Source organism: Pseudoalteromonas sp. Scap06 (assembly GCF_013394165.1).
GTDB lineage: Bacteria > Pseudomonadota > Gammaproteobacteria > Enterobacterales > Alteromonadaceae > Pseudoalteromonas.
In genome coordinates, this window is sequence record NZ_CP041330.1 from 288357 (window position 1) to 346027 (window position 57671).

Sequence of the window (57671 nt, forward strand, 5' to 3'; positions counted from 1 at the left end):
GCGATTGGCAACATCTTCTGCCTGGTTTGGCTCAGTCAGGTGGGTCAGTAATACTACAAACTCATCTCCGCCTAAACGCGCTAATAAGTCATGTTCACGAATACATTGTGAGAATAATTTACTAACACTAATTAAAAACTCATCGCCGGCATGATGCCCGAGCTGATCATTGATATCTTTAAACTTATCAAGGTCAATAAACAATACAGCAAAGTGCTCATTTGGATTGCGTTGATAATATTGCAGGGTTTTTTCTAGTTGAGTTAAAAATAAATTCCGATTTGGTAAGCCTGTTAGTGAGTCATGGTGAGCATCGTGATAAAGTTGTTGTTCTATTTTTTTACGTTCATCAATTTGCATTTGCAAATGTAAATTTGCTTGGCTCAATTCTTTAGTTTTTTCATTAACTCGTGAGGCAAGTTCTTGGTGGCTCTTTTTTAGTGCCTGTGAAGCTAATTTTGTTTGTAATACCGTGGCAATTTGATGCGATACAAAGGTGATTAGCTCTGCATCATCATGTGTAAAAAGGTGTTCATTATTATAAGCTTGGCAAACAATTAACCCTATAACGCCTTGCGAAGTTTTTAGCGGAGCGCCTAGCCAGCTGGTGGCTCTCTTGGATTCATCAATTGGTTTTTCACGCTCTACAATGCCACTATTTAATAACTCTTGTGCTCTTTGCGGATGAATTATTTGTGTTTCTTCGGTGCTTATAACCAGTTCACTGTAGCCTTTTGCAAAGCGCCGTGGTTGAGTGCTGCCTTGGAATTCATCGACACTGTAGGGAAAACTGATCCAACCTGATTCTTTATCATACAAGGCAATATAAAGGTTTTTTGCGTAAGTAATGGTTTTTATTATTTCGTGTATTTGAAAATAAGCATCATCTAAATTTTTGGCTTGGGTTGTCAGCTCTGAAATTTTGAATAATATTTGCTGGCGTTGCAGGGCACCTTTTCGCTGTTGTATTTCAACATTTAAAGCGTCATTACTTTGCGTTAATGCTCGGGTTCTTAATTTTACTTCTGATTCGAGTAACTCTCGTTTTTTAACCCGTTCAATTGCGGTGGCTAAATAGAGTGACATGGCCTCAAGCAGGTTTATTTGTTGAGAACTGTAACCTTGTTCTGTGTCGTAACTTTGCGCGGCTAACACACCAATAATGTTTCTTTCTTGATAAACGGGAACGCCTACCCAGTGTTCTGCAGGTGTACCCAATGCTTTAAATAAGCCTTGCTGGGCAGCATCATGCATTTGCTGTTTGGTAAAGTAAGTGGTTTTCCCTTGCTTGAAGACATAACCCGTTGCGCCTTCTTCAAAATTATTATCTCGATTAAGTGGTACTGCAATGCCATCTTTTTCATCAGAAAAATAAGATAATTCTAACTGTTGTGACTGGGGATCAACCAGCACCACATAAAAGCTTTTACTCGGAACATACTTTTGTAAAATGTCATGAATAGCAGGGTAAAGTAAGGTTAGCTCGGCAACAGTACTTGCTTGCTCTGATAATTGTATCAGGGCATTGTGGAGGTGGTAGGCATGTTTGTACTTTTTTAATAGTGCTTTTAGTCGTTTATTTTGACGCACTACGCTATTAGGTACAATAAGTTTATCTTCCAATGATGTTTAACCAGTTATAATTTTTTGTATAGTTATTAATCATTATAGTTCCACTTTTAACATTTTGCGTCAAGTAGATATTTTTCTTAATTATGTAGCTAAAACTCATGAATTAGAAACAAAAAAGGCTTACTAAAACGTAAACCTTTTATTTAAAGCATTTTGACTTGGCTAATTTTAGTTAGCGGTCATGAAATCGATTGCTGCGCTTATTTCATCATCAGAACAATCCATACACGTTCCACGCGGTGGCATGGCATTAAAGCCATTGATCGCATGATCTAATAAGGTGTCTTTTCCTTTAGCGATACGAGGAGCCCAATCGTCAGCTGATTTAGGAGCGCCTAAAGCACCTGTGCCGTGACAAGCAAAACAGGCTGCTTGATATACTTGCTCGCCTGAACGAGGACCTGTTGGTGCAGCAACCGCTACTTTCTCACCTTCAAGGTAAACAGCACCAATAGGCGCTAAACGTTTTTTAATTGCATCTTCAGTCATAGAGTTATCATATGGCTGTGCGTATGCGGTGGTTGCTAGCACAAGTAATGCTGCAGCTGATAGTTTTTTCATTTTGCCTTGCCCACTTCAATTTGAACGTGATCAATCACGATTTTAAATGACGGAATTTAGACCAATTATAACTCCACTCAGTGATTTATAAAATGCTCAGAGTCGATTTTATTTATAAATACGACTAATGATTGTCTTAACTCAATAAATTACCTAAATAAAACGGGATCATTAGACATCTAAATGCGATCAGAACCCTAATAATTAGCTAATGGCCAATACGTTACGTACTAGTTTTTCGATTCCTGCATCGGCATCCATAATTGATTGTGCCAACATATAAGCAGGTGTTGTAACCAGCTTATTATTTTTATCAATAACAATATCATCCACTTTACACTCAATATGCTCAGCGCCTAATGTGGTTAAAGCATCGGCCGTGTCGCTATCATTACCAATAGTGAGCTGTGGTTTATTATAAATGAATGGCAATAAAGCGGGTGCAATACACATATAACCGGTGGCTTTATTTGCTTTTGCAAATGCTTTACAAGCGCTCAGTACTTCGTCATTTACTTTCGCGTTAGTGCCATTAATAGCAAAGTCAGATAAGTTTTTAGCTACACCAAAGCCGCCAGGAATAATTAAAGCGTCAAATTGTGTAATGTCTAATTCAGCGAGTGACTTTATATTGCCACGGGTGATTCGAGCCGATTCCACTAATACATTACGCGACTCTGCCATTTCTTCACCAGTAATGTGATTAAGAGTATGGTACTGCGTAATATCGGGTGCAAAACACTGATATTTCGCGTTGTTTTTTTCAATGTGTAATAAAGTAAGCACTACTTCATTAATTTCACTGCCATCAAATACGCCACAACCTGCTAAAATTACCGCTATATTTTTCATATTATTTTGCTCCATTGAAGTCATTTTAATAAAGTTTAACACGACGAATCAGCCTATCTAAAAATTTATTTGCTGGTTTTTTAGCCGCAAAGTAAGTTGTTATGCGCTATATGCCATTTGATAACTAGTAAGGGTAAAAAAAATTATAAAGGATCGCTATGATCTTTGATCCATTATGCTAGAATGCTCATCCAGTTATTTAAATGGACGTAAATAATCAAAGTGGGTTACAACACCAGTAACGGTTTAAATGCCTTTTCCACATTGATAGAAGAATAATAAAAAAGAACCTCGAATTATCTTTTTTTAAACAAAACAATAAATTACAAACTAATCTAAGCATTTTGCTATGTTTCGGATGGATGGTTTGTGGGTGTTATCTACATAGTTATCCACAAGTTGCTAAAAATGTAGCGCTCTTAATCACATTAATTCACAGTCGTTTTATTTACTGCCTTATGGCATGCTTATACTTATATTACTTTTTTGTATTTAGGATCCAATTTTACCATGGCTCAGATCCCCGAAAACCCGCTTATTCTTGTTGATGGCTCTTCATATTTGTTTCGTGCTTATCATTCTCCACCTCATTTAACTAATTCTAAAGGTGAAGCCACTGGCGCCATTTATGGCGTGGTAAACATGTTGAAAAGTTTGATCAAACAATACGATCCTTCACATATGGTAGTGGTGTTTGATGCCAAAGGTAAAACTTTTAGAAATGACATGTACAGCGAGTATAAAGCGAATCGTCCGCCAATGCCTGATGATCTGCGTACCCAAATAGCGCCGCTACATAGCATTATTAAAGCGATGGGCTTTCCATTAATTAGTATTGAAGGTGTAGAAGCCGATGACGTGATTGGTACATTTGCGCGCATTGCTTCTGAGCAACAACGCCATGTACTGGTATCAACTGGTGATAAAGATATGGCACAGTTGGTTAATGAGCATGTCACCTTGATCAATACCATGACCGACAGTATTTCAGATCCCGACACTGTGGTTGAAAAGTTTGGTGTTGGACCTGAACTTATTATCGATTATTTAGCCTTAATGGGCGATAAAGTAGATAATATTCCAGGCGTTGAAGGGTGCGGGCCTAAAACAGCGGTTAAATGGTTACAAAAGTACGGATCGCTTCAGGGCGTAATTGATAATGCTGCTGATATCAAAGGTAAAATAGGTGAAAAGCTTGCAAAAGCGATTGATCATTTACCATTGAGCTATGAACTTGCCACTATTAAGTGTGATGTGGAGGTTGAATCCGATCTTGATACTTTTAAATTGCAAACACCGAATAAAGACGAATTAATTGCATTATATGGTGAGTGCGAGTTCCGTCGCTGGTTAGCTGAATTACTAGACAATCCAAAAGATGCTGACACACATTTAGCGGTCCCAACCCAAGAGAATGAGTTGCCAAAAGTTGAAGATGCGCACTATGAAACGATTTTAACTGAGGCCCAATTTAATACATTGATAGAGCAGCTCAATGAAGCTGAGCTATTTGCTTTTGATACTGAAACAACCAGTTTAGAGTATATGAAAGCGCAGTTGGTAGGGATGAGCTTCGCAGTAAAAGCAGGGGAAGCCGCCTACTTACCGGTTGCACATGATTACCCAGGTGCGCCTGAACAGCTAAGCCTTGAATTTGTGATGCAAAAGCTTGGGCCAATATTAGCTGACGAAAATAAAGCTAAAGTTGGTCAAAATTTAAAATATGATAAAAGTGTGCTTGCCAATGCTGGCTATGAATTAAATGGTATTAAGTTTGATACTATGTTGGAGTCTTATGTTTTTAACAGCGTAGGTACTCGTCATGATATGGACTCATTAGCACTTAAATATTTAGGCCACAAAAATATTAGCTTTGAAGACATTGCTGGTAAAGGTAAAAAGCAGCTCACGTTCAATCAAATTGAACTTGAAAAAGCGGCGCCTTATGCCGCAGAAGATGCCGATATTACTTTGCGTTTACACCAAGTACTATGGCCGAAACTTGAAGCGGATGAAAAGCTTAAATCGGTATTTGAAAATATAGAAATGCCACTAGTAAGCGTTATTTCTGACATTGAGCGCACCGGTGTTGCTATCGACAGCAATATGTTGGCCACGCATAGCCAACGCTTAGGTGAACGGTTACTTGAGCTTGAAAAAGAAGCGTTTGAAATCGCAGGCGAACCGTTTAACTTAAGCTCGCCAAAGCAATTACAAGTACTGTTATTTGAAAAGCTAGAATTGCCCGTTATCAAAAAAACACCCAAAGGCGCGCCTTCTACAGCAGAAGAAGTACTGCAAGAATTAGCACACGATTACCCATTGCCTAAAGTGATTATTGAGCATCGCGGTTTATCTAAGCTTAAATCAACTTACACAGATAAATTGCCACTGATCGTGAATGAGCAAACCAAGCGTGTGCATACTTCTTATCATCAAGCGGTAACAGCAACGGGTCGATTAAGTTCAAGCGATCCTAACCTACAAAATATTCCTATTCGCTCAGAAGAAGGGCGCCGTATTCGTGAAGCCTTTATTGCTGCCGATGGATATAAAATTGTGGCGGCCGATTACAGCCAAATAGAGCTGCGTATTATGGCGCATCTTTCACAAGATAAAGGCTTGCTCAATGCCTTTGCAAATGGCTTAGATGTGCATAGCGCTACAGCTGCTGAGGTATTTGGAGTTGAGCTTGAAGAGGTTACATCTGATATGCGCCGTAAAGCTAAAGCCGTTAACTTTGGCTTAATTTATGGCATGTCGGCATTTGGTTTGGCACGTCAACTTGATGTACCACGCCATGAAGCGCAGCATTATATTGATAAATATTTTGAGCGCTTCCCAGGTGTTTTAGAATACATGGAAACAACCCGTGAAAAAGCAGCAGAAAATGGTTACGTAGAAACTATTTTTGGCCGCCGTTTACATTTACCAGAAATAAATGCCCGCAATGGAGCACGCCGCAAAGGCGCTGAGCGCGCAGCAATTAATGGCCCTATGCAAGGCACTGCTGCTGATATTATTAAAAAAGCCATGTTAACAGTACATGCATGGGTTAATCAGCAAGCGCCTAATACGGTTAAGCTACTTATGCAGGTACACGATGAATTGGTATTTGAGATTAAAACAGAGTGCACAGAGCAATACACTCAGCAAATTTGTGAGCTGATGTCACAAGCGGCACAGCTAGATGTACCACTTATAGTTGAAGCTGACGAAGGTGATAACTGGGAACAAGCGCACTAATTTGGTATGCCAAGGATGCCTTGTCTTAGGTAAACACAACAGTTAAAAAGAATTATTTAAAAGCGCCAATAGGCGCTTTTCTTTTAGCTTGCAGGTTAAAAAAAAGTTAAATTAAACAGCAGTTTGTATTAAATCGTTAGAGGTTCGTCAATTCGCTTCGAATATCGATAATATGCTTGTATTTTTACGCTTGCTTTTGGTAAAGTGCCGCCCGTCCTCATCCTGTAGGACATCCTGTTGATGATGCATCGTAAGATGCAACGTATTGATAGCTTCTCCCCAGTTTGCTATATCGGCCTATCATATATTTGATGGGCCGTTTTTTTATAGCTTTACTCCTAAGCGTTAAATTTATTCTCTAATTGCACTTAGCGTTTCAAGTGATACCATCAGTTTACTGTGCGTTTTCTTTTTAACTCAGCGTATTAGTGATTTTCAATTTGACTGATCAAAGTATTATTTTTTCGGGTATAAATCTTTTATTTTAGGAGTACATTATGTTTAAAACGTTAGCTGTAGCAGGTTTATCTTTATCATGTTTACTAGTTTCAGGTGTTGCATCGGCAAACTGGCAGTTACTCAACGATAAAAGCCAATTAAGTTTTGTCTCAATTAAAAAAAATAGCATTGCTGAGGCAAGCCATTTTACTCAGTTATCAGGGCAATTGAGTGAGCAAGGTCAGTTTAGCGTAAATGTTGATTTAACCTCAGCTGAAACGTTTATTCCTATTCGTAACGAGCGCCTAAGCAAAATTTTGTTTGAATCTGACACATTTGCAAATGCAGTATTAACCGCTGACTTATCTGATAAATTGTCACTTATTAAGCAGCCTGGTCAGTACGTATTAAAAGGTGTTAGCGCCGAGCTAGACTTTCACGGTCATAAAAAGCCACTTGCAGTTGATGTACTTGTTAGTAGTGCGGAAAACGGGGATTTAAGCGTAGCATCATTTACACCTATCATTATTAATAGCGATGACTTTAAAGTCACCGAAGGGATAATGCAGTTACAAAAACTAGCCGGCTTACCTTCGATTGCTACTGCGGTACCGGTTACTTTTGCACTGACCTTTAAAAAACAGTGATTTCTCTTAACGAACTTAGTAAGCAACTAAGCGAGCCAAGTAAACCTTTTGAACAATGGCAGCCTGCTCATTGCGGGCAATTGCCACTGCTGATTGACGAACAAGGTAAATGGTTTTATGCGGGTAGTGAAATTACCCGCCAAGCCATGATAAAGCTGTTTGCTAGTGTGTTGTGTCGCGAAGATGGACAGTTTTATTTAAAAACGCCAGTAGAGAAAATTGCGATTGAGGTTAAGGATGCGCCATTTATTATTGTAAGTTGGCATCGTGAGTCGACCTCTGATGGTGATGTTATTTGTTGTATTGATAACCTACAGCGTACCTGGCTACTAAGTCGTGCTGAGCTGCTACATATTAATAATTACAAAGCCGCTGCAGTGCCTTATATGCAATTACCCTATGGTTGTTTTGCGCGAGTTGCCAGAAATGTGTTTTATCAGTGGGCTGAAATAGCCGAAACTGATGAGCTCGGCTATTTTATTACCTCCGCGAATGAGCGGTTTTATTTAGGGTAATTACTCTGTGTCAGCAGGTGGAATTGCTACGATTGGACCTAAGTACCACTCATCTAACTTTTTAGCGACTTCTGGTAAGCCTGTGCCTTTAAGTGATGAAAAAGCATGAACTGTTATATCGCCATCTAATTCACTCAATTCACGACGAACACTAAGTACCTGTGATTTACGTGGACCTTGCTTGAGCTTATCTGCTTTAGTTAATAGTGCCAATACTGGAATTTCACTACCTACAGCCCAATTAATTAAATCACGGTCTAAATCTTTTAATGGGTGACGAATATCCATCAACACCACAATACCTTTTAAGCTTTGACGTTTTTGTAGGTATTCGCCTAGCGACTTTTGCCATTTCTTTTTCATTTCAATTGGCACTTTCGCAAAGCCATAACCTGGTAGGTCAATTAGGCGCATGTTATCTACATCGGCAAGTTCAAATGTGTTGATCAGCTGAGTACGGCCAGGTGTTTTACTAGTACGTGCTAACTTTTGATCGGTAAGGGCATTAAGCGCACTTGATTTACCTGCATTTGAGCGACCGGCAAACGCGACTTCAATTCCCGTATCAGCAGGTAATTTAGTGATGTCTGGCGCGCTTGTAACGAAAGACGCAGTGTTATACTTGATACGAGATTTGAGCACAGGCTCTCCTAAAACTAAAAAAAATAACATTGGGTAAACCAAATTCACCCGTGGCGCGTATTTTATACTATAAAGTAGCTATTAAAAAGTGTCTTCGAGCATGTAAAACCGTTGCTGATGGTACATTTTAACTGGCTTAGCGATTAATTTTACTCAAAACCCTATAATTTATAGGTTTAATGTGTGTAGAAAACGTGCCAGAGAATTTAATATCGTGTAGAATATAAAAATCACAACATCCATATTGTAGATGATACAGGGTCGGAAACAGAGAATTCACCATGAAAAAAATAGCACTATCTTTAACTATATTGCTTGGTGCGTTGTCAGCAAGCAACGCAACAGCATTTGATGGCGATGTAAACGCAGGTAAAGAAAAATCAGCAACGTGTGCGGCTTGTCACGGCCCAGACGGTAATGCGCCGGTTAACATCTACCCAAAAATTGCAGGCCAACACGCAGATTACATATACAAACAACTTACTGAATTTAAATTAGGTATGACTTCGGGCGGTAAAGAAGGTCGAATGAATCCAGTAATGAGCGGTATGGCAATGCCATTGAGCGATCAAGATATGAAAGACTTGTCTGCTTACTTTGCTTCTTTGAACATGTCTGAAGGTGCTACACCTAAAGATGTTCAAGAAACAGGCGCCATGTTGTACAAAGCGGGTGACGCTGAACGCGGAATTCCATCATGTGCGGCTTGTCATGGTCCACGTGGTAATGGCTCTTCACTAGCTAAATTCCCAAAAATTTCTTTCCAACATCCTGAATACATCAAGTCACAACTTGAGCAGTTCAGAGATGGCACTCGTAATAACGACCTAAATGGTGTTATGCAAGATATTGCTAAGAAACTTACAGATAAAGACATTGAAACATTATCTAAATACCTAGGTGGTCTACACTAAAGTCGTATTTATTTAGATATTGTTAACATAATACAATGTTAAATAGACAAAAAGCAGCTTTGGCTGCTTTTTTTGTTTCTGAAATGACCGATAAAGCCCCTTCACTTGTAAGACATTGACCATACTTTAATGTAAGAAAAGTCTCATTTTATTTTTATTTTTTAAGTTAACTTATTGTAACTTATATTTTTTAACCTTTTCTGTTATGTTTTACACAAGAAAAAAGATATAAATTAGTTGTAACAAAATTATTAACGAGTAAATTAACCCCTGTCGCAACAATAATAACAAATAGGAAAACGTTATAAGGATCGTAGCGCGGCACGACTGAATAGCACATTGAGAGTGCTACTAAAGGAAATAACAAAAAAGTGTCAGGAAAGACCGAAAATAATAAAAACTCATGGAAGTTTAATAATAAAAACAAAATGGAATGCTACACGGAAGATAAATAATAATAATACGGATAAAGAAATAATAATAAAAATAATAAAGACTAAAAAGTCGAAGGGAGAAGTGTCCATATAATGGCGCTCAGATTAGCAGGCGGTAGAGATGTTTTCTCTACCGCCTTTTTATTTGTCCTGTTACAATACCCCCCGTTTAAAAAAAGCATCTAAATATGCTTTGGCGTATATATAGAGAAACCCAACCTCTAAAACGCAAACCGAATTCTTCTGGCTAGGCCAGCATCGCGATGCCCATTGAGTTGCGCCTCGCTCAAAACCTCTTAAGTGAGACGATCAAGATATGAGTAGAAAGAAAAAGTCACGTAAAATTCCATCAAATGGACCCGTTCGTTTAAGCCAAGATAAGCTTAAAGAAATGCGTGCATTGAAAGAGCAACGTGTAAAGAAAACCAAAGGCGCTAAGTCTGGTTCACGTAATGCACCTGATGCATTGAGTAATGACACTCAAAAAACAGGTTCGGCTGCTAAAGACAAACGTGTTGGTAGTAAAAAAGCAGTACCATTAGTTGCCCCAGCCGCTGAACCAAAAGTCGAAATGAAACGTAACCTTAAGCCTGTAGCAGAGCTTAAAAAGGCGATTGAGCCTGAGTTAACGCCTGAGCAAGAATTAGAGGCGCTTGAAAATGATGAGCGCTTGCTTAAATTAGTTGAGCGTCATGAGCAAGGTGAAATGCTAACGGGTAAAGATGCTAAATACTTTAATAGCCGTATAGCGCGTCACCAAGTGCTGTGTAAGTTATTAGGCATTGAAGATGAAGAAGAATTTGAAGATGACTTCAGTGATGAAGAAAGTAATTCAGATTTTGATCAATACCTATCAAACGACCTAGCTAATGAATGGCTAGATGACGACGAAGATAAGTAATAAGGATACGCAATGAGTACAGCAGTGATCTTAGCCTTAGTTGTAGGTGCTGCTATTATAGCGGGCTTGGCATTTTATGCGGGTCAGTTGCTCTACAAGCTAAATGTGCAAAAAAAGCTAATTAGCAAACAACAGGCAGAGCAACAGCAAAAACTTAAGCAGTCGCGTTTAAAACGTAATGCAAAGCTAGCCGATAGTATTCATTTAATTGCACGTGCGATGAATGAAAAGCAATGTGATTACTCTGAGGGCTGTTTACGTATCTGGGTGCTGATGTCGCAATATAGTTTTGATACTGAGCGTGACTTAACAACTGCATACCCAGGCATTTATAAAATGTACGACGTGGTAAAAGAAATGCCAACTCACGATTCGCGCAAAAAGTACGCTAAAAAAGAAATTTTTAAGCAAGATACCGCACGCTGGCGCGCAGAAGAATCACTGAGTGATGAAATTGAAGCTGACTGTAAAAAAATTATTGTTGAGTTTAAAGCAGCCCAAGGCAGCGAAAACGTGGTTTTTAACTAGCACTTAAATTTTACAGCATAAAAAAGCAGACCTAGGTCTGCTTTTTTTATGCGCGCTATTTTTTAAATTATATAACCCGTGAGAAGCGAGTGGCATTTATTTGTTTTTGTAAGTGCGCATCAAAGCACATACAAATAATACGAATAAATAAATTCCCTTTTGGTGTTACGCTAATTAGGTTGTTTTCTATTGTTACCATTTCATCGGCAATTAATGGTGCGAGTGCCTCTAAGGCATCTTTAAAGTAGTCATTAAAGCTGATTTTATGTCTGTTCGCGAATACGCTCATATCAAGCTCAAACTGGCAAATAAGTTGTTTAATTGCATCCGCTCGAATAAGGTCATCTTGGGTTAAATGCATGCCTTTATTAATGGCACTGCCTGCTTGCTCATCGATTGTTTGGTAATAGTGTTTTAGCTCTTTCTTATTTTGTAGTATGGCTGTGCCTATTTGCGATATTGACGAGACCCCTAAGCCTAGTAAATCACATTCTCCATGGGTAGTGTAACCTTGAAAGTTACGATGAAGTTGGCCGCTATTTTGAGCAATAGCCAATTCATTATCAACTTTTGCAAAGTGATCCATACCTATAAATTGATAGCCCGCCTGTGTCATTTGCTCTAGGGTATTTTTGAACATAGTGAGCTTATTATGGGCACTGGGTAAATCAGCATCTTTTATTTTACGTTGAGCGGCAAAACGATCAGGTAAATGAGCGTAGTTAAATACTGAAACACGGTCGGGGTCTAAAGCAATCAGTTGCTCAATAGTTTGCTTAAAACTCTCAGGTGTTTGTAGAGGCAGGCCATAAATCATATCTGCATTAATTGATTTAAAGCCTAATTGTTTTGCTTGGGTAATTAACTGCTTTACCTCATCAACATGTTGAGGGCGGTTAACAGCTAGTTGAACTTGATCATTAAAATCTTGAATACCAAATGACACACGATTAAATCCCATCTCGCTTAAGTCAATCAGCATATTGTCAGCCAGTGAGCGAGGGTCTATTTCTATACCGCGCTCACAGGTATCGCTAAAGTTAAAGTGTTGCTCTAGTAGCTTTACTAAGCGAGTCATTTGGGCTGCGGTCAAAAAGGTTGGAGTACCGCCTCCTAAATGTAATTGCTCAACCTGATAGTCTTGAAATAGCGGCGCTTGTGCCACGATTTCTTTAGCTAAAAAATCTAGGTAGGTATCAGCTTTAGATTGATGGCGAGTAATAACTTTATTACAGCCACAGTAATAGCAAAGCTGGCTACAAAAAGGAATGTGAATATATAAAGACAAAGCACGGGTTTGCGATGATTCAATAGCGCTAATCAAATCTTGTTGCTGATAGCCGTCAGCTAACGAAAGTGCAGTCGGGTAAGACGTGTAACGCGGACCCGATACATTGTATTTGTTTATTAAAGTTTGATCCCATTGAGGAAGTTTAATCATCACGCGCACCTTATCTTTTAAGTTGCTGCGTATTGTAAAAAAGGAAAGGGGAAGGGGGTTTGATCTACAACAAAAAAAGGTGCCGTAGCACCTTTTTAGTATGTAACGTGGCTGCGTTACATTATGGCGTCTTTTAAATACTGAAATAGCTCTTTGTAGCCTCTCGCAGGCTTTTCTGCTTTTACTTCTTTGGCCGCATTACGCACCAGTTGGCGCATTTTTTGGCGCTCAAGAGCTGGGTATTGTTCAATTGTTTCGTTGATTAAGTCATCGCCTTGCTCAATTAAATCACTGCGCAGCTGCTCAATCTTTTTGATCATAACCTCTGCTTGGTTATTTTTATTAAGCATTACATCAATGATCGCTTTAATTTCTTCAATGTTTTCTACTGTACGAAGGGTTTTTGCTATGTAATTTAAGTGGCGGCGGTATGCATCACTTTTATTACTAATTTTATCGGCAACAACCATTGCTTCTTTTAAATCATCATTAAGCGGTAAGCGTTCGCGCTGCTTTTTACCCATTTTGGCAATTTCAGACCCTAACTGATGAAACTCTTGCGCTTCGCGCTTAAGTTCACTTTTTGATACATATATAATTTCTTCTTCAATTTCAGCAGGCTTGCCTTTTTTCTTCGCCATGGGGTGCTCTTAAGTAAAAATAACTTTATCTATTATACGCGATTCTTTTAGTGATTAATATTAGCTGATGTGGTGCAGTGAGTGTGTTAGCATTTAAATATAAAAAATGTGTGCAACATTGCCTTCTGGGCTCAGGACAGAATTTATGAAAAGCCAACACCAAGATCCAATATATTCGCAAATTTCTCAAGTAAAAGATGCCGTTTCTGAAGTACTCGAACATGCTAAAAAACTAGGCGCTACTGCTGCTGAAGCTGCTATGTCGAGCACATCAGGGCTGTCGGTAAGTACGCGTATGGGCGAGGTAGAAACCATTGAGTTTAATCAAGACGGTGGTTTAGGTATTAGCGTGTATGTTGGTAATAACAAAGGCTCCGCCTCTACGGCTGACTTAAATCCAAAAACATTGCGATCTGTGGTCGAAAAAGCCATAGATATTGCTAAATTCACCTCAGATGATCCGTGTAATGGTATTGCTGATAAAGAATTACTTGAGTTTTCGCCTAAAGATTTAGATTTATTTCATCCTTGGGATGTAAGTCCTGAGCAAGGGATTGATTTATGTCATGCTGCTGAGCAAGCCGCATTAAATGCGGATGAGCGAATTGTGAATTCTGATGGTGCTAGTTTTTCTTCGCACCAAGGGTTGCGAGTGTATGGCAATAGTCATGGTTTAATTGCAGGCTACCCAAGAACACGCCATAGCATAAGCACTATGGTAATAGGCAAAGAGGGCGAACATATGCAGCGCGACTCAGCCTACACAATTTCCCGCGATCAAGCAGGGCTAAAAGATGCTGCAAGTGTTGGGCTTGAAGCTGCTGCAGAAACCCTAGCTAAACTAAACAGCCAAAAACTAGGCACCATGAAAGTGCCGGTTATTTTTAGAGCCGATATTGCTAACTCATTGTTTGGCCATTTAGTGTCAGCGATCGGCGGTGGCGCACTGTATCGCAAATCCAGCTTTTTACTGGATAGCTTAGGTACACAAGTGTTCAGCAAAACTGTTAATATTTCAGAGCGCCCACACTTATTAAAAGGGTTAGCATCATCACCTTTTGATAGCGAAGGGGTTAAAACTCTAGACAGAGAAATAATACACGGTGGTGAATTGCAAACATATTTATTAGCGAGCTACGCAGCGCGTAAAATGAATATGACGCCAACAGGCCATGCCGGTGGTATTCATAACTGGTTGGTTGAGCAAACCCATCAGGACTTAGCTACACTATTGAAAACCATGGGCACGGGTTTGTTAGTCACTGAACTTATGGGGCAGGGTGTAAATACCGTGACTGGTGACTACTCTCGTGGTGCAGCTGGTTTTTGGGTTGAAAATGGTGAAATACAGTACCCAGTAAGTGAAATAACTATTGCTGGTAACTTAAGAGATATGTTTAAAGGTATTTCAGCTATTGGTGGCGATATAGAGCGACGTGGTGGTATTCAAACGGGCTCAGTGCTGATTGAGCAAATGCAAATTGCGGGTGCTTAATACCCTTCCACAATAATACTTAATTCAGCGAATTGGTATACACCCACTTTGTTTGCTTAAATTAAGCTTAATTTAAGCAAACTTTCCTTTGAGGTTTTTAAGGTGTGATATGGCTAAAGATAGATATGCGCCAAAACCATTAACTGACATTATGGCCGGGCTAAACAACCGTTTAGCAGCCTATGCGGGAAAAAGCCAAGCATTGGATACACAGCAACAACTGTTACGCGATTTTTTAGGGCCTAAGCTAGGCGATAAATGTCGAGTAAGTAATTATCGTGACGGCACACTGATGATAGAAGCTGTTTCAGCTCCTATTGCTCTTAGGCTTAATTATTTAAAAATGGATATGCAGTCTCATTTTAGAGCCGCAGGTATGGCAGAGCTTGGACAAATAAAAATTACCGCCAATCCACAAGCAACTCAACGATTAAGTAATCGTCCTAAAGCGACAGATAGCCAAGCGACTAACTCTCTTAAAATGAGTGTGCAAACGGCTGATTATTTGAATGCGATCGCCGATTCTGCCCCTCCTTCATTAAAAGAAAAGCTGCAGCGCTTAGCATTACATGGCAAAAGTAAGCCCTAGCTAGCCCTCATGCTAGGCTCTTTTTCACGCTTTGAACAAACGCAAAATACTTTGTTACATATTCGATTTTATTGTTATTTAAATCAGGTTTATTATGCTTAGCTAGTGCTTCCTAAATTAGGTTGTAGCTGATGCGTATTTCATTAAGCAGGTAATAGACTGCATCCTATTGTTGTTTTTTTTGAGTTATCAAATCTTAATGAAATGCGTATTTATTCTAATTAATATACGGAATTCTTATGAAAAAAATAACAATGACTGCCGCCAGTATTGCATTGGCGTTAGGTTTGGTTGGCTGCGGCGAAAAGCCACAACAAATGAAAGCAGAATCAACCACAGTAACTGCACCGGTGGCGGCCCCTGGTGCGCTAGGTGTTGATTTACAAAATATGGATAAAAGTGTTCGTGCACAGGATGATTTTTATTACCATGTTAATGGTCAATGGTTAGCAAAAACTGAGATTCCAGGTGACAAGTCTAACTATGGGTCGTTCTCACAGTTATATGATGAATCGCAAAAAGCAATGAAAACAGTGCTTGAAAACGCCAGTGCTAATAGTAGTGCAAAACCAGGTTCAGATGAATATAAGATTGGTGCATTTTATTCTAGCTATATGGCTGAAAATGCTCGTGAAGAGTTAGGTATTTTGCCACTTGAGCCAGCTATTAAAAGCATTGATACAGTGAAAGATAAAGCCGCGTTGGTCACACTGATGGCACAGCTACAAGTTAAAGGTGGCGATCTTCCTTTTGGCTGGTATGTTAATAATGACGCTAAAAACTCAAGTGAAAATGCGCTTTATGCCTATCAAGCGGGACTTGGTTTACCTGATCGTGACTACTATTTAAAAGATGATGAAAAATTCACAAAAATTCGCGCGGCTTATCAAACGTATATCACCGATATTTTAGCTAAAGCTGGCGTTAATAATGCTGCTGATGCAGCCAAAGCGATATTAGCACTTGAAACGACACTTGCTGATGCACAGTGGAGCCGAGTGCAAAGCCGTGATGCAACTAAGTCATACAATAAAATGACGGTAGCTGAAGCTAACTCGCTAATGGGTGAGTTTGATTTAAATGCCTATTTCGAAGCAGTTGGCGTTGATGCTCAAGAGTTAATTGTGCGCCAACCAAGTTACTTTGAAAAATTTGCAGAGATTTTCAACAATACTGACTTAGCTGTTTGGCAAAACTATTTAAAATTCCATTTTGTTAGTAATTACGCGCAGCTACTTAATAAAGATTTAGTGGATTTGAAGTTTAATTTTTACAGCACCACGTTGCGTGGTGTTGAAGAGCAAGCACCACTTTGGAAGCAAGCCGTTGATGCATCAAACAGTGTACTGGGTGAAATTTTAGGTAAAGTCTACGTTAAAGAAAACTTCCCGCCAGAAGCAAAAGCACGTATGGAAGAGTTAGTTGATAATGTGATTAAAGGCTATTCAGTGGCAATTGAAAACCTTGAGTGGATGAGCCCTGAAACAAAAGTGGCGGCGCAAGAAAAACTCAATAAGTTTACCCCTAAAATTGGTTACCCAGATAAATGGAAAGATTACTCAGATTTAGCGATTAACCCTGATGAACTGGTAGGTAACTATATTCGCTACAGTGAATGGGCTTATGCAGATATGATTGCTAAATTAGGTAAGCCAGTTGATCGCTCTGAGTGGCATATGACTCCACAAACAGTGAATGCTTACTACAATCCAGTGAATAACGAAATAGTATTCCCTGCGGCGATTCTGCAGCCTCCTTTCTTTAATTTAGAAGCGGATGATGCGGTTAACTATGGTGCTATTGGTGCGGTTATTGGCCATGAGTTAGGCCATGGCTTTGACGACCAAGGGGCAAAATACGACGGTGATGGCAATTTACGTAATTGGTGGAGCGAGTCAGACCTTAAGCAGTTTGAACAGCGAAGTGCTGCCTTAGTTGCACAGTATAATCAATATAAACCGTTTGAAGATGCCAGCGTTAATGGTGAGCTGACACTGGGTGAAAACATTGGTGATTTAGGCGGCTTAACCGTCGCTTATAAAGCGTATCAGCTATCGCTGGGTGATTCGAAAGCGCCCATTATTGAAGGCTATACGGGCGACCAACGCTTCTTTATGGGCTGGTCGCAAATTTGGCGTCGTAAATACCGTGATGAGGCGCTACGTAATCGTTTAATGACGGATTCACATTCACCGAGTCATTATCGCGTAATTGGTATTTTGTCGAACATGCCAGAATTTTACCAAGCGTTTGATGTTAAAGAGGGCGATAAAATGTATATCAAGCCTGAAGATCGCGTAAAAATTTGGTAATTTGAGCTGAAATTAGCTTAGAGCTATTAATCGCAAAATAAAAAGCCAGTGAGCATCATGCTCACTGGCTTTTTAGTTACTTATATGCCTGATGATGAAACTAGCTATATTTCGTTTTTATGGCGCTGATAATCTCGACATTGGCCGCAGGGAAATCATAGTTATCAAGTTCGTCTATGCTGACCCATTCGCTTGGTTGTCCTTCTGCGCCATGAGCTTGACCATTAAAGTTACTGACCACATGCACATTAAGTCGTACGCATTTATCGCCATAGTCATGCTCTATAGTGATAAGTTCGCTTGAACTATGAATAGTCAGTCCTACCTCTTCTAGCAGTTCACGTTTTAGGGCTTGAAACACACTTTCTCCAGCTTCAACTTTGCCACCAGGAAACTCCCATAGCCCACCTTGATGTTGCTCATCTGCACGTTTACAAATAAACAAATTGTTATTTTTTTTAATTACACCCACAGCAACATTGATGATTACTTTAGTCATTACCTCTCCCTTAAACAGCATAAAAAAAGCGACGCAAGCGTCGCTTTTTATCTAACGTAGCAAAGTGGTGTTATTTTAATTTACCACAACATTGTTTGTATTTTTGGCCTGAACCACATGGACATGGATCGTTACGGCCAACTTTTGGTTCGCTACGTGCCATAACCTGAGCGCTTTGCGGTGCTTCACCACCTACGTGCTCTGCTTCTTCATGTTGATATTCGCGAGGGGCATTTTCACTTTTACGGTGTTGCTCTTCTACTTTTTCAACATCTTCTTCAGCGCGAACTTGCACTTTACTTAAAATACCGACCACATCGACTTTTAAGTTTTCTAGCATTTCAGAGAATAACTCAAACGACTCACGTTTGTATTCTTGCTTAGGATTCTTTTGTGCGTAACCACGTAAGTGAATACCTTGGCGTAAGTGATCCATTGCCGCAAGATGGTCTTTCCAATGTTGGTCAAGACTTTGAAGCATAATGGCTTTTTCAAACTGACGTAGTACAGAATCGCCGACCATTTGTTCTTTTTGCTTGTAGGCTTGTTCAACCGCTTCTTCAATACGCTCACGAAGTTTTTCTTCATACAGTTTATTGTCATCAGCTAACCACTGAGTAATTGGTAACTCAATTAGGAAATCTTGCTTTAAGCGCTCTTCAAGCCCTGGGATATCCCACATTTCAGCCAAGCTTTGTGGGGCAATGTATTGATCAATTACACCAGCGAGCACATCACCACGGATAGCGGTAATCGTTTCTGAAATATCACCTTCTTCAAGCAATTCGTTACGTTGAGAGTAAACAACACGACGTTGGTCGTTTGCTACATCATCGTACTCAAGTAGCTGTTTACGCACATCAAAGTTACGTGCTTCTACTTTACGCTGTGCGTTTTCGATTGCGCGGTTAACCCATGGGTGTTCAATCGCTTCGCCGCGTTGCATACCTAGTTTACGCATCATGTTAGTCATGCGCTCACCGGCAAAAATACGCATTAACGCATCATCCATCGATAGGTAAAAACGGCTTGAACCGGCATCACCTTGACGGCCAGAACGACCACGTAATTGGTTATCAATACGACGTGATTCATGACGCTCTGTACCAATAATGTGTAAACCGCCGGCATCAATTACTGCATCATGGCGAATCTTCCATGCGGCTTTAATTTCGGCAATTTGTTCGTCAGTTGGGTTTTCAAGTTTTTCAACTTCACTATTCCAGTTACCACCCAGTACAATATCGGTACCACGACCAGCCATGTTAGTGGCAATAGTAACAGTCCCTGGTAAGCCCGCATCAGAAACAATGTCTGCTTCTTGTGCGTGGAATTTAGCGTTCAGTACATTGTGCTTAATTTTTTCTTTACGTAAAAACTGCGACAAGTACTCAGAGCTTTCAATTGAGATAGTACCTACAAGTACTGGCTGACCACGTTCTTGACAGTCTTTAATGTCTGCTAAAATGGCTTCGTACTTTTCTTCTTGCGTTAGGTACACCAAATCTGCGCGATCATCACGGATCATTGGCTTATTGGTTGGCATAACAACTGTGTCTAAACCGTAGATAGACTGAAACTCAAATGCTTCTGTATCGGCTGTGCCTGTCATACCTGCTAGCGTTTCGTACAAGCGGAAGTAATTTTGGAACGTAATAGAAGCTAACGTTTGGTTCTCGTTTTGAATTTTCACACCTTCTTTTGCTTCTACGGCTTGGTGTAAACCTTCTGACCAACGACGTCCTTCCATAGAGCGACCTGTGTGCTCATCAATAATGATAACTTCGTTTTCTTTAATAACGTAGTCAACATCTTTTTGGTAAAGCTTGTGTGCACGAAGAGCTGCATAAACGTGACTAAGTAGCGTGATGCTCGCTGCTGAGTACAGTGAATCACCTTCTTCAATTAAGCCGCGCTCTGTAAGTAGCTCTTCAACTTTTATTTGCCCACGCTCAGTTAGGTGAACTTGCTTAGATTTTTCATCGATAGTGAAATCGCCATCGCCTTCAATCCCTTCCTCATCTTCTTTTTCTTGTAGTTCAAGTAAAGGAACAATGGTATTTATTTCAGTGTAAAGCTCTGAGCTGTCTTCAGCTGGGCCTGAAATAATAAGCGGCGTTCGCGCTTCATCAATTAGGATTGAATCCACTTCATCCACTACGGCATAAAATAATGGGCGTTGAACGCGCTCATCAATGCTAAATGCCATGTTGTCACGTAGGTAGTCAAAACCAAATTCGTTATTGGTACCGTAAGTGATGTCAGCTTCATAAGCTTGTTTTTTCTGTTGTGGCATCATGCCCGGAACATTACAACCAACGGTTAAGCCTAAAAACTCAAATAGTGGACGGTTGGTTTCAGCATCACGCTTGGCTAAGTAGTCATTCACGGTAATGACATGAACGCCTTTGCCTGTTAAGCCATTTAAATAAGCAGGAAGCGTTGCTGTTAGGGTTTTACCTTCACCAGTACGCATTTCTGCAATACGGCCTTGTTGTAAAACCATACCACCTAATAATTGCACGTCGAAGTGACGCATACCGTTTACACGCTTTGACGCTTCACGTACCACAGCAAATGCTTCTGGTAGAATATCGCCTAAGCTTTGTCCGTTATCGTAACGTTCTCTAAACTCAGCTGTTTTAGCTTTTAAATCTTCATCTGAAAGCGCTTCTAGTTGCGTTTCAAGTGCATTGATCAGTGCGACCGTCTTTCTTAGGTTTTTAATAGTGCGGTCATTGCGACTACCAAAAATCTTGGTAAATAAATTAGATATCATGATAAAACCGTTACAATGTGTTTTTTTGCTAGCCGTGCATCGGCTAACCCATTTTTTACAATTGATAATTAATGTATTCTTTAAATTAACCTTTAGGACACATTAATTAGCAATTTTGTATTAAGCTGCTTAAAAAGCACTGTTTATTACCTGCGCTACTATACCAGACTCTGCTAAACATCAAACTACCTCTATAAAAAGATCTTCATTTAAAACAGAAAAATGAGATCTCGCTCATAAAAATAGCGTTATGTAACGAAACTTGATTAAAACTGCAGATAAACAGACTCTGAAGATATGGTGTTGAATAAATTAAAAACAAGGGTGAAACGCCTAAATTTTACCCTTAAATACTTTGCTTGCGGTCATCGCTTTTTAACTCTTAAATTGCACAATCTTTTTATTTATTACTCTTCGTAAGTCACTTAAGCCATACGGTTTATCGGCAGGTGCATATACATGGTAGCGGTATCATTAAATAAGCTACTAATCGCAAATGAAGCGTGTGTTAATATCTTATGCAATCAGCGTTTGCTAATATTATTTTTAGTAGTATAAAGTTCATCATATTTTTTGTTGCTATAAAACGCGTTGATTGAGTTTTAATAAAAGGGAAAATAAAGTGCAAACCAACAAAGATAACTTAGTAGTCCTTGGCGCTGGTTGGCTTGGCCAAGCCTTATGTATTGATGCACAAAAACAAGGTTGGCAAGTGCAAGGAACTCATCGTAGTGACACTCATCAATTTGATTTTGAGCGTCAGTTTGTTTTACAAAACGGCGAGCTGCAGCACCAAGTGGATTTACAAAACGCGTACTGGGTGTGTGCTATACCGCCGCGCAGTCGTGACAGCGAAAGTGATTATTCTCAAGTGCTGGAGCAGGGGTTAAAGCTGGCAACTGAACTTAATTGCAAAGGTTTTTTATTGTGCTCATCGACTGGAGTGTATGATCAAGAGCCTGGAGTTTATAGTGAAAGTAGCGATATATCTGGCACTAACGAGCGACAAATAAAGCTCTATGATGCTGAAGAGCAAGTACTTGAGCAGCAAGGTAAAGTTTTAAGGTTAGCCGGATTGTTGGGGCCAAACAGAGAGCCGGGTCGTTTTGTGGCAGGTAAAGAGCTCAACACCTCTAGTCAGCAAGTGGTGAACATGGTGCATCAACAAGATGTGATCAATGCCATTTATGCGGTACTTAACAATTGGTCACAAGGGCAAAGCATTTATAATGTAGTTAACCCTGCGCATCCGAACAAAGCAGATTATTATGCACAAAAATGTGAGCTGTATGGCACACAAATGCCAAGTTTTAGTAGTGATGAAGTCGCTGAGCGCAAAGTTATTGGCTCAGCGATAGAAGCGCTGGGTTTTAGTTATCAGTATGGTATTTAACCTGAACTCTGAATAATAAATCTATCTCAAGCAGCTATTTTCAGTGCTAACTGCGTTGAATTTACTTGCAATAGGCGAGCTTTCGACACGTAATTTCGCCTTGTTTTCACTGGAAATCTCTGGCTAGAGAAAATAAACATAAATATCATATTGATTCAATACGTTAGTAAATCTCTTAACCAGAGTTCAGGCTATTTAATAAGAAGGTAAGGGCGAATTTTTTATAAAGTCGGACAACTTACCTTCACTTAGTAGTGTGTTAGCCGCTTCGATATCGGGAGCAAAGTAGCGGTCTTTATCGTAATAGCTAACATGTTGGCGTAGCAGTGCCTTCGCATTTTCTACCTGCTTACACGCATGTAGTGGCGCTCTAAATTCTAACCCTTGAGAAGCACTTAGCCACTCAACGGCTAACACGCCTTGCGTATTATTAGCCATATCAACTAAGCGCCTAGCGGCAAAGGTTGCCATAGAGACATGGTCTTCTTGGTTAGCTGAGGTCGGTAAGCTATCTACCGAGGCTGGGTGTGCTAGTGACTTGTTCTCAGAGGCGAGCGCAGCTGCGGTCACTTGAGCTATCATAAATCCTGAATTTACCCCACCGTTTTCAACTAAAAATGGCGGCAATTTTGATAAATTAGAGTCAATCAGTAGGGCAATACGTCGCTCAGCTAAGGCGCCAATTTCGGCAATGGCAATCGCAAGATTATCAGCGGCCATAGCAACGGGCTCAGCATGAAAGTTTCCACCTGAAATAATATCCCCCACATCGGCAAAAACGAGTGGGTTATCGGTTACCCCGTTTGATTCACATATTAATACTTCGGCGGCTTGGCGTATTTGGGTTAAGCACGCACCAAGTACTTGCGGTTGGCAACGCAGGCAATAAGGGTCTTGTACTTTTTCACAATTAATATGTGAGTCACTAATTTGTGAGTGGGTACTTAATAGTTCTCTAAATACGTGCGCGGTATCAATTTGCCCTTGTTGACCACGAACCTCATGAATACGTGCATCAAATGGTGCGCGACTGCCCATGGCGGCCTCAATACTGATAGAGCCAATTACACAGCTTTGTGCGTACAAGTCTTCGGCTCTAAATAAGCCCTGCAGTGCAAATGCAGTAGAGGCTTGCGTGCCATTTAATAAGGCTAAGCCCTCTTTGGCGGCTAATGTCAGTGGCTCAAGCCCTGCAATTTTTAACCCCTGTTCTGCGCTTATTAGCTCTCCTTGGTAGCGCATTTTCCCTTCACCCAATAAAGGCAGGCACATATGAGCAAGGGGGGCTAAATCGCCCGAAGCGCCCACTGAGCCCTTTTTAGGCACGCATGGGTACACTTCATTTTTGAGTAGCTGTATAAAAAACTCAATGACTGCTAAACGAATACCAGAATAACCCCGTGATAAAGAATTTACTTTTAGGGTGATCATTAATCTGACCGTGCTGTCATCCATTAATTCGCCAATGCCCGCAGCGTGTGAAAGCACAATACTGCGTTGTAATAGTTCTAGCTCATCATTCGCTATTTTAGTATTGGCTAATAAACCAAAGCCGGTATTAATACCATATACAGTACGCTGCTCGTTTATTACGTCTTGAACGGTTTGCGCGCTGGCTGCTATTTGTGTGACGGACTCAGTTGCCAAAGTTAAATCTACGGCCGATTGATTAATTTTTCTTAAGGTATTTAATTCAAGCTGACCCGGTGTGAGTGTGTATGAAATCATGACTTATCCTTGTTAAGCATAGGTAGGTCTAGGTTTTGTTGTTGTGCACAGTTTTTTGCAATGTCATAACCAGCATCGGCATGGCGCATTACACCGGTAGCGGGATCGTTCCACAGCACTCTAGCAAGGCGTTGCTCTGCTTCATCGGTACCATCGGCAACAATAACTACACCTGAATGCTGGCTAAAGCCCATTCCAACGCCGCCACCATGATGAAGCGATACCCAAGTAGCACCGCCAGCGGTATTGAGCAGGGCATTTAAAAGTGGCCAATCAGAGACAGCATCGGAGCCATCTTGCATGCTCTCTGTTTCACGATTAGGACTAGCTACTGAGCCTGAGTCAAGATGATCGCGGCCAATAACTACTGGTGCTTTAAGTTCACCATTTTTAACCATTTCATTAAAGGCAACCGCTAAACGCGCGCGGTCTTTTAAGCCAACCCAACAAATACGTGCAGGCAAGCCTTGAAATTGAATTCGCTCACGCGCCATATCAAGCCAATTATGCAAATGCTTATCATCAGGAATGAGCTCTTTTACTTTTGCGTCTGTTTTGTAAATATCTTCGGGATCGCCCGATAGTGCTACCCATCTAAATGGGCCAATGCCTTCACAAAATAATGGACGAATATAAGCAGGCACAAATCCAGGGAAATCAAAAGCATTTGCTACGCCTTCTTCGAGCGCCATTTGACGAATATTGTTGCCGTAGTCGGTAGTTGCTGCGCCCGCATCTTGCAGTGCCAGCATCGCTGTTACTTGAACAGCCATTGACTGTTTGGCCGCTTTTACCACTGCTTGTGGATTATCGATTCGCATTTTTGCTGCATGCTCCATACTCCAACCTTGTGGCAGGTAGCCGTTAAGCGGATCATGAGCAGAGGTTTGATCGGTGACTATATCGGGAGTAATACCACTTTTTACTAAGGTACTAAAAACATCAGCCGCGTTACCAAGTAAACCCACAGAAAGCGCTTCACCTTTTACACAGGCATCGGTTATTAATTTTAATGCATGCTCAAGATCTGTGGCTTTTACGTCGACGTACCCTGTTTTTATTCGAAAATCGATACGGCTTTCATCACATTCCACCACTAAGGCACTAAAGCCAGCCATGGTTGCAGCTAATGGTTGTGCTCCGCCCATTCCTCCCAGGCCACCTGTTAACACCCACTTACCTTTGGCATCGCCTGAGAAATGTTGTTTTGCCATAGCTACAAAGGTTTCGTAAGTGCCTTGAACAATTCCTTGAGAACCAATATAAATCCAAGAGCCAGCGGTCATTTGGCCGTACATCATCAAGCCTTTTTTATCTAACTCGTTAAAATGTTCCCAGTTAGCCCAGTGCGGAACAAGGTTAGAATTTGCAATTAATACCCGCGGTGCGTTGCTATGAGTTTTAAATACCCCCACCGGTTTACCTGATTGCACCAATAGGGTTTCGTCATCTTCAAGGCGCTCAAGCGTCGCAATTATTTTGTCGTAGCTTGGCCAGTCACGGGCAGCACGGCCAATCCCACCATACACCACCAAAGCTTGCGGGTGCTCGGCAACATCAGGGTCTAAATTATTCATTAGCATGCGTTTAGCTGCTTCGGTTTGCCAGCTTTTAGTAGATATTTGATTACCATGCTGTGCGCGAATTGTGCGTTGTGTGTCCAGTCGATGATCCATTATTCACTCCTGTTAAATTTAAGCGTTATGGGCTTTGTTATTGTTTTTAAATGTTAATTGTCCGCCCAAGCGGTACTTACTGCCTGGCGATATAAGTCGTGCAAAACTAACAATTCCGTTTACCGACCAAGTACGGCGTATTACTTGTAAACAGGGCTCTTCATTATATAAATTAAGCCATTGGCACATTTCACTGTTTGGCGTAATAGCCTCTACCGTATGCCTCGCTTGCGTTAAAGGAGCAACTGTTGATAAGTATTCGTGCGGGGTAAGGGCGGTAAAATCTTGTTGTAAATAATCTTTTGCAAGGGGTGGATTTACAAAGCGCTCCTCTACTTGCAAGGGACTGTCGTTTTCATTATGAATAATGACACTGCGATACACCACGCTATCTACCTCTACACCTAAAGCAATTGCAATTGGCGCGACGGCATTAATCGATTCTAATACTTGCACTGTGCAGCTGTAGTTTCCGTTTCGCTCTTTTACTTCATTGGCGATGTTTTTTATTTCAAGTAATGACGACTGAGACTTGAAGCTTGCTACAAACGTACCTAGGCCTTGGCTACGGGTTAAAATACCGGCATCAGTGAGTTCACTAAGTGCCCGACGTGCGGTCATTCTGCTTACTGTAAACTGTTTGGCTAGTTCGTTTTCTGAGGGGACACGTTGGTTTTCAAGCCAAAGCCCACTGCGTATTTTGTCCACAATAAACTGTTTTATTTGCGTAAACTTAGGTGTTGGCATAAATATTTTTAGTATATTAAAAATAAACAATACCTAGTAAGATGGCATAATCATCTTGTATATACAAGATGTGTTTTTAAACTTGTTGAACACTATCGCGGAGAGACTTATGCAAGCCACAGAATCCACAGAACAGTTAAATGATATCGATTTATTACTCACCGATGCCAATATTGCCACCATGGATAACAACATTGATGCACCTTATGGAGCGATAGAAAATGCGGCTTTAGCAATTAAAAATGGCAAAATAATATGGTTGGGTGAGCAAACTGAGTTACCTGATTTTGATGTATTAGCCACTCCGGTAGTAAGTATCAAAGGGCAGTGGTTAACCCCGGGCTTAATTGACTGCCATACTCACTTGGTGTTTGCCGGTTCTCGTGCACAGGAGTTTGAGCAGCGTTTACAGGGGGTAAGCTATCAGCAAATTGCCGCGCAAGGGGGCGGAATTGCAAGTACCGTGAAAGCAACCCGAGAGGCTGACCACGAACAATTATTTGTAGCAGCAAAAGATCGTTTAAATGCACTGCTAGCTGAAGGTGTCACTACGGTAGAAATTAAGTCAGGGTATGGGCTTGATATAGAAAATGAAAAAAAAATATTAGAAGTCGCTAGGCTTTTAAATCAACATCATCCTATTGAAGTCATTAATACCTTTTTAGGCGCGCATGCACTACCTTTAGAGTTTAAAAATCGCAGTGATGATTATATAAATTTAGTGTGTAATGAAATGCTTAACACACTTGTTGAACATGATTTAGTCGATGCAGTAGACGTATTTTGTGAGGATATTGGTTTTAGTCATGCTCAAACGCAGCGAGTATTTGATGCGGCTAAAAAACTGGGGTTAGCAATTAAGTGCCATGCTGAGCAATTATCCAATCAACAAGGTGCTGCGCTGGTGGCGCAATACAATGGTTTGTCGGCCGATCATTTGGAATATCTTGATGAAGCCGGAGTTAAAGCTATGGCAAATGCAGGTACTGTGGCGGTATTACTGCCCGGTGCTTTTTATTTTTTAAAAGAAACGAAATACCCTCCAATTGAACTGTTAAATAAATACAAGGTTCCCATCGCAATTGCCAGTGACTTTAACCCAGGCACATCACCGTTATGTTCTTTGCAATTAATGATGAATATGGCTTGTACATTATTTAATTTTACTCCAGAACAGGCATTAATGGGAGTCACGGCACACGGAGCTCAGGCTCTTGGTTTTGCTGATAGAGGCGTATTAAAAGTAGGCGCTCGCGCCGACATAGCACATTGGCAAATTGAGCATCCAGCACAATTAAGTTATCAGTTTGGGGTAAATAAACTGTTAAATCTATGGATATTGGGTAAACTTAGCTAATTATGAGACTTAACTCTTAAGCCTATGTTTTATTTAATGTCAGTGAGTACCTCAGCTATGGATGGAACGTTATTGAGCTATAGCAATTTAGCTATTTTTTTAAGTGGTGCACTTTTAATGGCAATGGTTGCAGCGTTGTTAACCGTTAAAAGTAACGTAATAAGGCTCAGCTTTTTATACACTGGGCTGATTGGTTTAGCTATGGTTAGCACTGCCATCCCTTGGTTTGTTTTGTTATTGGCTCTGGGATTTGCTTTTCATTTATATCAGGCGAATTTGCTAAAGCAAAAAGTCCCGTTACTTATCAGTGCCTGTGCCTCAGGCGGGCTTGTTTTATTATTTACAGGTTACCTCTTTTTTACATTGCATTTAGCGTGGTTACTTATTCCAATTTTACTACTCAGTAGCAGTGGTTTTTTAATGGCTAATACGCCGCAGACTGCTCCAACTTTAAAGCCAGAAACCGAGCCTGAAGCGTATGTTGAAAACTCACCCTTAGCCAGCTTCCCTGATAAACAGCAGTTACGTCAAAAATATAATGAACTCAATGATAAGGATCCATTTACAGCAGCAATCATCGTACTGAGGCTAGAAGGTTTTGCTCAAGTTAATCAACATATTGGCCGAGATTTTGGCGACTTATTATTATCTCAGTCGGCCAATCGAATAAAAGATCTATTAGATAGCGATGAAGTTTTTTTTCTTGCTGAGCATGCTAAATTAGCGCACTTGGGTGGGTTAAACTTTGCATTTATTTGTGATTTACAAAATCATAATCATTTACATCAACAGCTTATAAAGCAAATTATTGGCGCTACCTTAAAGCCGTTCAATGTAGCTAATTGTACGATTGAAGTAAAAGTAAGAGCCAGTTATGTACATTGTAATAAACAAAGCAGCAGCTTTGATGAGCTAATTAGTCATGCTTACTTGGCGCTTGATAGTCGGCCAGCTAAACAAATTGTGGCTTATCATCAGCAAATGACGACTGATCATTTAGAGCAGCAAGCGCGATTAACTGAGCTGGCGAATATCAGCTTTGCTGATGAGTTCGAATTGTTTTTTCAACCGGTTATTCGAAATGAAGATGGCCAAATTGAATTTTTAGAATTGCTATTACGCTGGCAGCATCCAACCCAAGGGACTTTATCGGCGAGCCAGTTTATCAACGATATTAGAATTGCAGGGCTTGGTTACTCACTTGCGACCTTTGTTATTGAACGAGCTGGAGAGCTTGCCATGGCACTGCGTATGGAAGGAATGAGGGTGCCTTTAAGTGTTAACTTATTTGGCCCAGAAATGCTCAACGAAGAGTTTGTTGATTTTGTTTATGGGGTTATCGGTGAGCACCAACTTAGGCCTGGTGATTTAATTTTAGAATGTCCGCTACACATTTTTACTAGCCTAGATGATAAAGGTAGAGCCATGATAGCAAGACTTAACAGCTTAGGTTTAAAAGTGTGCGTTGATGGTTTAGGTGATAATCCTGTATTACTTTCTAAGTTACCTAGTTTAGCGGTGGCATACATTAAAATATCGCCTGCATTAACTGCTGACTTTAGTAATCAAAATAACATACGTAGTTTAGTAGGTGGTATGGTTGAAATGCATAACCAGCAACAGACGAAAGTTATTTTTGAAGGTGTTGAAACACTCGATCAACTAAAGTTTGTAAAAAGTCTAAAAGCCTATGCTTCACAGGGATACTATTTTGGACACCCATTGAGCAGTTTAGGATTAATGAGTTGGTTTAAGCAATGGTTAGAAGCACAAGAACTTTAAGTGTGTTTTAAAGGCTTAGTTTTGTTTGTAAATAGGTATTAACTAAAGCACTGATCACTTGGCCACACTGTAATTTACCTGCAGTTATAGAATGAGGGTGTTGTGAAGGTGCTGCTTCGCATAAGTGTAAATAAGCACTGCGCGGATCATTTGCAGCTAAGTAAACATAATGCTCACCATCGCTGACATCAAAACCACAGTAATTAAAGGCACTTGCAGGCATATTGGTTAAGCTATCTAAATCAACTTCTACCCCTAGCGGTGCGTTATCAAACCTTTGGAGTGCATGGGTGGTTGCTTCTGTTAAGTTTATTTCGCGCTTCACATTAATTGTTTGATAGCTTGTGTAGCTAAAGTTAGCGCTCTGCATAGCATCAAAAATAGGTTGATTGTTTTTTAGCTCATGTAAGCCAATAACATGGTAATTATTGAGCAGCTGCTCTTGATAAGCGTAGCGAAACCCATTACCACTGTGCCTACCTTCACACTCACGAAAGTCGGCATGAGGATCTAAATTAATCGCGTTAATTGCGTTATGGCTATGTTTGGCAAGTGAGCGAATAATACCTAAACAGTTATTATGCCCGCCGCCAATAACAATAGGTTCAAGACCCGCTTTAAAAACCATGTCTAAAATTGCTTCAACTCGCTCATCTATTTCAGCGCACAGCTTACGCAATTGAGCTAAGTCGTTTGGATTATGATTATCAAGCGGTAGTGCTTGTTGCATTAAATCATCGAGGGTGACTTCGCCAAGCAGTAATACTTTTTGCATGGCAATAGCGTCATTATGAGGTTGGTTTAAAAAGCGTTGTAAAAACGCAGGCCAAGCATGCTGTGCGCCACCATTTCCTAGATTGGCTCTCGGGCCAATGTCTTCACAAATCCCGAGTAAAACAAAGCGCATACCAAATTGTACGGCATCAGCAAGTGCTTGTTGAATATTGTCGCGGGCATCAAGTAATGCCATCGACTGCCATGCTTTTAGCTCTCCAGCACGGTCAGAGCAAATTTCCTTTACCGTGCTTTCGTCGTATAGTTTAAGGTGAAAGGTCACGCTACAGTTCTATTATTTCTAGCTCTAATTCTTCAGCTGAAAGCACAATACCGGTACTGTCAGCATATACAAAGTCATCATCAAAAAATGATACGCCAGCGAAATTAACCCCTATACCGCTTTCGCCCGCGCCTTCACTGTCTGCTGCAACAGGAATTGACGCAATAGCTTGAATACCTAAATCAAGTTCTTCAAGCTCATCAACGTGACGTAATGCACCATATACGATAATGCCTTGCCAATTGTTTTCTAGTGCCAGCTCAGCCAGCTCAATGTCGATTAATGCTCTGCGAGTTGAGCCGCCACCATCAATAAGTAAAATCTGATCAGTACCATCTTGAGAAAGTAATTGGCGGATCAGTTCATTGTTTTCAAAACATTTTACCGTTTTAATGCGGCCACCAAAACTGTGTCGACCACCAAAGTTGATGAACATAGGTTCAAGCACATCAACCACATCAGCAAAGTGGTCGCATAAATCAGAAGTGCTGTAATCCATTATTTTATCCTCAAAAGATACATAAGTTAGTGACTCAGTATACCCTCCTTATATGCAATAACAACGACTTAATCGCAGTAAATTTAGCCATAATTAGAACTAAATCAACTATAAGAATAATAATTCTTTCATAAACTTGTCATTTCCCCACAACAAGATTATAAACAGGTGTATTGCATCCATGATGCGGCTGAACCATTTTCACCTTCAGTGGCAAGAGTTGTAAAATTGAGTAATACTGTGGTTAGGCCAATGGTTTTATATTGTCCATTTGTTTAAAAGGAGTTTGTTAATGGTTAGACTTTACCGGCGACCCTTTTTATTTGTTCAAACTTAATGAGTTAAATGAAAGAAAGCATCACTTTATACTGCGCTGGCAAATTTAATATAGGTATTTACAATGAATTTTCTACAAAATCTGACGATAAAACGCCGTTTGCAACTAAACGCCTTAGTTGTAGGTTTAACAATGATTGTCATGCTATGCATCATAATTTATGAAGCACGTGTGATGCTTAAATTAAATGAAACAATTCAATACGCCGAAGAGCTTGATGTGCATGAGCTTTCGATGCGTAAATATGAAAAAGACTTTTTATTTTATAAAGATGAAAAAAGCTTAGATTTATTCACTAATGAATATAAACAGCTGCAGCTCAAACTAGGGAAACTATCTGCTTTATCAAAAGATTTAGATATTGCCATTGATCAGGTTAACCAATTTGAGGTGCTTGCAAAGCAGTATTATGATGACTTTCAAATTGTTGTTAATTTGCAACGGAAGATAGGTTTACATCCTAAAGATGCGCTTTATGGCGAACTGCGTAAGTCAGTACACAACATTGAAACATTATTGAATCAGCAAAATGATTATAAATTACTGACCACCATGTTGCAGCTACGCCGCGCTGAGAAAGATTTTATGTTGCGTTTAGATACCAAATATTTAGACCGATTTAATAAATTAGGTGATGAGTTAAAACAACAAGTAAATACCTCAGAAATACCTAGTAATATACGCAATCAATTAACTTCATTAATGACCAATTACCAAGGCAAATTTACCGCACTAGTTGAAGCACAAATCGCTTTAGGGGTTGATTTAGATTCGGGTGCTCTTGGAAAAATGAGAGTCAGTATTAAGAAAAGTGATGATGTGGTGACTGCCATTACTTCGGCCACTAAAAAACAAGTTGCTGAGACGGCCCAGCAGGCGCAATTATTGGCAATAGCCATATTTATAATTGCCAGTGTGATTGTGATGGTTCTTGTGTACTTAACGAGTCGCTCAATTATTCAGCCTATTGAGAGGGTTTATCAAACTATTGACAAGATAAGAAAAAACAATGATTTAAGCTTATTCATAGAGCACAAAGGAGAAGATGAAGTCACTAGGATGACCATAGATTTTAATAGCTTGATTAGCGACTTTAAAGATCTTATCTATGAAGTAAATACTGCTCTAACAACGCTTAATATAGCAACGGGTAACTTATCTGAAACAACCTCAGCAACTAGTTCTGGCATGCAAGAGCAATTGCATGAAGCGGACATGGTGGCAACGGCAGCCACAGAAATGCAAGCAACGATTCAAGATATTTCACATAATACAGAAGCTGCAGCTAAAAAAGCTGAATCAACCAATGTAAGTGCTCAACAAGGTCAGGTTGAAGTAGAGTCAACCATTAAACATATTAATGCTTTGTCTGATTCGCTTGGTAAGGCCTCTAGCGTGGTGTCACAGCTAGAAAAAGATGGTGAAACCATTGGCTCTGTACTTGATGTAATTCGTGCCATTGCAGAACAAACTAATTTACTGGCTCTAAATGCGGCTATTGAAGCAGCAAGAGCGGGTGAGCAAGGTCGTGGTTTTGCGGTTGTTGCAGATGAGGTGCGCTCACTTGCACAACGCACGCAAGAGTCAACTAGCGAAATTGAGGGTATTATTAACACCTTACAACAGCGTACCCAAGAGGTAGTAAGTATCATGCATCAGTGTCGTACTCAAGGTGGTGAGAGTGCAACACAAGCAACAAAAGCGGGTGAATTGCTAGGAGCTATCACTGTTGATGTGCAAACGATTATGGAAATGAGTACACATATTGCTACTGCTATTGATGAACAGAGCCAGGTAGCATCAGAGGTTAATAAAAACGTAGTCCGTATTCGAGATATTGCTGAAGGGGCTGCTGCTCATTCACAAACGAATGCGCAAACAAGTGAAGAGGTATCTGAGCAATCAAGGGTGCTTCATCAAGCAATCTCAAAATATAAAGTTTAATTATCCATAGAAACAAGCGGCTTAATTGCCGCTTGTTTGTTATTAACGAAGCAGAAGCATCATAACTGACGTTAAGGTACAAATTTTATTGGTACGCTATCTTTGTTATTTTCATGTTGTTTAACACGTTCTAAATAAGTGTCCCACAACTTAGTATGTTCGGCTTGTAACTTAGCCAAATATTGCCAGCTAAACAACCCGCTGTTGTGCCCGTCGTCAAACTCTAAACGCAACGCGTAATGCCCTACGGGTGTAATGCTTTTAATGCCCACTGTTTGTTTATTAAGTACTAACTTCATAGGCTCAGAGCCATGGCCTTGCACCTCGGCTGAGGGAGAGTGAACCCGTAAAAATTCAGTACTGAAGGTTGCGTCTGAATGATCATCAAAAAACACATCTAAATTTTTACTTACACTATGATAGTGCACTTTAGTTACTTGTTTCATCGTCATCTCACTTACAAAAAAGCCTCCATGCTGGAGGCTTTTAGTATACATTAAACGGCTGTTAAAGAATAAAGCGGCTTAAGTCTTCATCTTCAACCAGCGCACCTAGGTGCTTTTCAACATAGGCAGCGTCAATAACTAAACTTGAACCCGCTTTTTCAGAAGCATCATATGAAATTTCTTCCATTAATCTTTCCATAACAGTATGCAGACGGCGAGCACCGATGTTTTCGGTTTTCTCATTAACCTGCCAAGCGGCTTTAGCAATTCGCTCAATTGCATCGTCGCTAAATTCAACAGCGACATGCTCTGTTTTGAGTAGCTCGCGTTGTTGCTCCGTAAGTGATGCGTGTGGCTCAGTTAAAATGCGCTTAAAGTCATCGGCTGTGAGTGCTTCAAGTTCAACACGAATAGGTAAACGGCCTTGTAACTCCGGGATCATGTCTGATGGTTTAGACATCTGGAATGCACCTGAGGCAATAAATAGCATATGGTCAGTTTTGACCATGCCATGCTTAGTGTTTACTGTAGAACCTTCAATAAGCGGTAGTAAATCACGTTGTACACCTTCACGGCTTACATCTGGGCCTGAGGCTTCACCGCGCTTACAGATTTTGTCGATTTCGTCAATAAACACAATGCCGTTTTGCTCTACAGCAAAAATTGCCTGCTCTTTTAATTCTTCAGGGTTAACTAATTTTCCGGCTTCTTCTTCGGTAAGTAGTTTAAATGCTTCTTTAATTTTAAGCTTACGTTTAGTGCGTTTATCACCACCCATATTTTGAAACATGCCCTGTAGCTGGTTGGTCATTTCTTCCATACCAGGAGGAGCCATAATTTCAACATTCGGTTGAGCTTGGGCTAAATCAATATCGATTTCTTTGTCATCTAGCTGGCCTTCGCGTAATTTTTTACGAAACGATTGACGTGTCGATGAGCTTTCATCGCGCTGAACTTCCCCATACTGATCTTTCACTGGAGGTAGTAATACATCTAAAATACGCTCTTCAGCGGCTTCTTCTGCACGGTGTTTAAACTTTTTGGTTTGTTGTTCACGGGTCATTTTGATTGAAACGTCGACTAAATCACGGATGATAGTTTCAACTTCTTTACCTACATAACCTACTTCTGTGAATTTAGTGGCTTCCACTTTAATAAAGGGGGCATTAGCCAGTTTTGCTAATCGACGCGCAATTTCCGTTTTACCTACACCAGTAGGGCCAATCATTAAAATATTCTTTGGCGTTACTTCTGCACGTAAATCTTCGTTTAACTGCATACGGCGCCAGCGATTACGAAGGGCAATAGCAACCGCTTTTTTTGCTTTTGCTTGACCAATAATATGTTGGTCTAGCTCATGAACAATTTCTCTTGGGGTCATATCAGACATAGCGGGTTCCTATTACAATTCTTCGATAGTTTGGAAGTTATTCGTAAATACACAGATGTTGCCAGCAATTGTAAGACTTTTCTCTACAATTTCATGGGCACTTAAGTCGGTATTTTCTAATAAGGCGGTTGCAGCAGATTGTGCAAAGTTTCCGCCGCTGCCAATTGCGATCAGGTCGTTTTCAGGTTGTACGACGTCACCATTACCAGTGATGATCAATGAGGCAGTTTCATCAGCAACAGCTAGCAGGGCTTCAAGTTTGCGTAAGGCACGATCGCTACGCCAATCTTTAGCCATTTCTACAGCCGCTTTAGTTAGATTGCCTTGGTGCATTTCTAATTTGCTTTCAAAACGTTCGAAAAGGGTGAAGGCATCAGCAGTACCGCCAGCGAAACCAGCGATTACTTTGCCATTATAAAGACGTCGAACTTTTCGGGCATTGCCCTTCATTACAGTATTACCAAGGGAGACTTGGCCGTCACCACCAATAACAACTTTGTCATCACGGCGTACACTTACGATTGTAGTCATGTTATTCCTCACCATCGCGCTGCAAGGGGGCAGCGCGTAAAAAACGATTATGAAGAGGTTATATGGGTGAATGGTTTAAATTCAAGTCCAGCCCCAAATTCCGCAGCCAACGATATTAATTCGTTTTAGTTTGTTCTTATCACTTTCTGCTTGGCGCTTGGTTTCATAAGGCCCTAAACGCACCTTATACCAAATACCATTAGTACCTGTGGTTTTTTTGATCTCTGAAATTAGCCCAGCAAAGGCTATTTTAGCCTTTAAGGTTTCAGCTTGTTGATGCGTTTTAAATGAACCACACTGCATAACATAAGGGCCTTTTTGTTCAAGTTCTTTCACTTCAACTTGAATTTCATGCTCTTTAATTTCTTTAATAAATTTAGGTGGTCGCGGTTTAGCTATTTCTACTTGTTTTTCGGCTGTTGGGTTTGCTTGTTTTTCAACAAGATCAGGATCGGCATTATTTTTAACAAACCAGAGTCCATATGCAAAGCCACCCACAAGTACTAGTGCAATCAGGGTTAATAACAGCGGAAAAGGTTTTTTAGCCGGTTCTTGTTTGGTGTTTTTTCTATTTTTTGGTTTTTTATTAATATAATCGTGCTGTGCCATGGTGTTATGTGTGGCCTTACCTAAATCATGTCTGTAGGGTCTACGTCTAAACTCCAGCGAACTTTTTGAGCTAGTTTACTGGTGCTGAGATAATCAACCATTTGTGCAAGATACGGATGTAAAATGCGTCGATCTTGCGCTTGAATATGTAATTGAAAACGATACATCCCCGCAATCTTTTCTAAAGGCGCAGGGATAGGTCCAAGCAATTGTATACCAGATACCCCATTGACAGGAACCAAATCCGTTAGAAAGTCGACGACTTGCTTAATGTTATGTCCCTGTGCACGAACTATTGCCATACTGGTGATTGGTGGTAACTGCGCGTCACTTCGTTCAGTGAGCGCAAAGCGGGCAAAATCTTGATAGCCGTTATTAACTAAATCTTGTAATAATGGGTGCTCAGGGAAGTGTGTTTGTAATAATACTTCACCGGGCTCACCAGAACGTCCAGCTCTGCCTGCAACCTGAGTCACTAATTGAGCAAGGTGTTCTGTTGCCCTAAAGTCACACGAATATAAACCACTATCTACATCTAAAATGAGTACTAAGCTTACATCCGCAAAGTGGTGGCCTTTGGCCAGCATTTGCGTACCGACTAAAATGCGTGCGCCACCTTGGTTTATTTCATCCAATGCTTTTTCAAGGCTGCCTTTGCGCCTCGTAGAGTCACGGTCTATTCGGCTAATTGGGATGTCTTTAAATTCAGTACTCAAAAATTCTTCTATTTGTTCGGTGCCTTTGCCGTTAGGAAATATCTGCGTGCTTCCACAGTCAGGGCATTGATGCGGTACTTGATATTGGTCACCACAATGGTGGCAAATCATCTGACCGATGGCTTTATGAAAGGTTGCACTCGTGCTGCAGCGATTACATTCACTTAACCAACCACACTCATGACATATTAAAGTGGGCGAAAAACCACGGCGGTTTAAAAATACCATTACCTGCTTACCTTTATTCAGGTGCTGGCGCATTATCGCTAAGCTCGCATGGGCAATACCCGCTTGATCAGGCTGACCTTTCATGTCGAGAAGCTTAAATTGATTATCGGTGGCCGTTTGTGCACGCTCACTTAATGTGAGTAACTGGTATTTGTTATTAATTGCTTTGTGCAGTGTTTCTAATGCGGGAGTCGCACTGCCTAAAATAAGCGGGATATTTTGCTGATATGCGCGATACGCTGCTAAATCGCGTGCATGATAGCGTAGAGTATCTTGTTGTTTAAATGAAGCATCATGCTCCTCATCAACCACAATCATCCCGAGTTTTAAAAAGGGTAGAAAAATACTCGAACGAGTACCTATAACGATAGCACAACTGCCTTTTTCACAAAACCGCCATGTTTGCAGACGCTCGTTATCGGTGAGCGCTGAATGCCATAGCATAATTGGCGTGTCAGGGAAGCGACGTCTAAAACGATTCACTGTTTGTGGTGTTAAACCTATTTCTGGAACAAGCACTAACGCTTGCTCTCCACGTTTTAACACCTCTTCAAGACACTGTAGGTAAACTTCTGTTTTACCGCTACCCGTGACACCTTCAAGTAAAAAACTATTAAAACCAGCACTTTGATTTATAGTAGTGCAAGCAATTGCTTGTTCTTTATTTAAGCGAGGCTTAGTGCCCACAGTAGGAAAGGCATGTTGCCATTGATTGTCATGTTCAATGGTTTGCACTATCAGTTCTTTTGCTAATAGGCTATCAATAGTCTTTTTATTAAACCCGAGGGCTTTTAGTTCCGTTAATGATGATTTACCCGATGCAGATAATTGCTTAAGCAAGTTAAGCTGTGTTTTAGCTTTTAAAGATGGTAAAAGCGCCCCTTTATCAGTTAACGTCAGCATATTTATACTGGTTTTATCAGGGCATTCACCTTGGCGCAGCGCATTGGGGAGTGCAATATGAATAGTTTCACCTAGTGGATAACAATAATAACGCGCAGTAAACTTCAGCAGCTCCAAATGTTGTGCAGATAACACCGGCGAATTATCAATTACTTCAATAATAGATTTGATTTTGCCTTCAGGAACTTCTGTATCGGTTTTTAAACTAAGGATAACCGCTACTTTTCGTTGATTGCCAAAAGGGACGAGTACGCGCATGCCAGGCTGCAATTTAGTCAGCGGTGTTAATTGCTCATCCACTTTATAATCAAAGGTGCGAGGTAAGGGGACTTTTATTGCAACTTCAACAAAACACATAACAACTCAACTAAGAAACCTAATAGCCTAATGTACTAAAAATAGTATTAAAAGCCTACCGACAAATCAGTAATCAATAGGTGTTTGCAGACTTTTTAGTAAAAAGAATAATTAAAGCTTGTGTGCGTGCGGGTTGTTGGATAAAATTCGCGACCAATAAATTTGTTTTAACGACGTATGGTGCCAGACTTCGGGTTTGGAGAGCGATGCGGCCTTAACTAGAGGTTCCTATGAAAGAAGGTATTCACCCTAAGTACGAAGTAATTTCTGCAACTTGTTCATGCGGAAACAAATTCGAAACTCGTTCTACTTTGTGTAAAGACATTCACTTAGACGTATGTTCTGCGTGTCACCCGTTTTACACTGGTAAGCAAAAGATTTTAGACACTGGCGGCCGTGTTGATCGCTTCAACAAGCGCTTCGGTGCACTTAGCAGCAAAAAATAATTTTTTGTTTCTATGTAAAAAAAGCACCTTAGGGTGCTTTTTTTGTGCCTAAAATTCACTTATCCCTCCATTTTATAACAGTTTTGTATTTATTATTTTTGCATAACTATTTCCTGTTCTTATTCCGAATATGCATAAACATTTGCAGACAAAATTGCCAATATTATCTATATTTTTATTTGTTACACTTTAAATATGGTACTTAAATGTAGTTAACGTGAAGTTATTTGTATTTAAAGTTAAACAAAGTTCGGTATTTCACTATTTTAATTTAAGACTGAAAAGAGTATTTCATAAATATTGAATAAGGGTAAAAACGACCTGTAATATTCATTTTTATGACGAATTTATATTTTAAAAATGTCAGGATAATCTAGGGAAGTTGCTGATAAATCACTTAAAATTAAGAGTTCTAGCATATAACAGGATAGACCTGATATTGCTTGGAATTTAAAAATAATAAAGGTATCGTAGAATAAAACTACCTCTCACTTTAACTTAAATTGCAGGATATAATCGCGTTATGTCAGATTTTCGTGAACAAGCACTACATTACCATGCCCATCCCGTTCCAGGTAAAATCAGTATTGAGCTGACCAAGCCCGCTGAGACGGTTAAAGACCTCGCGCTCGCATATAGCCCAGGTGTTGCAGAACCTGTTCGTGAAATTGCCGCTGATCCAGCAAATGCCTATAAGTATACTGGTAAAGGAAATATGGTTGCGGTTATTACTAACGGCACCGCAATTTTAGGCTTAGGTAATTTAGGCCCACTGGCCTCAAAACCAGTAATGGAAGGCAAGGCATTATTATTTAAACGTTTTGCAGGTCTAGATTCAATTGATATAGAAGTTAAGCACCGCACAACCGAAGACTTTATCAACACGGTTGCGAATATTGCAGACACGTTTGGTGGTATCAACCTAGAAGATATTAAAGCGCCAGAATGTTTTGAGATAGAAAAAGCACTTATAGAACGTTGCAGCATTCCTGTATTTCATGATGACCAACATGGTACGGCAATTGTAACGGCTGCGGGTATGCTAAATGCGCTAGAAGTACAAGGTAAAGCAATTGAAGATGCGATTATCGTGTGTTTAGGTGCCGGCGCTGCAGCTGTTGCCTGTATGGAGCTTTTAATTAAGTGTGGCGCACTGCGTGAACATATTTATATGTTAGACCGTAAAGGCGTTATTCATACACGTCGTGATGACTTAAATGAATATAAGCAATTATTTGCAAACAATACGGATAAACGTACTTTACAGGACGTAATTGAAGATGCCGATGTGTTTGTTGGTGTATCAGGCCCTAATTTATTAGCCGCCGATGATTTGAAGTTAATGGCTGACCGCCCAGTTGTATTTGCATGTTCAAACCCCGATCCTGAAATTGATCCGCAATTAGCACATGCTGCACGCAACGATCTTATTATGGCGACTGGCCGTTCTGATTATCCGAACCAAGTTAACAACGTACTTTGTTTTCCATTTATTTTCCGTGGCGCACTAGATGTACGCGCAAGTGAAATAAACGATGAAATGAAAATAGCTGCTGTAGAGGCAATTCGCAGTATTGCTAAAGAGCCAGTTCCGGCTGAAGTACTGACTGCTGCAGGTATCGATAAACTAGAGTTTGGTGCTAAATATATTATACCAAAACCTATGGATCCGCGCTTATTGCCTCGTATCGCCAAAGCCGTTGCTCAAGCTGCAGTTGATTCGGGTGTGGCACAAATTGATATGCCAGAGAACTACATGGCGTAATTTTAAGTGTGAATTAACGCAAAAAAAACCTCAGCATTTGCTGAGGTTTTTTTATAACACAGATAAAGAAATTTAATCTTCATTTAAAATAGGCACTTCTAGTCCCATTTCTTGCATTATTTTCTTCACCTCTTCAGGTACTTTTTCTGCGTTGTCTTTACGTAGATCATCATCATTAGGCAGCGGTTGCCCTGTAAATGCATGCAAAAATGCTTCGCATAAAAGCTCACTATTTGTTGCATGGCGCAAGTTGTTTATTTGACGACGAGTACGTTCGTCAGTTAATACTTTTAATACATTTAGCGGGATCGAAACGGTGATCTTTTTTACTTGTTCGGATTTTTTCCCGTGTTCTGCGTATGGGTGAATATATTCACCATTCCATTTAGCCATAAGATGTATCGTTGCCTCAGATTATAAATTGCTCACACAGCATCAAAGCGTGTAAATATGCGTGAAATTCTATCGGTTTAAAAAAGATAGTCAAATACTAGTTATTTAGCTATCTAGACATTTAAATGCTTTGACATCTTAAACTGCATGCGCTACCTTTTAGACGTCTAAACTTCCAAAATAGTAAAGGTGACGAAAATGAGTGAAAAAAATAAGGCAACAATTGCTGTTCGTAGTGGAATAGAAGCCGACAAACAGCATGGTGCGGTTGTTCCACCGCTTTATTTATCAACAACTTACTCATTTTCTGACTTTGATACCAAACGCCAATATGATTATGGCCGCAGTGGTAATCCTAACCGTGACATTTTGGCTGAGGCGCTCACTGAACTTGAAGGCGGGGCTAAAGGCATTATTACTGCAACGGGTATGGCGGCAGTTCACTTAACAACTCAATTATTAAATAGTAACGATACGTTAATGATTCCTCACGATTGCTATGGTGGCAGCTATCGTTTATTTACCTCACTAGAAAAACGCGGCTTGTTAAAGCTAGAAGTGGTCGATTTCACTAAAAGCGAAAGCTTATCGCAAATTCTTGCTATTAAACCTAAGCTGATCTGGATTGAAACACCGAGTAATCCAATTTTACGATTAACTGATATTAAAGCAGTTACCGATATTGCTAAGCAGTGCGGTGCTCTGGTTGCTGCCGATAACACATTTTTATCGCCGGCTTTGCAAAATCCGATTAAATTTGGTGCTGATATTGTGGTTCACTCAACTACTAAATATATCAATGGTCATTCAGATGTTGTTGGGGGGGCGGTTATTGCAGCAACCGCTGAGCTTGGTGAAGAACTGGCATGGTGGGCAAATAATATTGGCATTACTGGAGCGCCATTTGATAGCTATTTAACTCTCAGAGGTTTGCGCACGTTAAACGTGCGTTTGAGGCAACACCAAGAAAATGCACTCGCTATTGCACAGTATCTAGAAAACTCCCCGTTTGTTGCTCAGGTTTACTATCCAGGTCTTGAATCACATCCACAACATGCGCTTGCTAAGGCGCAGCAGTTTGGCTTTGGTGCAATGGTTAGTTTTGATATCAAAGGCGATATAAACGATGCTGCAGCGTTTTTAACGCGCTTAAATGAATTTAGTTTGGCGGAATCATTAGGCGGAGTTGAAAGTTTGATTTGTCACCCCGCAACCATGACCCATGCAGGCATGGAGGCGACTGCCCGTGCAGAAGCTGGGGTGGGTGATACGCTTATTCGTATTTCGGTGGGTATTGAAGATGCAAAAGACTTACTTGCTGATTTAGACAGGGTATTTAATTTGGTTCGCCCCGGGCAAGCAGATAATGCTTTAGCTGCAAAAAATGGTGCCAGTGAGTCATTTGGCTCAGCGAAACTAAACGCGGCGCATCCGGCGTTATGGTAGTGCCTACCAATTTTGAAAATATAAAACATGAAGTCGAGTTGGTATTAACATGGTAAATCAGGTTCATAAATTTGGTGGTTCGAGTTTAAGCTCAGCGGATCGCTTTAAAAGTGTCGCAAATATTATTTTAACTCATGCTCAAGCCGGGGATTGTGTGGTGGTATCTGCTGCCGGTAAAACCACCGATACCTTGGTTAAATTGTGGCAAAGCTTTGAACAGCAAGATACCCAAGCGATTGCTGACATTATTTTATTAATAAGTAATCATCAATCTTCGCTAATTGAACAATTGCTTATAGCGGGTGCTAAGCATGAAGCACTCAATATACTTGCCACTGAGCTAAGCATTATTACTCAGCAGGCTAAGCAAAACATATTAACTGAAGCGTGGCTATTAGCTCATGGCGAATTATGGTCTGCAAGGCTATTAAGCGCTTACTTAGGGCAACTTAACGTTAGTGCTTGCGCTCTGGACGCTAGGCAATTATTTACGTTAGACGCAGGGCAGCTACAGCATGCTAATAATCAGCAGCAGTGCTTAAAAGCCATAGATACAAGCAAAATTAATGTCGTTACAGGGTTTATTGCGGCTAATTTACAACATGAAACCGTGACCTTAGGACGTAACGGCAGTGATTACAGTGCTACTTTATTAGCACGATATTGCAATGCTAAAAAAGTGTCTATTTGGACTGACACTCAAGGTGTTTTTAGTACTGATCCGCGTAAGGTAGCTAATGCGATTAAGTATGCGCGGGTGTGCCGCGAACAAGCTAATTTATTGGCTAGATTAGGTAACCCCGTACTACATGCTAAAACATTATCGCCATTAAAAGGGACCGATATAGAGTTAATTGTTCGCAGTAGTTACGATCTTCAAGGCAGCCATACCGAAATAGTTAAATTAGGAATGAGTAAACAAAAGCGCTTTTTAACCACGATTAACAATGTGGATTTACTTACTGTTGATGATTTGAGTGAAGGCGAGGTAGCGCATGTTAGTCAGCTTATTCAGCATAGTTTGCATCACTTTGAACATGCGGGCGAAATTTACTTGGTAGTCCCTGCGTCGGCGACATATCAGGTGGTTAATTATTTTGCTGGCCGCGCCAACATTAGTGATTCTAACTTAAATGGGGTTGCAATTATTGCATCAGAGCCAGATATAGCGATACTCGGTGAGCAAAGTGCAGCTGTACTTCAAGCGCAATCAATTCACCCTAGGTTTACTCATTTTGGTGACGGTTATACGTTATTATTAACCGATCAGGTACTTGAGAGTGATGTGCTGAGCTTACTGCATGATAAATTGATCAATAAAGCGCAAGAAATAGCTTTAATTATTGCAGGGCTTGGTAATGTTGGTGCTGAATTTATGCGCCAACTACCTGCACAAATAGCCCGTTTATCATCAGGTTTTAACATTAAGTTAGTAGCATTACTACGCTCAGAGCAGATGCTGGTTAATGCCAATGGGTTAGACTGTGAGAGCTGGCAACAGCAATGGGAAAACCATGCAAGCCCCTATCAGCAAGCTGATTTGCTGTCATACATTGATACGCTTGAGTATGAACATAAGGTAGTGATTGATATTACCGCCAGTGAATATTTTAGCCAGCTTTATAGCAAATTTGTGGAATTAAATTGTCACTTAATTAGTGCTAATAAATACGCAGGCACAGCTCCGCTGAGCTGGTATCAAGCATTACGTGAAGATTTGGCACAGCGCGGCTTACATTGGCGTTATAATGCCAGTGTGGGAGCCGGATTACCGATTAACTTTGCACTGGCCGATTTGCAAAACAGTGGCGATAAAATAACGCGTATAGAAGGCGTGTTTTCTGGCACGCTGTCATGGTTATGCAGTATGTATGATGGCAGCAAGGCATTTTCAGATTTAGTGCTTGAAGCACAAGCTTTGGGGTTCACCGAACCTGATCCGCGAGAAGATTTATCTGGCCGAGATATGCAACGCAAGTTGCTTATTTTGGCGCGTGAATTAGGTATTGAATTGGAACTTGATGACATTTCTTTATCCGCATTGATGCCCGATGAGCTAAGTGCGGGCAGTTGGGATGACTTTGTTGATAACAAGGCTAGTTTAGATGCGTTTATCAAGCAGCACTTCGAAGCGGCTTTGCAACAAAGTGCTGCACTGTGTTATACCGGATTGCTGGAGTTTAAAAACAGCAAGCTAAACGCTAAGGTAGGAATTGCCTATGTACCAAAAAGCGAAGCGGTTGCTAATTTAACACCTGGCGATAATATTTTTGTGATTAATACTCAGTGGTATAATCAAAACGCATTAGTGATACAAGGCCCCGGTGCGGGTAAAGAAGTGACCGCAGCTGGCGTGCACTCTGACTTATATTGGTTGGTACAAAATATTACCTAGACCATCAAAAAGGCCGCTATTCAGCGGCCTTTTATATATTAGCATTGTTTAAAAGAGCTCTTCTTCGGTTTTAGTGCTTTCTTCAAATACATCATTTGGCTGTGCTAACACATATTTTGTAGGTGCGGTCCCTTTCTCAAAGTACTCAAAACGGCTGGTATAATCGTTTTTATGACTTAACAGCCCCGTTTCTAAGTCAATACGAATAGAAACTAAGCCTTCAGGTGGTTCGATAGGTGCCGCAGGTTTACCATCCAGTGCAACTCTCATAAAATCAACCCATGCAGGCTGAGCTGTTTTAGCACCTGACTCTGCGCCTGATATTTGGCCACTTCCTAAGTTATTGTTATAGGTTGAGCGCCCCAGAGTATTTCCAGGGTTGTCAAAACCAACCCAAACAGAGGTCATCACATCGCGATTAAAGCCGCTAAACCAAGTATCTACAGAATCATTGGTAGTGCCTGTTTTACCTGACAGATCGCGACGTTTTAGCGCTTGTGCACGCCATCCTGTACCACTCCAACCTGTTTTATGAGACCAGCTACCACCCCCCCAAATTGCGCTGTTCATAGCACTGGCAATTAAAAATGCATTTTGTTTAGATATGATCTGCGGCGCGCAGTTTGGTGCTACTTGCTCACTTAGCATTAGCGAGCTAGGCGTTGTTGCTTCATCATCACAAATTACAGTCGGGTTAGTTTTAAATAAGGTGTTGCCCATGGCATCTTGAATTTCAGAGATAAAGTAAGGTTCGATTAAGTGGCCGCCATTGGCAAAAGTACTCATACCACGAGCTAACTCTAGTGGAGTAATAGATGCGCTACCTAAAGCCAGCGATTCACTGCGATTTATATCTTCATCTGCAAAGCCAAATTTAAGTAAATGATCGGCTGTACGTTGCAAGCCAACACCACGTAATAAACGTACCGAAATCACATTTTTTGATTGTGCTAAAGCACGGCGAATGCGAATAGGGCCATTATAAATGGCAGGGCTATTTTTAGGTCGCCATGCGACACCTTGGCTTTTATCCCATTGATTTATAGGAGCATCATTTAAAATTGACGCTAAGGTGTAGCCTTTTTCAAGTGCAGCAGAGTATATAAATGGCTTAATATTAGAGCCAACTTGGCGTTTAGCTTGCACTGCACGGTTATATTGGCTTTGTTCAAAGCTGTAACCGCCTACAATGGCTTTTATACGCCCGTCTTGTGGGTCTAAAGACACAATGGCGCTTGCAGCTTCAGGGATTTGACTCAAAATATAGCTGTTGTCATCATTTTTACGCAGCCATATTTGCATGCCAGGCGTTAATATATCGCTTGCTGTTTCAGGAGCAAAGCTTTGGCGATAACGGGTGATAAACTTACGCGCCCACTTCAGATTATCCCAAGTCAATGTTGTGCGTTCGCCGCTTTTAAGTATTACTTCCGCGCTTCTGTCGGATACATTTAAAACTGCAGCGGCTTTTAGAGGGCCTAGTTCATTGGCCTCTTTCAAAATGTTTAATAACTTAGAATCAGAAGGTGTGGGCTCTGTTTGTGGATCCCATAAAATGGCTTCAGGGCCTCTAAATCCATGGCGCATATCATAGGCATGTAAATTGTTAACCAAAGCCGTTTGTGCCGCCTGTTGAATATTTGACTCAACAGAAGTATACACTTTAAATCCTGAGTTATAGGCTTTATCTATACCGTAGCGCGACACCATTTCAGCACGTACCATTTCTGAAATATATGGTGCATATAAGTCAATTTCAGCCCCATGAAAATAAGCGGTAATTGGTTGGTTCGTGGCTTCATTATACTGCGCTCTAGAAATATACTTTTCATCTAGCATTCGTCCTAACACTACATTTCTTCTGGCTTTGGCTCGCTTTGGGTTACGAATAGGGTTAAGTGCTGAAGGCGCCTTGGGTAAACCGGCAATCATTGCCATTTGCGCAAGAGTAAGCTCTTTTAGCTCTTTACCATAATAAACCTGAGCGGCTGCACCAATACCAAAGGCGCGGTTTCCTAGCTCTATTTTATTTAGATAAAGTTCAAAGATTTCATCTTTTGAAAGTAAATTTTCGATATGGATGGCAATAAATATTTCTTTTACTTTACGAATATAGGCTTTTTCTCGCGTTAAAAAGAAGTTACGAGCCAACTGCATGGTGATTGTACTGGCACCCTGCTTTTTTTCACCGGTAGAAATAAGTACTAGTGCTGAGCGAACAATACCAATTGGGTCGATACCGATATGGTCATAAAAACGGTTATCTTCTGTTGCTAAAAAAGCCTGTAATAAAGGTTCAGGAATTTGATCTATAGTTACAGGGATACGTCTTTTTTCACCAAATTGGTTGATTAAAAGCCCATCTTTGGTAAATACTTGCATAGGCGTTTGTAATTGAACGTTTTTTAAAACTTGCACGCTTGGGATATCGGATTTAACGTAGTAATAAAGGCTGAGCAATGTAATTAGTGCAAGTAATGCACAAATGATCAAAAATTGTAAAGTTCTTTTTAATAAAATCACTGATATTTCCCTAAACGGACTCCCAATTACAGGTTGAGACTGCTAGTATATATTGATTAAAAATTGAATAATATTTTTTAAGATATAAATTATAACTTGTTTATTATTAAAACAAAGGCAAAGTTGCAAACATGCTAAGTCAATTGATAAAAAAACCATCACCTATGATGGTGGGTATTGATATAGGATCGCACTCTATCAAGGCCGTGCTTTTAAGTGAAACAGAAACCGGGCTTCGATTAGAAGCTCTTGCAATTGAACCTATGCCTAAAGGCGCTATGAGCGAGCGCAACATTCAAGACATTGAAGCAATTGGCAATGTGATAACCAAGTTAAAACGAAAGCTTCCAAAGTCACTAAAATTTGCAGCTGTTGCTGTTTCAGGGCAAACAGTGATTACCAAAGTCATTTTCATGGATGTTTCCTTAAGCGACGCTGAATTAGAATCACAGATTGAAATTGAAGCCGATAGCTTGATCCCCTATCCATTAGATGAAGTCAGTTTAGATTTTGAAAAACTCTCTACTAACAGTGCCGACCCGAGCAAAATTAATGTTCTACTTTCTGCAGCGAGAACGGAAAGTGTGGAAGCGAGAGTAGGCGCACTTAGTGCTGCCAACTTAACTGCAAAAGTTGTGGATGTTGAAAGCTATGCATTAAGCCGGGCTATGGATGTTTACTACCAACAGCTACCATCAGACGCGTTTGATAAAACCGTTGCAGTAGTTGATATAGGTGCGGTGCTTACCTTGGTCAGTGTAGTGCAATTTGGTGAAACTATTTACACCCGCGACCAGGTATTTGGTGGTGACCAATATACAAATAGTATTGTTGCTTACTACAACAAAGGCTTTGATGAGGCTGAAATTGGTAAAACAACGGGTGATTTACCACCTAATTATACATTTGAAGTGTTAGCGCCTTTTCAAACATCATTATTGCAGCAAGTTCGTCGTGCTGTGCAAATGTTTTTAACAACAACAGGCAAAGAGCAGTTGGACTACATCGTACTGACGGGCGGGTCAGCGATGATTAAAGGTGTTGATAGGTTATTAATCGAAGAATTAGGAATACACACGGTTGTTGTTGAACCATTTGATAAAATGGAAATATCACCTAGAGTAGATCGTAATATAATACAGCGCCACCGCACTCAGTTTGCGATTGCAACTGGTTTGGCGTTGAGGAGTTTTTCATCATGCCACATATAAATTTACTACCTTGGCGTGAACTTCAGCGTGAGCAGTCTAAAAAGAAATTTATAACATTGCTGATGGCAGTGGTTATTGTTTGTTTCGTAACTATGTATGCGCTGAGTACATTTTATAGCGCTCTAAAAGAAGGGCAAATGCTTAAAAATAACTATCTCAGCTCAGAAATTACAATGCTCGATCAGAAAATTCGCGATATACGCGACTTAGACATGAAAAAAGAAAATCTACAACAACGGATGCGTTTAATTGAAGAGCTACAAAGCAGCCGTAATTTAGGCACGCAAATAATGGATGAAGTGGCAAAAATAGTGCCTGCTGGAGTTTATTTAACTAAGCTTGAGCGTAAAGGTAGCCAAATTCATGTGTTAGGTAAAAGTGAGTCTAATAATCGTTTGTCTACTATGCTTCGACAGGTGCAAAGTTCTTATCTTTTAGAGCGCCCGACTATGCAAGGCATTGTTGCAGGCGATCAATCCTCTCGTTTACTCAGCGATTTTAATATGGAGTTCTACGTAAAACCATTTGGTAAAATAGGCGAGGTACCTAATGAACCTTGATTTTAAGTCGCTTACAGAAATAGATTGGAATGAAATAGAGCTCGATAACATAGGTGAGTGGCCTGTTATTGTAAAAACAATATGCGGCGCATTTGTTGCCTGTCTCGTATTGTTTTTTAGCTATAGCTTATTAGTGTCGGATGAAATTGAAAGCTACCATAACGCAGTGGCCAAAGAAATAGAATTACGCACAACCTACCGAACTAAATATGCAGTTGCCAGCAAGCTCGATATTTATCGTGAACAAATGGTTGAGATGGAAGATGAGTTTTCTCAGCTATTAAAACGCCTACCTACCTCAAATGAGACGCCAGGATTATTAGATGACCTTTCCTATGTGGGTACAACCAGCGGCCTAACATTTTTAAAAATTGGTTGGCTACCAGAAGTTGAAAAAGAGTTCTATACCGAGCTACCCATTAAAATTGAAGTAGTAGGCACTTATCATGAGTTCGGTGAATTTGTAGGAAAAGTGGCTCAATTGCCGAGAATAGTAAGTTTGCACGACTTTTCTATTTTATCATCTGGCGAAAAGCAGCTAACATTCAGTGTAGTAGCAAAAACTTATCGTTATGAAGAGGGGGTAAGATGATGAAGCAACTTCCCTTTTTAACTGTTGTAATATTGTTGCTCAGTGGTTGTAATGAAGATACATCTGAGCAAAAAGAGTTTATTGACCAGGTTAAGGCAAACACTACTGCACGTGTTGAAAAAATACCTGAGTTAGTTAAGTTTGAGCACTTTGAATATAACGCCAAAGATATACGTAGCCCTTTTGTAGCACCAGAACCAGAAATTATACAAAATAAGCTAACACAAGTTAAAAACTGTCTTCACCCAGATCCAGAGCGTGTCCGTCAGCCTCTGGAGAAGTACCCATTAGATAATTTAGCAATGAAGGGAACGATAGGGTCGAACAGTAATACATGGGCGCTCATTACAGCTGCTGATAACACCTTACACCGAGTATCTATAGGAAGCTATTTAGGCACCTATGATGGAAAAGTAAGCAGTGTTAATAGTGACTATATTGAATTAGTAGAATTAATCCCTGATGGGTCAGGTTGTTGGAAAGAACGTTTGACCAAATTAGAAATGTTAGAGGCGGCAACTAATGGCGCAAATTAATAAGAAAAATGGTACTCCCTATATGCATAAAGATGAGTGTTCGCATCACCGTATTTTAACGACGTTGCTATTTGTATTTTTATTACTAATGATGAAAACGGTCAGTGCAGCTCCTTTACTCTACGACGTTCGATATAACCCATTACTTAAAGGTGAAACCGAATTACAGCTGGTATTTGATGAAGAATTACAGCAACAACCTGATGTACAAGTTTTTAATAATCCGGCACGGATAGAGTTATTATTTAATGCAGTTGAACTAGATGAAGGGTTGGCAAATATTGTTATTAACCAAGCAGGGATAAGTAACATTAGTAGCATGATGACTAGTGCAGGTTTAAAAGTAACCATTAACTTGGAGCGATTAAAAATTTATGAGGCTGAAGTTAATAACAACCTATTTTCAATAAGAATATCTGATAACCCTCTAGCAAAACAAATCGTAACAACCAGTGAAGATGCACCTGCTCGTGCCTCTAATTATATCAATGGCATTCAAGCAATTGATTTTCGCCGCGGTGAAAAAGGTGAAGCAAAAGTACTTGTTTATCTGCAAGATACACAGGCCGCTATCGAGGTTCATGAAAGTGGCGGGAAAATCATTGCAGAGTTTCACCATACCGATATTTTAGATGACTTATTGTATGAATTAGACGTACTCGATTTTGGTACTGTGGTGAGCAGTATAGAAACGTTTAAGGAAGATAATCTGACACGCATTGTAATTGAACCTAATAAAGCTTTTGCTTACACGTATCAGCAAATAGAAAATATTTTTACCTTAACGGTTGAGAAAGACGAGACTCAAAATGGATTCTTAGATGGAGGTAAAGAGTACTTAGGCCGTCCTATGACGCTTAACTTTCAGGATATCTCTGTGCGTGCTGTATTACAGATTATTGCGGGCTACAATGACTTTAACTTGGTAACTAGTGACTCAGTGACTGGCAACATTACCCTTCGCTTAGATGGTGTTCCTTGGGATCAGGCGTTAGACGTAGTACTAAGAATAAAAGGTTTAGACAAACGTATGGATGGCTCTATTTTAATGGTAGCGCCATCTGAAGAGCTTGCTGCCCGTGAAGCAAAAGAGTTAAAAGCAAAGCAACAAGTAGAGGATTTAGAGCCACTATATAGCGAATACATCCGTTTAAATTACGCCAAAGCAGAAGATTTTGCCGACTTACTAAAAACAGATACCAATAGTATTATTACAGCGAGAGGCAGCGTGTCTGTTGATCAGCGAACTAATACGCTACTAATGAAAGATACCGCAAAAAGCATTGAAAGTGTTCGCCGCATGGTCGAAACCTTAGACATCCCCGTCAAACAAGTGGTTATAGAGGCGCGCATGGTAACCGTTCGTGATAATGTAACCGAAGACTTAGGCGTTCGTTGGGGGTTCAGTGATCAGCAAGGTTCTGATGGTGTTTCTGGTACATTAGAAGGTGCTGAAACAATTTCTAATGGAAATATTCCGAGTCTTACAGATCGACTCAATGTTAATTTACCCGTAGCGAATCCATCGGCAAGTATTGGTATGCATATAGCCAAACTAGCTAATGGAACATTAATTGATTTAGAATTAACCGCGCTCGAAGAAGAGAATAAGGGTGAAATTATAGCGAGTCCGCGTATCACTGCTGCTAACCAGCAAAAAGCACGCATTGAGCAAGGTACTGAGATCCCCTATGTTGAATCTGCTTCGAGTGGCGCAACAACCGTAAGCTTTAAAAAAGCAGTGTTGAGTTTAGAGGTGACACCTCATATCACACCAGACAACAAAGTTATTTTAAACTTAATAATTACTCAAGACACCCGTGGTGATACCGTTCAAACAGGAACTGGCCCAGCTGTTGCCATTGATACGCAACAAATTGAGACTCAAGTTCTCGTTGAGAATGGACAAACGGTAGTGTTGGGTGGTATTTTTCAACAGCAAATTATTAATTCGACCAAAAAAGTACCTTTATTGGGCGACCTTCCTTACGTAGGAAGACTATTTAAAAGCACAAGCGAGTTTAATGAAAAGCGCGAACTGCTGATTTTTGTCACACCTAAAATTCAAATAGACTAATTACCTAACCTGAATTCTGCAGAGATAGATTAACTCTTCAGGGCTCAGGTTATTCAAACTATCTAGGCTGAACAACAAGCTAGATGGTTTTGGCATGTTATTTAGTTATCTTGGTGTGAACACTCCCTGTAAATGTACAATTAGGCAGTATATAATTTTTATTGTGTACTGTACTGCGGATGCATTTTAAGACTGCGTTAATGTTGCTTGTAACTGAGTTTTTTGTGAAATTACTATGCAAAAGCGTTTACCAAGTAACACGTAGTAGCCTTTAATTGCATAAATTTTAACCCTAGAAGATAAATTTGCCTATAATAAGGTGCTTTTTTGTTAACCAATGGGTAATTATTTAGTTTAATTGCTCGTTATATGGCTTTTTATCCTAATTGACTTGAAATACCCGACCGATTACTGAGATAATCCCTTTCTTAATTTTGGGGCCAGGTCGTTAGGCGGGGTTTTATTTCAAATTTTAGAGTTCGTTTGTACTAAAAGATATGGCTGAGAAACGTAATATATTTCTAGTTGGCCCCATGGGGGCTGGCAAAAGCACGATTGGTCGTCACATCGCTGACCAATTACACCTTGAATTTGTTGATTCTGATCAAGAAATCGAACGTCGTACGGGCGCAGATATTGCCTGGGTATTCGATCTTGAAGGTGAAGAAGGCTTTAGACTTCGTGAAGAATCTGTTATTGGCGATTTAACCGAGATGCAAGGTATTGTTCTTGCTACTGGTGGTGGCTCAGTAATGAGTAAAGAAGTTCGAAACAAGCTTTCGGCTCGCGGTATTGTAGTATACCTAGAGACACCGATTGAAAAGCAAGTTGCACGTACGCAACGCGACAAGCGTCGCCCATTACTGCAAACAGAAGAAGCACCTCGTGATGTACTTGAGCGCTTAGCAGAAGAGCGTGAACCATTATACAAAGAAGTAGCTGATTTTGTTGTACGCACTGATGAGCAGAGCGCGAAAGTTGTTGCTAACCAAATAATCGAGAAATTGGATTTTTAAAAGCCAGTATTAAAAGGACTAACCCAGCATGCTTGAATTAACTGTTAATTTAGACGAGCGAAGTTATCCTATTTATATTGGTCAATCTGCACTTCAAGATACAGGCCGTCTAATCCATCACATTGGTGATTGTCGGCCTATCATCATCACTAATGACACTATTGCGCCGCTCTATCTTCAGCAGTTGCTTGACTCATTATCACAGCAAAACCCACTTCATTTTATTATTCCAGATGGCGAGCAATATAAATCACTCACCTGGTTTGAAAAAATATCAGCATTCTTACTTGAAAATAACTGCGGTCGTGACACCTGTTTAATTGCATTAGGTGGTGGCGTAGTTGGCGATTTAACTGGTTTTGTTGCGGCCTGCTATCAGCGCGGTGTGCCTTTTATTCAAATACCTACCACGTTATTATCTCAAGTAGATTCCTCCGTTGGTGGTAAAACAGCAGTAAACCATCCGCTTGGTAAAAATATGATAGGGTCTTTTTACCAACCACAAGCTGTGTTTGTAGATACGCGTTCGCTACATACTTTACCTACCCGTGAGTTTGCTGCAGGCATGGCTGAAGTTATTAAATATGGCCTGATTTACGATACTGAATTGTTTGCTTATTTAGAGCAAAATATCACTCAATTACAACAGTTAGATGAAGCCTGTTTACAGCATATTATTTTTAGATGCTGTGAAATTAAAGCACTCATCGTTGCTCAAGATGAGAAAGAGCAAGGCTTGCGTGCACTATTAAATTTAGGACACACGTTTGCCCATGCAATAGAAGCACAAATGGGGTACGGCGTGTGGTTACATGGTGAAGCCGTAGCGACAGGTATGGTGCTTGCTGCCAAGCTTGCTCATACTCGTAACGATTTAACACAGCAAGACCTAGAGCGTATTGCTACATTAATAGCAGCATATAATTTACCAATCGATATCCCTAATGATATGACCAGTGAGCAATTTTTACTGCATATGCGCAAAGATAAAAAGAATAAAAAAGGGACGATCCGATTTATTTTACCCACCGAATTTGGTCAATGTGCATTAGTTGATGATGTATCAGATGATCAAGTTAGAGCATTGATCGAGCAATAAATGCAGTCACAAATTTTACCAAGCCGTGCGGCTTTGGTGGATAGAATCGCATTACAATTTGAATATGGTCAAAACTTAATTGTTTTATTAGGCACCTCTGGTCTGGGTAAAAGCTATTTGCTTGAAACCTTCATTACTGATAAATATAACGATTTTAATAAAGCATTTGTGCAAGTCGGTGCCCAGATGACTGATGTGCAGTTAATGACTCAGTTATTAGAGCAAAGTTTTAACGCCCCTTTAGTTGATCACAATCTAAGCTTATCGCAAAACTATTATCAATTAGCGAAACAACAACAATGTGGGGCGTGCTTGTGGGTTGTTGATGGCGGCAGGCACCTATCCGAAGAGCTAATCGCAGAGCTTGAGCTACTATCAAAAAATGCACCTAATGTGCTTTATATTATGATTGCATCACAGTCTAAATTACCCTTTAAAGATGCAGTAAATATTCATTTAGAACCATTAAATATAGCTGAAAGTAAGCAACTTATGGGGTGGTACTTTACGAACCTACCCTATGACGAAGATCCTGTCTTTCAAACTTTTTTAGTTGAAGCTCATGGTAACCCAAGCCTGTTATTAGCCTGGCAGCCAAGCGAGCAGGTTGCAGATATTGTCGTTAAAGATAAGGTATCTTGGCGATTACAGCTGCTCACATTGTTATTAATAATTATGCTGTTGATTATTGGCCTTGTGTACAAAGCCGATATGACCCAGTGGTGGGAAAATGCTAATCGCCAAATTGATGAGCAAGTGCTATCAACCGCCATTACAACTGAGCAAGCTATTGAAAATAAACCACAGAAGCGAGTGCCTTTAAGTAGTGAGCCGCCAGCAGCTGTCCTTCAAAAGCTCACCCAAAAAACCAATAACAATGTTCCAGCGATTGTTGGGAGCTTAACGGAATCAACGAATGTTGTTGAACAGGAAAAGCCGGCATCAAAACCCGTTGAAGAAAAGCCGGCATCAAAACCCGTTGAAGAAAAGCCGGTTACTAAACCTGCCCAGACAAAGCCGCAAAACCCAATAGTAAAAATATCCAGTAATTGGTACTTACAACAACCTGAGGATAATTTTGTTATTCAGCTCTTAGCTGTAACTCAGCAGCAGGTAGGGAACGAGTTTATTGTTGAACATAAGCTAGAAAATATCACTAATACCTACCAAACTAAACGAAATGGTAAAATGTGGTGGGTAGTAACTACAGGCAACTTTGTTAGCTTAAATGAGGCAAAACAAGCACTGCAAGTACTTCCTGCTGAGGTTAGAAAAAATAAACCTTTCTATAAAAAAATTAGTAAAATAAAACAAGAAATTGCACGAGTTGATCAGTAAACTCAGTAACTTTAGTGTAAAATCGCGCAACACCGAATTGAAGTAAAGAGCCAATGCAGCAAAAGAGTAGAGCCTTCCTTAAATGGGCTGGCGGAAAATACAGCCTCGTTGAAGATATTAACGCGCGACTAAATCAAGCAAGTAAGCATGCTGATACCTTGGTTGAACCTTTTGTTGGTGCGGGCTCAGTGTTTTTAAATAGCAACTTTAAACACTATGTACTCAACGATATTAATGCTGATTTAATCAATTTATATAAAGAGCTCAAACGTTCGCCTGATGAGTTCATTAGTGATGCTAAAAAGCTTTTTGTTGATTTAAACAACCACTCAGATGCGTATTATGATTATCGTGTGCAGTTTAATCAAAGCAGTGATGTGTATGAGCGAGCCATCTTATTTTTATATATGAACCGCCATGGTTATAACGGATTATGCCGCTATAATTTAAAGGGTATTTTTAATGTACCTTTTGGTAAATATAAAAAGCCTTATTTTCCTGAAAAAGAAATGTACTTTTTTGCTAGCAAAGCGCAACAAGCTACATTTACTTGCCTAGGATATGATGATGTATTCAAGCTGGTGCCTAAAAATGCAGTGATTTACTGCGATCCGCCTTATGTGCCATTAAGTAAAACTGCATCTTTTACCTCGTATGCAAAAGGCGGGTTTAATTTGGATGATCAGGCTAATTTAGCGAACTTAGCTGAGCAAGCAGCTTTTGAGAATAATACGCCAGTCCTTATTTCAAATCACGATACGGTATGGACACGCAAAATTTACAGCCAAGCTTCTTTGGATAAAATTCAGGTTAAACGCACGATTAGCCCAAAAGGCGGTTCACGAAATAAAGTAGATGAGCTAATGGCTATGTACTTAGCACCGAAGTCACGGTTGCGTAAATAGCCAGTACAAATAATACAAAAAGTATCACGGCAATAGCTATTAATGTAATAGGGGAGTGGTGTTTAAAGTCTGTTTGACGCTTATCTTCAGATTGCACACCAAAAAATGCCGCTAGCACACTTTGTAACGCGCTTAAGAAATGCTGCATTAATTAAAATAATGGTTTGATTGAAGATGGCTTGTGGTTGTCGTCAGTACCTGTTAATAACTCTAGGAAATCTAGGTAATGAAACTGGGCACTGCGGCTATTGCCGGTTAGCCAAGAAGCCCAAGAAGAGTCTTCTTGAATTTGAATGCAGCGATTTGCGCTATGATTAATAGCGTTAGTTTGATCTTTATGAAGACAAGTGTTGGCTGAACTTAATTCTTGCTCAGTATTTGAAGAAAGCGACGCAGCTCCAATAATGACACTTACCGACGTGATTAATAATCCAATTTTAAAAACACGCATAATATAAACCTAGTAATTTAGTTCTCCACCAAGCATAACAAACTTGCTTAAATAATACACTTTATTTTTAGCTATATTCAAAGCTAATCATGCCGCAAAATTTGTTTATAAGCGTGATTTATCCTTTTAGCTCACGCGCTTTGTCGTTGTTA

At 40.2% G+C, this 57671-nt stretch carries 48 protein-coding genes (1 of these 48 only partly in view); 26 read left to right on the forward strand and 22 right to left on the reverse strand.

From position 1 onward, the window contains the following. From FLM47_RS01335 to elbB, 3 genes are all read right to left on the reverse strand, one after another. On the reverse strand, nt 1-1623 hold the 5' portion of the coding sequence (locus tag FLM47_RS01335) for a diguanylate cyclase domain-containing protein (protein WP_055012279.1). It extends 942 nt beyond the left edge of the window; 1623 of the gene's 2565 nt are visible here — the first part of the coding sequence; it begins with the start codon at nt 1621-1623; the stop codon falls past the left edge of the window. Nucleotides 1624-1800: 177 nt separating this feature from the next. Beyond that, nucleotides 1801-2193: a cytochrome c5 family protein gene (locus FLM47_RS01340; protein ID WP_008112730.1), complete on the reverse strand. Its 393-nt coding sequence runs from the start codon at nt 2191-2193 to the stop codon at nt 1801-1803. A 204-nt stretch (nt 2194-2397) separates the two neighbouring features. After that, entirely contained in the window at nt 2398-3045 is a 648-nt protein-coding gene (gene elbB / locus FLM47_RS01345) for an isoprenoid biosynthesis glyoxalase ElbB (RefSeq protein WP_010390362.1), read from the reverse strand. A gap of 510 nt (nt 3046-3555) precedes the next feature. Between elbB and polA the strand changes: the two genes are divergently transcribed. From polA to FLM47_RS01360, 3 genes are all read left to right on the forward strand, one after another. Next, nucleotides 3556-6291: a DNA polymerase I gene (gene polA, locus FLM47_RS01350; RefSeq protein ID WP_178954682.1), complete on the forward strand. Its 2736-nt coding sequence runs from the start codon at nt 3556-3558 to the stop codon at nt 6289-6291. Nucleotides 6292-6788: 497 nt separating this feature from the next. Then, on the forward strand, nt 6789-7376 hold the full coding sequence (locus tag FLM47_RS01355; protein ID WP_055012277.1) for a YceI family protein: 588 nt from the start codon (nt 6789-6791) through the stop codon (nt 7374-7376). Further along, entirely contained in the window at nt 7373-7891 is a 519-nt protein-coding gene (locus FLM47_RS01360; protein ID WP_178954684.1) for a DUF1285 domain-containing protein, read from the forward strand. Before FLM47_RS01355 ends, FLM47_RS01360 begins: the two co-directional genes overlap by 4 nt. On the opposite strand, the gene yihA is transcribed toward FLM47_RS01360, so the two are convergent. After that, nucleotides 7892-8533 (reverse strand): ribosome biogenesis GTP-binding protein YihA/YsxC, encoded by a 642-nt coding sequence (yihA, locus tag FLM47_RS01365; RefSeq protein WP_138607234.1) that lies wholly within the window; start codon nt 8531-8533, stop codon nt 7892-7894. It lies immediately after the preceding gene. Nucleotides 8534-8814: 281 nt separating this feature from the next. On the opposite strand from yihA, the gene FLM47_RS01370 reads away from it, so the two are divergent. The 3 genes from FLM47_RS01370 (at nt 8815) to FLM47_RS01380 (ending at nt 11310) form a co-directional block, all read left to right on the forward strand. Continuing rightward, entirely contained in the window at nt 8815-9447 is a 633-nt protein-coding gene (locus FLM47_RS01370; protein WP_008112717.1) for a cytochrome c, read from the forward strand. A 750-nt stretch (nt 9448-10197) separates the two neighbouring features. Further along, nucleotides 10198-10782: a Der GTPase-activating protein YihI gene (gene yihI, locus FLM47_RS01375; RefSeq protein ID WP_178954686.1), complete on the forward strand. Its 585-nt coding sequence runs from the start codon at nt 10198-10200 to the stop codon at nt 10780-10782. 12 nt (nt 10783-10794) lie between these two features. Then, a complete protein-coding gene (locus tag FLM47_RS01380; RefSeq protein ID WP_010390378.1) occupies nt 10795-11310 on the forward strand; it encodes a DUF2489 domain-containing protein in 516 nt (171 codons plus the stop codon). A 67-nt stretch (nt 11311-11377) separates the two neighbouring features. Here FLM47_RS01380 and hemN read toward each other — a convergent pair whose 3' ends face one another. Beyond that, on the reverse strand, nt 11378-12751 hold the full coding sequence (hemN, locus tag FLM47_RS01385; RefSeq protein WP_178954688.1) for an oxygen-independent coproporphyrinogen III oxidase: 1374 nt from the start codon (nt 12749-12751) through the stop codon (nt 11378-11380). A 116-nt stretch (nt 12752-12867) separates the two neighbouring features. Further along, nucleotides 12868-13392, reverse strand: a complete 525-nt coding sequence (gene yjgA / locus FLM47_RS01390) for a ribosome biogenesis factor YjgA (RefSeq protein WP_010390384.1) — start codon at nt 13390-13392, stop codon at nt 12868-12870. A 145-nt stretch (nt 13393-13537) separates the two neighbouring features. Between yjgA and pmbA the strand changes: the two genes are divergently transcribed. From pmbA to FLM47_RS01405, 3 genes are all read left to right on the forward strand, one after another. Then, on the forward strand, nt 13538-14887 hold the full coding sequence (pmbA, locus tag FLM47_RS01395; protein ID WP_138569778.1) for a metalloprotease PmbA: 1350 nt from the start codon (nt 13538-13540) through the stop codon (nt 14885-14887). A 109-nt stretch (nt 14888-14996) separates the two neighbouring features. Then, complete coding sequence (locus FLM47_RS01400) at nt 14997-15476, forward strand: DUF721 domain-containing protein (RefSeq protein ID WP_178954690.1); 480 nt, start codon at nt 14997-14999, stop codon at nt 15474-15476. Between the two features lie 239 nt (nt 15477-15715). Beyond that, on the forward strand, nt 15716-17788 hold the full coding sequence (locus FLM47_RS01405) for a M13 family metallopeptidase (protein WP_010390389.1): 2073 nt from the start codon (nt 15716-15718) through the stop codon (nt 17786-17788). Between the two features lie 100 nt (nt 17789-17888). On the opposite strand, the gene mutT is transcribed toward FLM47_RS01405, so the two are convergent. Together mutT and secA are read right to left on the reverse strand one after the other, a co-directional pair. After that, nucleotides 17889-18287 carry an 8-oxo-dGTP diphosphatase MutT gene (gene mutT, locus FLM47_RS01410; protein ID WP_075169495.1) on the reverse strand — a complete coding sequence of 133 codons (399 nt, stop codon included), beginning with the start codon at nt 18285-18287 and terminating at the stop codon, nt 17889-17891. 70 nt (nt 18288-18357) lie between these two features. Continuing rightward, nucleotides 18358-21066: a preprotein translocase subunit SecA gene (gene secA / locus FLM47_RS01415; RefSeq protein WP_178954692.1), complete on the reverse strand. Its 2709-nt coding sequence runs from the start codon at nt 21064-21066 to the stop codon at nt 18358-18360. Between the two features lie 622 nt (nt 21067-21688). On the opposite strand from secA, the gene FLM47_RS01420 reads away from it, so the two are divergent. Then, nucleotides 21689-22459: an NADP-binding protein gene (locus FLM47_RS01420; protein WP_178954694.1), complete on the forward strand. Its 771-nt coding sequence runs from the start codon at nt 21689-21691 to the stop codon at nt 22457-22459. Between the two features lie 195 nt (nt 22460-22654). On the opposite strand, the gene hutH is transcribed toward FLM47_RS01420, so the two are convergent. From hutH to hutC, 3 genes are read right to left on the reverse strand one after another with little or no spacing between them, the layout of a single operon-like run. Then, nucleotides 22655-24187, reverse strand: a complete 1533-nt coding sequence (gene hutH, locus FLM47_RS01425) for a histidine ammonia-lyase (RefSeq protein WP_178954696.1) — start codon at nt 24185-24187, stop codon at nt 22655-22657. Next, a complete protein-coding gene (gene hutU, locus FLM47_RS01430) occupies nt 24184-25863 on the reverse strand; it encodes a urocanate hydratase (protein ID WP_178954698.1) in 1680 nt (559 codons plus the stop codon). The genes hutH and hutU overlap by 4 nt, the downstream gene beginning before the upstream one ends. An 18-nt stretch (nt 25864-25881) precedes the next feature. Then, nucleotides 25882-26610, reverse strand: a complete 729-nt coding sequence (gene hutC / locus FLM47_RS01435) for a histidine utilization repressor (RefSeq protein ID WP_178954700.1) — start codon at nt 26608-26610, stop codon at nt 25882-25884. Nucleotides 26611-26719: 109 nt separating this feature from the next. Between hutC and hutI the strand changes: the two genes are divergently transcribed. Continuing rightward, entirely contained in the window at nt 26720-27967 is a 1248-nt protein-coding gene (hutI, locus tag FLM47_RS01440) for an imidazolonepropionase (protein ID WP_138607220.1), read from the forward strand. Between the two features lie 57 nt (nt 27968-28024). Then, nucleotides 28025-29749 (forward strand): GGDEF domain-containing phosphodiesterase, encoded by a 1725-nt coding sequence (locus FLM47_RS01445; protein WP_178956827.1) that lies wholly within the window; start codon nt 28025-28027, stop codon nt 29747-29749. Between the two features lie 7 nt (nt 29750-29756). Here the strand turns inward: FLM47_RS01445 and FLM47_RS01450 are convergent, their stop codons facing one another. Next, entirely contained in the window at nt 29757-30806 is a 1050-nt protein-coding gene (locus tag FLM47_RS01450; protein WP_178954702.1) for a formimidoylglutamase, read from the reverse strand. A 1-nt stretch (nt 30807) separates the two neighbouring features. Further along, nucleotides 30808-31305 (reverse strand): ribonuclease E activity regulator RraA, encoded by a 498-nt coding sequence (gene rraA, locus FLM47_RS01455; RefSeq protein ID WP_008465762.1) that lies wholly within the window; start codon nt 31303-31305, stop codon nt 30808-30810. Between the two features lie 400 nt (nt 31306-31705). On the opposite strand from rraA, the gene FLM47_RS01460 reads away from it, so the two are divergent. Next, on the forward strand, nt 31706-33586 hold the full coding sequence (locus tag FLM47_RS01460; RefSeq protein WP_178954704.1) for a methyl-accepting chemotaxis protein: 1881 nt from the start codon (nt 31706-31708) through the stop codon (nt 33584-33586). A 71-nt stretch (nt 33587-33657) separates the two neighbouring features. Here FLM47_RS01460 and FLM47_RS01465 read toward each other — a convergent pair whose 3' ends face one another. The 5 genes from FLM47_RS01465 to priA all read right to left on the reverse strand — a co-directional run bounded on the left by FLM47_RS01465 (nt 33658) and on the right by priA (nt 38766). Further along, nucleotides 33658-34032: a gamma-butyrobetaine hydroxylase-like domain-containing protein gene (locus FLM47_RS01465; RefSeq protein ID WP_138607214.1), complete on the reverse strand. Its 375-nt coding sequence runs from the start codon at nt 34030-34032 to the stop codon at nt 33658-33660. 61 nt (nt 34033-34093) lie between these two features. Continuing rightward, nucleotides 34094-35422 (reverse strand): HslU--HslV peptidase ATPase subunit, encoded by a 1329-nt coding sequence (hslU, locus tag FLM47_RS01470; protein WP_138607212.1) that lies wholly within the window; start codon nt 35420-35422, stop codon nt 34094-34096. Nucleotides 35423-35434: 12 nt separating this feature from the next. Beyond that, a complete protein-coding gene (gene hslV, locus FLM47_RS01475) occupies nt 35435-35953 on the reverse strand; it encodes an ATP-dependent protease subunit HslV (RefSeq protein ID WP_010390410.1) in 519 nt (172 codons plus the stop codon). Between the two features lie 81 nt (nt 35954-36034). Continuing rightward, nucleotides 36035-36562: an SPOR domain-containing protein gene (locus FLM47_RS01480; protein ID WP_178954708.1), complete on the reverse strand. Its 528-nt coding sequence runs from the start codon at nt 36560-36562 to the stop codon at nt 36035-36037. A gap of 20 nt (nt 36563-36582) precedes the next feature. Further along, nucleotides 36583-38766 (reverse strand): primosomal protein N', encoded by a 2184-nt coding sequence (gene priA, locus FLM47_RS01485; protein WP_178954718.1) that lies wholly within the window; start codon nt 38764-38766, stop codon nt 36583-36585. Between the two features lie 230 nt (nt 38767-38996). Between priA and rpmE the strand changes: the two genes are divergently transcribed. Both rpmE and FLM47_RS01495 read left to right on the forward strand, forming a co-directional pair. Further along, nucleotides 38997-39212, forward strand: a complete 216-nt coding sequence (gene rpmE, locus FLM47_RS01490) for a 50S ribosomal protein L31 (RefSeq protein WP_008115018.1) — start codon at nt 38997-38999, stop codon at nt 39210-39212. A 523-nt stretch (nt 39213-39735) separates the two neighbouring features. Further along, complete coding sequence (locus tag FLM47_RS01495; RefSeq protein WP_008465773.1) at nt 39736-40977, forward strand: malic enzyme-like NAD(P)-binding protein; 1242 nt, start codon at nt 39736-39738, stop codon at nt 40975-40977. Between the two features lie 72 nt (nt 40978-41049). Here FLM47_RS01495 and metJ read toward each other — a convergent pair whose 3' ends face one another. Beyond that, nucleotides 41050-41370 carry a met regulon transcriptional regulator MetJ gene (metJ, locus tag FLM47_RS01500; protein WP_008115021.1) on the reverse strand — a complete coding sequence of 107 codons (321 nt, stop codon included), beginning with the start codon at nt 41368-41370 and terminating at the stop codon, nt 41050-41052. Nucleotides 41371-41568: 198 nt separating this feature from the next. On the opposite strand from metJ, the gene metB reads away from it, so the two are divergent. Continuing rightward, entirely contained in the window at nt 41569-42816 is a 1248-nt protein-coding gene (gene metB / locus FLM47_RS01505; RefSeq protein WP_138607208.1) for a cystathionine gamma-synthase, read from the forward strand. 49 nt (nt 42817-42865) lie between these two features. After that, nucleotides 42866-45211 carry a bifunctional aspartate kinase/homoserine dehydrogenase II gene (gene metL, locus FLM47_RS01510; RefSeq protein WP_178954728.1) on the forward strand — a complete coding sequence of 782 codons (2346 nt, stop codon included), beginning with the start codon at nt 42866-42868 and terminating at the stop codon, nt 45209-45211. A gap of 48 nt (nt 45212-45259) precedes the next feature. On the opposite strand, the gene FLM47_RS01515 is transcribed toward metL, so the two are convergent. Continuing rightward, nucleotides 45260-47734, reverse strand: a complete 2475-nt coding sequence (locus FLM47_RS01515; protein ID WP_138607204.1) for a penicillin-binding protein 1A — start codon at nt 47732-47734, stop codon at nt 45260-45262. Between the two features lie 131 nt (nt 47735-47865). On the opposite strand from FLM47_RS01515, the gene FLM47_RS01520 reads away from it, so the two are divergent. The 9 genes from FLM47_RS01520 (at nt 47866) to FLM47_RS01560 (ending at nt 57068) form a co-directional block, all read left to right on the forward strand. Next, nucleotides 47866-48945: a pilus assembly protein PilM gene (locus tag FLM47_RS01520; RefSeq protein ID WP_138607202.1), complete on the forward strand. Its 1080-nt coding sequence runs from the start codon at nt 47866-47868 to the stop codon at nt 48943-48945. Then, entirely contained in the window at nt 48933-49505 is a 573-nt protein-coding gene (locus FLM47_RS01525; RefSeq protein ID WP_178954730.1) for a PilN domain-containing protein, read from the forward strand. Before FLM47_RS01520 ends, FLM47_RS01525 begins: the two co-directional genes overlap by 13 nt. Continuing rightward, complete coding sequence (locus FLM47_RS01530) at nt 49495-50097, forward strand: type 4a pilus biogenesis protein PilO (protein ID WP_138607198.1); 603 nt, start codon at nt 49495-49497, stop codon at nt 50095-50097. Before FLM47_RS01525 ends, FLM47_RS01530 begins: the two co-directional genes overlap by 11 nt. Beyond that, nucleotides 50097-50633 carry a pilus assembly protein PilP gene (locus tag FLM47_RS01535; protein ID WP_171039617.1) on the forward strand — a complete coding sequence of 179 codons (537 nt, stop codon included), beginning with the start codon at nt 50097-50099 and terminating at the stop codon, nt 50631-50633. The genes FLM47_RS01530 and FLM47_RS01535 overlap by 1 nt, the downstream gene beginning before the upstream one ends. Next, entirely contained in the window at nt 50620-52710 is a 2091-nt protein-coding gene (locus FLM47_RS01540; protein ID WP_138607194.1) for a type IV pilus secretin PilQ, read from the forward strand. Before FLM47_RS01535 ends, FLM47_RS01540 begins: the two co-directional genes overlap by 14 nt. A 497-nt stretch (nt 52711-53207) precedes the next feature. Then, nucleotides 53208-53726, forward strand: a complete 519-nt coding sequence (aroK, locus tag FLM47_RS01545) for a shikimate kinase AroK (protein WP_008466255.1) — start codon at nt 53208-53210, stop codon at nt 53724-53726. Nucleotides 53727-53754: 28 nt separating this feature from the next. Further along, complete coding sequence (aroB, locus tag FLM47_RS01550; RefSeq protein WP_178954732.1) at nt 53755-54825, forward strand: 3-dehydroquinate synthase; 1071 nt, start codon at nt 53755-53757, stop codon at nt 54823-54825. After that, nucleotides 54826-56163, forward strand: coding sequence for an SPOR domain-containing protein (locus tag FLM47_RS01555; protein WP_178954734.1), 1338 nt, complete (start codon nt 54826-54828; stop codon nt 56161-56163). 53 nt (nt 56164-56216) lie between these two features. Continuing rightward, on the forward strand, nt 56217-57068 hold the full coding sequence (locus tag FLM47_RS01560) for a Dam family site-specific DNA-(adenine-N6)-methyltransferase (RefSeq protein WP_178954736.1): 852 nt from the start codon (nt 56217-56219) through the stop codon (nt 57066-57068). Here FLM47_RS01560 and FLM47_RS01565 read toward each other — a convergent pair. Then, nucleotides 57031-57216, reverse strand: a complete 186-nt coding sequence (locus FLM47_RS01565) for a DUF2970 domain-containing protein (RefSeq protein WP_178954738.1) — start codon at nt 57214-57216, stop codon at nt 57031-57033. The genes FLM47_RS01560 and FLM47_RS01565 overlap by 38 nt on opposite strands. A gap of 3 nt (nt 57217-57219) precedes the next feature. Further along, the gene (locus FLM47_RS01570; protein ID WP_138607184.1) at nt 57220-57519 is read right to left on the reverse strand and encodes a hypothetical protein; all 300 of its coding nucleotides are present in this window, start codon (nt 57517-57519) and stop codon (nt 57220-57222) included. Nucleotides 57520-57671: the final 152 nt, after the last annotated feature.

Coding starts and splice junctions, on each gene's coding strand:
- FLM47_RS01340 (WP_008112730.1), bottom strand. CDS start 2,193: ATGAAAAAACTATCAGCTGCAGCATTACTTGTGCTAGCAACCACCGCA.
- elbB (WP_010390362.1), bottom strand. CDS start 3,045: ATGAAAAATATAGCGGTAATTTTAGCAGGTTGTGGCGTATTTGATGGC.
- polA (WP_178954682.1), top strand. CDS start 3,556: ATGGCTCAGATCCCCGAAAACCCGCTTATTCTTGTTGATGGCTCTTCA.
- FLM47_RS01355 (WP_055012277.1), top strand. CDS start 6,789: ATGTTTAAAACGTTAGCTGTAGCAGGTTTATCTTTATCATGTTTACTA.
- FLM47_RS01370 (WP_008112717.1), top strand. CDS start 8,815: ATGAAAAAAATAGCACTATCTTTAACTATATTGCTTGGTGCGTTGTCA.
- yihI (WP_178954686.1), top strand. CDS start 10,198: ATGAGTAGAAAGAAAAAGTCACGTAAAATTCCATCAAATGGACCCGTT.
- FLM47_RS01380 (WP_010390378.1), top strand. CDS start 10,795: ATGAGTACAGCAGTGATCTTAGCCTTAGTTGTAGGTGCTGCTATTATA.
- hemN (WP_178954688.1), bottom strand. CDS start 12,751: ATGATTAAACTTCCTCAATGGGATCAAACTTTAATAAACAAATACAAT.
- yjgA (WP_010390384.1), bottom strand. CDS start 13,392: ATGGCGAAGAAAAAAGGCAAGCCTGCTGAAATTGAAGAAGAAATTATA.
- pmbA (WP_138569778.1), top strand. CDS start 13,538: ATGAAAAGCCAACACCAAGATCCAATATATTCGCAAATTTCTCAAGTA.
- FLM47_RS01400 (WP_178954690.1), top strand. CDS start 14,997: ATGGCTAAAGATAGATATGCGCCAAAACCATTAACTGACATTATGGCC.
- FLM47_RS01405 (WP_010390389.1), top strand. CDS start 15,716: ATGAAAAAAATAACAATGACTGCCGCCAGTATTGCATTGGCGTTAGGT.
- mutT (WP_075169495.1), bottom strand. CDS start 18,287: ATGACTAAAGTAATCATCAATGTTGCTGTGGGTGTAATTAAAAAAAAT.
- secA (WP_178954692.1), bottom strand. CDS start 21,066: ATGATATCTAATTTATTTACCAAGATTTTTGGTAGTCGCAATGACCGC.
- hutH (WP_178954696.1), bottom strand. CDS start 24,187: ATGATTTCATACACACTCACACCGGGTCAGCTTGAATTAAATACCTTA.
- hutU (WP_178954698.1), bottom strand. CDS start 25,863: ATGGATCATCGACTGGACACACAACGCACAATTCGCGCACAGCATGGT.
- hutC (WP_178954700.1), bottom strand. CDS start 26,610: ATGCCAACACCTAAGTTTACGCAAATAAAACAGTTTATTGTGGACAAA.
- hutI (WP_138607220.1), top strand. CDS start 26,720: ATGCAAGCCACAGAATCCACAGAACAGTTAAATGATATCGATTTATTA.
- FLM47_RS01445 (WP_178956827.1), top strand. CDS start 28,025: ATGGATGGAACGTTATTGAGCTATAGCAATTTAGCTATTTTTTTAAGT.
- rraA (WP_008465762.1), bottom strand. CDS start 31,305: ATGGATTACAGCACTTCTGATTTATGCGACCACTTTGCTGATGTGGTT.
- FLM47_RS01460 (WP_178954704.1), top strand. CDS start 31,706: ATGAATTTTCTACAAAATCTGACGATAAAACGCCGTTTGCAACTAAAC.
- FLM47_RS01465 (WP_138607214.1), bottom strand. CDS start 34,032: ATGAAACAAGTAACTAAAGTGCACTATCATAGTGTAAGTAAAAATTTA.
- hslU (WP_138607212.1), bottom strand. CDS start 35,422: ATGTCTGATATGACCCCAAGAGAAATTGTTCATGAGCTAGACCAACAT.
- hslV (WP_010390410.1), bottom strand. CDS start 35,953: ATGACTACAATCGTAAGTGTACGCCGTGATGACAAAGTTGTTATTGGT.
- FLM47_RS01480 (WP_178954708.1), bottom strand. CDS start 36,562: ATGGCACAGCACGATTATATTAATAAAAAACCAAAAAATAGAAAAAAC.
- priA (WP_178954718.1), bottom strand. CDS start 38,766: ATGTGTTTTGTTGAAGTTGCAATAAAAGTCCCCTTACCTCGCACCTTT.
- rpmE (WP_008115018.1), top strand. CDS start 38,997: ATGAAAGAAGGTATTCACCCTAAGTACGAAGTAATTTCTGCAACTTGT.
- FLM47_RS01495 (WP_008465773.1), top strand. CDS start 39,736: ATGTCAGATTTTCGTGAACAAGCACTACATTACCATGCCCATCCCGTT.
- metJ (WP_008115021.1), bottom strand. CDS start 41,370: ATGGCTAAATGGAATGGTGAATATATTCACCCATACGCAGAACACGGG.
- metB (WP_138607208.1), top strand. CDS start 41,569: ATGAGTGAAAAAAATAAGGCAACAATTGCTGTTCGTAGTGGAATAGAA.
- metL (WP_178954728.1), top strand. CDS start 42,866: ATGGTAAATCAGGTTCATAAATTTGGTGGTTCGAGTTTAAGCTCAGCG.
- FLM47_RS01520 (WP_138607202.1), top strand. CDS start 47,866: ATGCTAAGTCAATTGATAAAAAAACCATCACCTATGATGGTGGGTATT.
- FLM47_RS01525 (WP_178954730.1), top strand. CDS start 48,933: ATGCCACATATAAATTTACTACCTTGGCGTGAACTTCAGCGTGAGCAG.
- FLM47_RS01530 (WP_138607198.1), top strand. CDS start 49,495: ATGAACCTTGATTTTAAGTCGCTTACAGAAATAGATTGGAATGAAATA.
- FLM47_RS01535 (WP_171039617.1), top strand. CDS start 50,097: ATGAAGCAACTTCCCTTTTTAACTGTTGTAATATTGTTGCTCAGTGGT.
- FLM47_RS01540 (WP_138607194.1), top strand. CDS start 50,620: ATGGCGCAAATTAATAAGAAAAATGGTACTCCCTATATGCATAAAGAT.
- aroK (WP_008466255.1), top strand. CDS start 53,208: ATGGCTGAGAAACGTAATATATTTCTAGTTGGCCCCATGGGGGCTGGC.
- aroB (WP_178954732.1), top strand. CDS start 53,755: ATGCTTGAATTAACTGTTAATTTAGACGAGCGAAGTTATCCTATTTAT.
- FLM47_RS01555 (WP_178954734.1), top strand. CDS start 54,826: ATGCAGTCACAAATTTTACCAAGCCGTGCGGCTTTGGTGGATAGAATC.
- FLM47_RS01560 (WP_178954736.1), top strand. CDS start 56,217: ATGCAGCAAAAGAGTAGAGCCTTCCTTAAATGGGCTGGCGGAAAATAC.
- FLM47_RS01565 (WP_178954738.1), bottom strand. CDS start 57,216: ATGCAGCATTTCTTAAGCGCGTTACAAAGTGTGCTAGCGGCATTTTTT.
- FLM47_RS01570 (WP_138607184.1), bottom strand. CDS start 57,519: ATGCGTGTTTTTAAAATTGGATTATTAATCACGTCGGTAAGTGTCATT.